62 protein-coding genes and 2 pseudogenes (1 of these 64 running past the window's edge) are annotated in these 57,401 nt (G+C 37.4%); 53 read left to right on the forward strand and 11 right to left on the reverse strand.

The features are described from left to right. Nucleotides 1-417: 417 nt before the first annotated feature. The 45 genes and pseudogenes from Q1K34_RS13450 to Q1K34_RS13665 all read left to right on the forward strand — a co-directional run bounded on the left by Q1K34_RS13450 (nt 418) and on the right by Q1K34_RS13665 (nt 40,716). A complete protein-coding gene (locus Q1K34_RS13450; RefSeq protein WP_083645390.1) occupies nt 418-963 on the forward strand; it encodes a DUF3347 domain-containing protein in 546 nt (181 codons plus the stop codon). A 32-nt stretch (nt 964-995) separates the two neighbouring features. Then, nucleotides 996-1,490 (forward strand): DUF305 domain-containing protein, encoded by a 495-nt coding sequence (locus Q1K34_RS13455; protein ID WP_241552021.1) that lies wholly within the window; start codon nt 996-998, stop codon nt 1,488-1,490. Between the two features lie 179 nt (nt 1,491-1,669). Continuing rightward, nucleotides 1,670-1,801: a hypothetical protein gene (locus Q1K34_RS13460; RefSeq protein WP_011709062.1), complete on the forward strand. Its 132-nt coding sequence runs from the start codon at nt 1,670-1,672 to the stop codon at nt 1,799-1,801. Between the two features lie 24 nt (nt 1,802-1,825). Further along, on the forward strand, nt 1,826-3,142 hold the full coding sequence (locus Q1K34_RS13465; RefSeq protein WP_083645392.1) for an APC family permease: 1,317 nt from the start codon (nt 1,826-1,828) through the stop codon (nt 3,140-3,142). Between the two features lie 109 nt (nt 3,143-3,251). Beyond that, nucleotides 3,252-4,931, forward strand: a complete 1,680-nt coding sequence (locus tag Q1K34_RS13470; protein ID WP_300439901.1) for a multicopper oxidase domain-containing protein — start codon at nt 3,252-3,254, stop codon at nt 4,929-4,931. Between the two features lie 83 nt (nt 4,932-5,014). After that, a complete protein-coding gene (locus tag Q1K34_RS13475; protein ID WP_083645394.1) occupies nt 5,015-5,620 on the forward strand; it encodes a hypothetical protein in 606 nt (201 codons plus the stop codon). Nucleotides 5,621-5,631: 11 nt separating this feature from the next. After that, on the forward strand, nt 5,632-5,829 hold the full coding sequence (locus tag Q1K34_RS13480) for an SHOCT domain-containing protein (protein WP_241552026.1): 198 nt from the start codon (nt 5,632-5,634) through the stop codon (nt 5,827-5,829). Next, nucleotides 5,826-6,212, forward strand: coding sequence for a DUF302 domain-containing protein (locus tag Q1K34_RS13485; protein ID WP_300439908.1), 387 nt, complete (start codon nt 5,826-5,828; stop codon nt 6,210-6,212). The genes Q1K34_RS13480 and Q1K34_RS13485 overlap by 4 nt, the downstream gene beginning before the upstream one ends. Before the next feature lie 199 nt (nt 6,213-6,411). Beyond that, a complete protein-coding gene (locus Q1K34_RS13490) occupies nt 6,412-6,597 on the forward strand; it encodes a hypothetical protein (protein WP_300439911.1) in 186 nt (61 codons plus the stop codon). A gap of 154 nt (nt 6,598-6,751) precedes the next feature. Next, entirely contained in the window at nt 6,752-7,402 is a 651-nt protein-coding gene (locus Q1K34_RS13495) for a DUF2231 domain-containing protein (protein WP_300439913.1), read from the forward strand. Nucleotides 7,403-7,551: 149 nt separating this feature from the next. Further along, nucleotides 7,552-8,559 carry a potassium channel family protein gene (locus tag Q1K34_RS13500; protein WP_241552030.1) on the forward strand — a complete coding sequence of 336 codons (1,008 nt, stop codon included), beginning with the start codon at nt 7,552-7,554 and terminating at the stop codon, nt 8,557-8,559. Nucleotides 8,560-8,674: 115 nt separating this feature from the next. Beyond that, nucleotides 8,675-8,995, forward strand: a complete 321-nt coding sequence (locus Q1K34_RS13505; protein ID WP_241552031.1) for a four-helix bundle copper-binding protein — start codon at nt 8,675-8,677, stop codon at nt 8,993-8,995. Nucleotides 8,996-9,154: 159 nt separating this feature from the next. Next, nucleotides 9,155-10,672, forward strand: a complete 1,518-nt coding sequence (locus Q1K34_RS13510; RefSeq protein WP_300439918.1) for a vitamin K epoxide reductase family protein — start codon at nt 9,155-9,157, stop codon at nt 10,670-10,672. A gap of 18 nt (nt 10,673-10,690) precedes the next feature. Further along, the gene (locus Q1K34_RS13515; protein ID WP_011709074.1) at nt 10,691-11,971 is read left to right on the forward strand and encodes a trehalase family glycosidase; all 1,281 of its coding nucleotides are present in this window, start codon (nt 10,691-10,693) and stop codon (nt 11,969-11,971) included. Between the two features lie 6 nt (nt 11,972-11,977). After that, entirely contained in the window at nt 11,978-12,529 is a 552-nt protein-coding gene (locus Q1K34_RS13520) for a hypothetical protein (RefSeq protein ID WP_011709075.1), read from the forward strand. A 74-nt stretch (nt 12,530-12,603) separates the two neighbouring features. Next, nucleotides 12,604-13,632, forward strand: coding sequence for an SDR family oxidoreductase (locus Q1K34_RS13525; protein WP_011709076.1), 1,029 nt, complete (start codon nt 12,604-12,606; stop codon nt 13,630-13,632). Between the two features lie 85 nt (nt 13,633-13,717). Beyond that, nucleotides 13,718-16,465 (forward strand): heavy metal translocating P-type ATPase, encoded by a 2,748-nt coding sequence (locus Q1K34_RS13530; protein WP_011709077.1) that lies wholly within the window; start codon nt 13,718-13,720, stop codon nt 16,463-16,465. A 169-nt stretch (nt 16,466-16,634) separates the two neighbouring features. After that, nucleotides 16,635-16,961, forward strand: a complete 327-nt coding sequence (locus Q1K34_RS13535) for a DUF6660 family protein (RefSeq protein ID WP_041250263.1) — start codon at nt 16,635-16,637, stop codon at nt 16,959-16,961. 137 nt (nt 16,962-17,098) lie between these two features. Then, entirely contained in the window at nt 17,099-21,532 is a 4,434-nt protein-coding gene (locus Q1K34_RS13540; protein WP_011709079.1) for a CusA/CzcA family heavy metal efflux RND transporter, read from the forward strand. 22 nt (nt 21,533-21,554) lie between these two features. Further along, nucleotides 21,555-22,793 (forward strand): efflux RND transporter periplasmic adaptor subunit, encoded by a 1,239-nt coding sequence (locus Q1K34_RS13545; protein ID WP_011709080.1) that lies wholly within the window; start codon nt 21,555-21,557, stop codon nt 22,791-22,793. Between the two features lie 96 nt (nt 22,794-22,889). Further along, on the forward strand, nt 22,890-23,228 hold the full coding sequence (locus Q1K34_RS13550; RefSeq protein WP_008613762.1) for a P-II family nitrogen regulator: 339 nt from the start codon (nt 22,890-22,892) through the stop codon (nt 23,226-23,228). Nucleotides 23,229-23,243: 15 nt separating this feature from the next. Then, the gene (locus tag Q1K34_RS13555) at nt 23,244-23,666 is read left to right on the forward strand and encodes a Fur family transcriptional regulator (RefSeq protein ID WP_008613756.1); all 423 of its coding nucleotides are present in this window, start codon (nt 23,244-23,246) and stop codon (nt 23,664-23,666) included. 26 nt (nt 23,667-23,692) lie between these two features. After that, complete coding sequence (locus tag Q1K34_RS13560; RefSeq protein ID WP_011709081.1) at nt 23,693-24,052, forward strand: STAS/SEC14 domain-containing protein; 360 nt, start codon at nt 23,693-23,695, stop codon at nt 24,050-24,052. Nucleotides 24,053-24,072: 20 nt separating this feature from the next. Further along, complete coding sequence (locus tag Q1K34_RS13565; RefSeq protein ID WP_013073461.1) at nt 24,073-24,324, forward strand: SHOCT domain-containing protein; 252 nt, start codon at nt 24,073-24,075, stop codon at nt 24,322-24,324. Next, nucleotides 24,324-24,866: a hypothetical protein gene (locus Q1K34_RS13570; RefSeq protein WP_011709083.1), complete on the forward strand. Its 543-nt coding sequence runs from the start codon at nt 24,324-24,326 to the stop codon at nt 24,864-24,866. The genes Q1K34_RS13565 and Q1K34_RS13570 overlap by 1 nt, the downstream gene beginning before the upstream one ends. A 261-nt stretch (nt 24,867-25,127) precedes the next feature. Next, nucleotides 25,128-25,298 (forward strand): STAS/SEC14 domain-containing protein, encoded by a 171-nt coding sequence (locus tag Q1K34_RS13575; RefSeq protein ID WP_341475727.1) that lies wholly within the window; start codon nt 25,128-25,130, stop codon nt 25,296-25,298. Between the two features lie 57 nt (nt 25,299-25,355). Continuing rightward, nucleotides 25,356-25,547 (forward strand): SHOCT domain-containing protein, encoded by a 192-nt coding sequence (locus tag Q1K34_RS13580; RefSeq protein WP_041250021.1) that lies wholly within the window; start codon nt 25,356-25,358, stop codon nt 25,545-25,547. 58 nt (nt 25,548-25,605) lie between these two features. Beyond that, entirely contained in the window at nt 25,606-26,367 is a 762-nt protein-coding gene (locus tag Q1K34_RS13585) for a helix-turn-helix domain-containing protein (protein WP_011709087.1), read from the forward strand. A 170-nt stretch (nt 26,368-26,537) separates the two neighbouring features. Next, nucleotides 26,538-26,627 (forward strand): annotated as a pseudogene (locus Q1K34_RS18040) (zinc-ribbon domain-containing protein); the annotation flags it as partial. A 57-nt stretch (nt 26,628-26,684) separates the two neighbouring features. Beyond that, the gene (locus tag Q1K34_RS13590; RefSeq protein WP_011709089.1) at nt 26,685-27,575 is read left to right on the forward strand and encodes a bestrophin family protein; all 891 of its coding nucleotides are present in this window, start codon (nt 26,685-26,687) and stop codon (nt 27,573-27,575) included. A gap of 15 nt (nt 27,576-27,590) precedes the next feature. Next, nucleotides 27,591-28,022, forward strand: a complete 432-nt coding sequence (locus Q1K34_RS13595; RefSeq protein ID WP_173362634.1) for an MgtC/SapB family protein — start codon at nt 27,591-27,593, stop codon at nt 28,020-28,022. Between the two features lies 1 nt (nt 28,023). Continuing rightward, nucleotides 28,024-30,576, forward strand: coding sequence for a heavy metal translocating P-type ATPase (locus Q1K34_RS13600; protein WP_011709091.1), 2,553 nt, complete (start codon nt 28,024-28,026; stop codon nt 30,574-30,576). Nucleotides 30,577-30,622: 46 nt separating this feature from the next. Next, entirely contained in the window at nt 30,623-31,051 is a 429-nt protein-coding gene (locus Q1K34_RS13605; protein WP_011709092.1) for a Fur family transcriptional regulator, read from the forward strand. A gap of 89 nt (nt 31,052-31,140) precedes the next feature. Next, the gene (gene lpdA / locus Q1K34_RS13610; RefSeq protein ID WP_011709093.1) at nt 31,141-32,544 is read left to right on the forward strand and encodes a dihydrolipoyl dehydrogenase; all 1,404 of its coding nucleotides are present in this window, start codon (nt 31,141-31,143) and stop codon (nt 32,542-32,544) included. A gap of 97 nt (nt 32,545-32,641) precedes the next feature. Further along, nucleotides 32,642-33,991, forward strand: coding sequence for a Na+/H+ antiporter NhaA (gene nhaA, locus Q1K34_RS13615; protein ID WP_011709094.1), 1,350 nt, complete (start codon nt 32,642-32,644; stop codon nt 33,989-33,991). A 10-nt stretch (nt 33,992-34,001) separates the two neighbouring features. Then, nucleotides 34,002-34,793, forward strand: a complete 792-nt coding sequence (locus Q1K34_RS13620) for a cation transporter (protein WP_188619036.1) — start codon at nt 34,002-34,004, stop codon at nt 34,791-34,793. A 48-nt stretch (nt 34,794-34,841) separates the two neighbouring features. Beyond that, the gene (locus tag Q1K34_RS13625) at nt 34,842-35,522 is read left to right on the forward strand and encodes a lipoprotein signal peptidase (protein ID WP_041250265.1); all 681 of its coding nucleotides are present in this window, start codon (nt 34,842-34,844) and stop codon (nt 35,520-35,522) included. 2 nt (nt 35,523-35,524) lie between these two features. Continuing rightward, the gene (locus Q1K34_RS13630; RefSeq protein WP_011709097.1) at nt 35,525-36,523 is read left to right on the forward strand and encodes a sodium:calcium antiporter; all 999 of its coding nucleotides are present in this window, start codon (nt 35,525-35,527) and stop codon (nt 36,521-36,523) included. 3 nt (nt 36,524-36,526) lie between these two features. Further along, nucleotides 36,527-36,712 carry a hypothetical protein gene (locus Q1K34_RS13635; protein ID WP_011709098.1) on the forward strand — a complete coding sequence of 62 codons (186 nt, stop codon included), beginning with the start codon at nt 36,527-36,529 and terminating at the stop codon, nt 36,710-36,712. Nucleotides 36,713-36,730: 18 nt separating this feature from the next. Further along, nucleotides 36,731-38,047: an APC family permease gene (locus Q1K34_RS13640; RefSeq protein ID WP_011709099.1), complete on the forward strand. Its 1,317-nt coding sequence runs from the start codon at nt 36,731-36,733 to the stop codon at nt 38,045-38,047. A 9-nt stretch (nt 38,048-38,056) separates the two neighbouring features. Continuing rightward, the gene (locus Q1K34_RS13645; RefSeq protein ID WP_008615607.1) at nt 38,057-38,233 is read left to right on the forward strand and encodes a hypothetical protein; all 177 of its coding nucleotides are present in this window, start codon (nt 38,057-38,059) and stop codon (nt 38,231-38,233) included. An 18-nt stretch (nt 38,234-38,251) separates the two neighbouring features. Then, nucleotides 38,252-38,608 carry an STAS/SEC14 domain-containing protein gene (locus tag Q1K34_RS13650; RefSeq protein ID WP_011709100.1) on the forward strand — a complete coding sequence of 119 codons (357 nt, stop codon included), beginning with the start codon at nt 38,252-38,254 and terminating at the stop codon, nt 38,606-38,608. A gap of 57 nt (nt 38,609-38,665) precedes the next feature. After that, nucleotides 38,666-39,487, forward strand: a complete 822-nt coding sequence (locus tag Q1K34_RS13655) for a universal stress protein (protein ID WP_011709101.1) — start codon at nt 38,666-38,668, stop codon at nt 39,485-39,487. 447 nt (nt 39,488-39,934) lie between these two features. Further along, nucleotides 39,935-40,426, forward strand: coding sequence for an asparaginase domain-containing protein (locus tag Q1K34_RS13660; protein ID WP_011709103.1), 492 nt, complete (start codon nt 39,935-39,937; stop codon nt 40,424-40,426). A 2-nt stretch (nt 40,427-40,428) separates the two neighbouring features. After that, on the forward strand, nt 40,429-40,716 hold the full coding sequence (locus Q1K34_RS13665) for a hypothetical protein (protein ID WP_011709104.1): 288 nt from the start codon (nt 40,429-40,431) through the stop codon (nt 40,714-40,716). On the opposite strand, the gene Q1K34_RS13670 is transcribed toward Q1K34_RS13665, so the two are convergent. The 5 genes from Q1K34_RS13670 to Q1K34_RS13690 form a co-directional block, all read right to left on the reverse strand. Beyond that, nucleotides 40,698-40,904 (reverse strand): hypothetical protein, encoded by a 207-nt coding sequence (locus Q1K34_RS13670; RefSeq protein WP_011709105.1) that lies wholly within the window; start codon nt 40,902-40,904, stop codon nt 40,698-40,700. The two genes, Q1K34_RS13665 and Q1K34_RS13670, sit on opposite strands and share 19 nt — an antisense overlap. Before the next feature lie 4 nt (nt 40,905-40,908). Further along, nucleotides 40,909-41,496 (reverse strand): phosphatase PAP2 family protein, encoded by a 588-nt coding sequence (locus Q1K34_RS13675; RefSeq protein WP_011709106.1) that lies wholly within the window; start codon nt 41,494-41,496, stop codon nt 40,909-40,911. A gap of 120 nt (nt 41,497-41,616) precedes the next feature. Next, nucleotides 41,617-43,272, reverse strand: a complete 1,656-nt coding sequence (locus Q1K34_RS13680) for a glycosyltransferase family 39 protein (RefSeq protein WP_011709107.1) — start codon at nt 43,270-43,272, stop codon at nt 41,617-41,619. 70 nt (nt 43,273-43,342) lie between these two features. Further along, on the reverse strand, nt 43,343-43,972 hold the full coding sequence (locus tag Q1K34_RS13685) for a lipid-A-disaccharide synthase N-terminal domain-containing protein (protein ID WP_011709108.1): 630 nt from the start codon (nt 43,970-43,972) through the stop codon (nt 43,343-43,345). Then, nucleotides 43,969-44,682, reverse strand: coding sequence for a glycosyltransferase family 2 protein (locus Q1K34_RS13690; RefSeq protein WP_011709109.1), 714 nt, complete (start codon nt 44,680-44,682; stop codon nt 43,969-43,971). The genes Q1K34_RS13685 and Q1K34_RS13690 overlap by 4 nt, the downstream gene beginning before the upstream one ends. 149 nt (nt 44,683-44,831) lie before the next feature. Between Q1K34_RS13690 and Q1K34_RS13695 the strand changes: the two genes are divergently transcribed. Further along, nucleotides 44,832-45,767, forward strand: coding sequence for an NAD(P)-dependent oxidoreductase (locus Q1K34_RS13695; RefSeq protein WP_011709110.1), 936 nt, complete (start codon nt 44,832-44,834; stop codon nt 45,765-45,767). Between the two features lie 67 nt (nt 45,768-45,834). Here the strand turns inward: Q1K34_RS13695 and Q1K34_RS13700 are convergent, their stop codons facing one another. The 5 genes from Q1K34_RS13700 to Q1K34_RS13720 form a co-directional block, all read right to left on the reverse strand. Continuing rightward, a complete protein-coding gene (locus Q1K34_RS13700; protein ID WP_300439961.1) occupies nt 45,835-46,296 on the reverse strand; it encodes a PepSY-like domain-containing protein in 462 nt (153 codons plus the stop codon). Between the two features lie 67 nt (nt 46,297-46,363). After that, nucleotides 46,364-47,125 (reverse strand): membrane protein, encoded by a 762-nt coding sequence (locus tag Q1K34_RS13705; protein WP_011709112.1) that lies wholly within the window; start codon nt 47,123-47,125, stop codon nt 46,364-46,366. Between the two features lie 364 nt (nt 47,126-47,489). Next, a complete protein-coding gene (locus Q1K34_RS13710) occupies nt 47,490-49,913 on the reverse strand; it encodes an outer membrane beta-barrel family protein (protein ID WP_300439964.1) in 2,424 nt (807 codons plus the stop codon). A 68-nt stretch (nt 49,914-49,981) separates the two neighbouring features. Then, entirely contained in the window at nt 49,982-51,172 is a 1,191-nt protein-coding gene (locus Q1K34_RS13715; protein WP_011709114.1) for a HAMP domain-containing sensor histidine kinase, read from the reverse strand. A 73-nt stretch (nt 51,173-51,245) separates the two neighbouring features. Then, entirely contained in the window at nt 51,246-51,920 is a 675-nt protein-coding gene (locus Q1K34_RS13720; protein ID WP_011709115.1) for a response regulator transcription factor, read from the reverse strand. A gap of 131 nt (nt 51,921-52,051) precedes the next feature. Between Q1K34_RS13720 and Q1K34_RS13725 the strand changes: the two genes are divergently transcribed. The 4 genes from Q1K34_RS13725 (at nt 52,052) to Q1K34_RS18045 (ending at nt 54,791) form a co-directional block, all read left to right on the forward strand. Next, a complete protein-coding gene (locus Q1K34_RS13725) occupies nt 52,052-52,780 on the forward strand; it encodes a phosphatase PAP2 family protein (RefSeq protein WP_011709116.1) in 729 nt (242 codons plus the stop codon). A 364-nt stretch (nt 52,781-53,144) separates the two neighbouring features. Beyond that, nucleotides 53,145-53,501 carry a single-stranded DNA-binding protein gene (locus tag Q1K34_RS13730; RefSeq protein ID WP_041250022.1) on the forward strand — a complete coding sequence of 119 codons (357 nt, stop codon included), beginning with the start codon at nt 53,145-53,147 and terminating at the stop codon, nt 53,499-53,501. A gap of 78 nt (nt 53,502-53,579) precedes the next feature. Then, nucleotides 53,580-54,029, forward strand: a complete 450-nt coding sequence (locus Q1K34_RS13735; protein ID WP_300439970.1) for a JAB domain-containing protein — start codon at nt 53,580-53,582, stop codon at nt 54,027-54,029. Between the two features lie 642 nt (nt 54,030-54,671). Then, nucleotides 54,672-54,791: a BfmA/BtgA family mobilization protein gene (locus Q1K34_RS18045; protein ID WP_367183336.1), complete on the forward strand. Its 120-nt coding sequence runs from the start codon at nt 54,672-54,674 to the stop codon at nt 54,789-54,791. A gap of 103 nt (nt 54,792-54,894) precedes the next feature. Here Q1K34_RS18045 and Q1K34_RS13745 read toward each other — a convergent pair. Beyond that, nucleotides 54,895-55,011, reverse strand: a pseudogene (locus Q1K34_RS13745) (transposase); the annotation flags it as partial. A gap of 574 nt (nt 55,012-55,585) precedes the next feature. Between Q1K34_RS13745 and Q1K34_RS13750 the strand changes: the two are divergent. The 3 genes from Q1K34_RS13750 to Q1K34_RS13760 form a co-directional block, all read left to right on the forward strand. Beyond that, nucleotides 55,586-55,984, forward strand: coding sequence for a hypothetical protein (locus Q1K34_RS13750; protein WP_011709126.1), 399 nt, complete (start codon nt 55,586-55,588; stop codon nt 55,982-55,984). A gap of 219 nt (nt 55,985-56,203) precedes the next feature. Next, on the forward strand, nt 56,204-56,812 hold the full coding sequence (locus Q1K34_RS13755; RefSeq protein WP_041250025.1) for a DUF3347 domain-containing protein: 609 nt from the start codon (nt 56,204-56,206) through the stop codon (nt 56,810-56,812). 199 nt (nt 56,813-57,011) lie between these two features. Continuing rightward, on the forward strand, nt 57,012-57,401 hold the 5' portion of the coding sequence (locus tag Q1K34_RS13760) for a DUF2911 domain-containing protein (protein ID WP_011709129.1). Its footprint extends 186 nt past the window's final position; the window shows 390 of its 576 coding nt (coding positions 1-390); it begins with the start codon at nt 57,012-57,014; its stop codon lies off the right edge, out of view.

Consider the following 57,401-nt stretch of genomic DNA (forward strand, 5'->3'; position numbering starts at 1 on the left):
AATTATATAGACATAGTGATTTAAAAACCACTTTAAATTATCAGGCAAATTTTATCCATAGGGATGCTGATGAAGCTTTGGATAGTGTTATCAATTTTTGATTTGGTAATTTGAAATTTATTATTCCTTCTCCATAGAATCTATAATTCATTTCTTATAAAATGTCACTTTTTTGTTAAATAAACTTAATTGTGAAAGTTTTTCCCATAAAAACATAAGAAATTGATTTCATCGATTTTTAATTTTGCTATTCCTTAGAAGCAAGCTCACTTTAATTAACCTTTAGCTAAAATATATTTATCTCTCTCAATTCAATCGATGTTGAGAATTATAACAAATACTACAATTTTTTAATTAATTTAAATAAATAGAGGTGTAAAAAAATCAACCTAACCAATTAACCAAACCATTAATATTATGAGATCTATCATTAAGTTGGGAATTGCTCCCTTATTAGTTTTACTATTAGCTTCCTGTGTGGATAAAAAAGAAACCCAATCTGTCGAAGTAAACACGCCTCAGGAAGTGAAAAAAAATGAAGAAAAAACCGCAGATGTTGCCGATCAGGATTTTATAGATGGTATGACGGGGAAGATCTGGCATAACTATCTTGAAATCAAAATGGCACTTACCAATGATGACTCCGGCCAGGCAAAGGATGCAGCGAAAAGTATGGTCGATTCTTTCTCAGAAGATCGTGCAGAATTAAAATCAATTGCTGCGCAGTTGGGAGACACTGACGATATTGAGGAGCAGAGAAGGTTATTTTCAAAGTTTACAGAATTGGCTGGGCCTATGTTTGAGGAAGCCCTATCCGGTGGGACCATTTACAAGAAATTCTGTCCTATGGCTTTTAATAATGATGGTGCATACTGGTATGCTGATGTAGAGGAGATTAAAAATCCATATTTCGGTGATAAAATGCTGAATTGTGGTTCCGTAAAAAAAACTATAGAAAAGTAAAATTTCCCAATAAACCTTAAAAACCCAATTAGATGAATTCAGAAAATAACAATAACCACAAGTCTGGTGGAAGCAATTATGGTCGGTTTTTCCTAATGCTTGGTCTGTCCTTTTTAGCTATGTATATCACGATGTACATGAATACATATGAGTTTGACCATGTATATTTTAGTTTAACCCGCTTTTATATGACCTGTTTGGGAATTGCAGCTATGGCAGTGATCATGTTATCTCTTATGCTGAAAATGTATAAAAACAAAAAAAAGAACATCGCTATTTATATTGGTAGCCTGGTGTTATTTATTTCGGCCTTAGGTCTTGTAAGAGCACAACGACCTATCATTGGGGATGTTTTATATATGAAGGCTATGATCCCCCACCATTCCATTGCGATATTAACCAGTAAAAGGGCAGATATTAAAGATCCTGAAACCAAAAAACTAGCCGAGGAGATCATTGAAGCACAGAAACGCGAAATTGCCCAAATGAAGAAGATCATTTATCGACTGAAAAACGAGGAGAATTAATCTGAATATTTTACAGCTCTTACATTAAGGAAGGAAATCTCTTGGAGAGAGTGAAGTTAAAAATTAAGAAAATTATATGCGAGAACTGATAAAAATGAATTTGCTAGATCTCTTTCTTATGGGAGTAAGTACAGTTTTTAGTCAACAGGAAAGACGAATACCAGATAGATTTTGGCTGGGTGAATGATCTTCCTGAAGGTTCAAATTTTGAAAATGAAACTATCTGGCAAGTGGGGATGGAATATGTAGTGAGCAAAACAATCCAGGTAATTGGTAGTTATGATAACCGCTTTGGGGCGGGACCGGTTTAGAAATCTGGTTTTAAGATATACAATATGTCAAATTACAAAAAAAACAGTTTAAGTCTGATAGGAGCCATTTCTATGGGTACCAATGTTATGATTGGTGCAGGAATCTTTGCGCTTCTTGGTCAAGTGGCAGAACTTTCTGGTGAGTATTTTCCAATAGCTTTTATTGTGGGTGGAATTATATCAGGATTTAGTGCTTATTCCTATAACAAGATGTCTAATGCGTATCCATCTGCAGGAGGTATCGCCATGTATTTGGAGAAAGCATATGGAAAGGGACTTGTAACTGCTTTTGCAGCTTTACTGATGACGTTCTCTATGATTATTAATGAAAGTCTGGTGGCCAGGACCTTTGGTAGTTATACTTTGCAATTGTTCGATGCGCCAAAAGACAGTTATCTCATTCCCGTTTTAGGAGTAAGCTTACTCATTTTAGCCTTTGTAATTAACATTTCAGGTAATAAAGTAATAGGGAAATCCTCCCTAGCCATGGCGATCCTCAAAACCGGTGGATTATTGATCTTTGCCGGAGGAGCTATATATGCTTCGGGTTTTGTAGTATCAGATTTAGTACCTTCAGGAGATACCGGCGGGGAAAGGGGAGTTATGGAATATCTTGGAGCACTTGCCTTATCGATCCTCGCTTATAAGGGTTTTACGACGATCACCAACAGTGGAGGTGAAATTGTTAATCCGCATAAAAATGTAAGCAGGACCATTGTCATATCTTTATTGATCTGCGGGGTGACCTATTTACTGGTTTCCTGGGGGGTTATTTCCAATTTAAGTATTCCTGAAATAATTGAAGCAAAGGATTATAGTCTTGCGGAAGCATCGAGGCCTTTATTTGGCCAATTTGGTTTATGGTTTACGGTTTCTATAGCCATAATCGCTACGATTTCAGGGGTTATTGCCAGCGTATTCGCGGTGTCAAGAATGACGGCTATGCTTACCGATATGAAGCTAATCCCACATAGCCATTTTGGCATGAAAGGAAGTATTCAAAAGCATATGCTGGTGTATATTATAGTAATTGCTATTGTGCTTACTATCTTTTTCGATCTTTCCAGGATAGCCTCTCTTGGGGCAATTTATTACTTGGTTATGGATATTATTATTCACTGGGGGGTGCTTACCAAAATGAGAGAAGATATAAAGGCGAAAGCTTGGATCGTAATTAGTGCCATAATTCTGGATCTAGTGGTATTAAGTTCTTTTGTTTTTATTAAAATAGAAAGGGATCCTGCACTTATTTGGATAGCATTTGGTTCTATGTTGCTCATTTTTCTAGGTGAAAGATGGTTTTTAAATCGAAAACTTCCGGAAAAAGGGTTGACGAATTAGGAGCTGTTAGTTTGTTACGACTTTTAAGTTGTCTAAGTATCTAAAATTTAAGCGGGGCTTTAACCTTCCTTGTGCTGAAATTTTTACGAATGCAATTCAAAATAATATAATGATAAAAAAAAACGTAAACAGAAGGAATTTTATACAAACTGCAAGCCTGGCAGCTGCAGGTTTCTATGTAATGCCTTTTTTTGCCTCCTGTAAATCGGATGCCTCCACCCGGCATCCCGAGACCGTAAATAAAATGAACAAGGATTTTATTGCCGATTTAGATCTACAACTTACCGCATTACCTTCCCAGACCGGCATCTATCCAGAAAGTAGTACCAAAACATATTCCTATAGAGCATCTATTATAAAAGGTAGTGAAGGTAATTTACAAAATATAGAGGGTAGCTATTTAGGACCTGTTATTCGGGTAAAAAAGGGCGATAAGGTTAGGGTGAGGTATGAAAACCAGATTCCGGCCGAATCTATTGTACATTGGCATGGCCTGCACGTGTCTCACGAGAATGATGGCCACCCAGAGCATGTAATAAGTGAAGGCGAAACCTATTATTATGAATTTGAAGTGATGAACAGGGCTGGAACGTATTGGTTTCACCCACATCCGCATAAACATACAGGGGAACAGGTATATAAGGGACTGGCAGGATTGTTTATCGTATCTGATAAAGATGAAGAAAAATTAAATTTACCCCAGGGTGAATATGATATTCCCGTGGTAATCCAGGACAGGACTTTTAATGATAATAGGCAGCTCCAATACCTAGGTGATGGAGAGATGGATCGAATGCAGGGTTTTTTAGGTGAGCAAATATTGATCAATGGTAAAATTGATAATACCCTGAACCTGGGCGCAAACGGGAAATATCGTTTAAGGCTCTTAAACGGTTCCAATTCCCGTGCCTATAAATTGGCATGGGATCACGGCGAAGCGATAACCGTATTGGGTGTAGATGGAGGTCTGCTTAAAGCGCCAAAAAGAATGCCTTATTTAATGCTAGGGCCGGCCCAACGGATAGATGTTTGGTTGGATTTATCTCAACAGTCAGAAAATAGTCGTATTAAACTGGTCCATTTACCTATCCCACTGGAGATGATGGGTGGTGGCATGATGAATGGCGGGATGATGGGAAATAGCAGTAGCAATCACTTGCCTTATGACACTCAGTTTGATATTCTGGAAATAAAGGTGGGGGCTTCCGCAGAAAACAATGCTCAATTACCTGGTGAGCTCAGTTCTTTCAATACATTGGCAGCCACAGATGCCATTAATAAAAACAACCCCAGAACTTTCACTTTTGCTATGGGCGGAATGATGAAATGGACCATTAATGGGCGTATCTATAACGGCACTGAAGTAGCCGAAGAAGAGACTGTGAAATTAGATACTACCGAAATCTGGCGTATCAATAATGGAAACCAGTTTTCTTCAGATTCTGATGATGACAGCGGAATGATGGGTGGAGGAATGCATGGCAATGGTGGAATGATGGGCGGTCAGGGAGGCATGGGTAATATGATGCAAATGCCACACCCGGTTCATATTCACCAGCTACAATTCAATATTCTTAACCGGAAGACTGAAGAAGTAGACCAGAAACTCTGGGAGCTTACTAAAGACGGTTTTATTAACGAAGGCTGGCAGGACAGTGTTTATCTATTGCCAGGTATGCAAATGGATTTGATCATGCGATTTGAAGATTTTAAAGGATTGTTTCTCTACCATTGCCACAATCTGGAGCATGAGGATATGGGCATGATGAGAAACTTTAAAATAGTTTAGCAAATACCGGAATCGAGGTTATCCTTGAAAGCTTAGTATTATTTAAAACAAAAACTTTTATCAACCATTTAAAACAAATTACAATGAAAACAATTTTAAAAGTAACTTTTTTAGTAGGAACTATTGCGACATTCATAAGTTGTAATGCAACTTTTAATGCCAGCGAAGCGATGGAAACACAGCAAAACAGAAATGCGGTTTATCAGGAAATCATCAGCAATCCGGCTCAATTCAATGAGCTTTTGGATCTGGCTGCCAACAATGAAATGGCAAAGAAAACATTGATGCAGAACCATATGCAAATGATGGAATCAGGGAAAATGGAAGCCATGATGAAGAAGAATCCTGAGATGAAGGAGAAAATGAAAAAAATGATGCAGGAAAAGATGGAAAAAGATCCCGAAATGAAAGAAATGATGGGGAAAATGATGATGAAGAAAATGAAGGAAAATCCAGAAATGAAAGAAAAAATGATGCATGAGATGATGCATTCCATGGAGAAAGATCCTGAATTCAGAAAAAAAATGATGCAGGGAATGATGAAAAAAATGAAAGAAAACCCTGAAATGATGAAGGAAATGATGGAAAAAATGCATGACGATCCTGAAATGATGGAAAAAATGAAACAACATATGGACAAATCCAAAAAAGAAGGGGAGAAGCATAAAGACCATAAACAGAAACCATAATTTTTGAAATTATGATGATGTACTGGTGGATTTTAATAGGAGCTGTTGTTCTGGCCGCGATTTTATTGCCCGTTAGTCGTTGGAAAACAAAGAATGAAAACAACCTCGAAGAGCCTTTGCAAATCCTTAAAAAAAGGTATGCAAAAGGTGAAATAAGTAAAGACGAGTTTGAAGAGCAAAAAAGTATTCTTAAAAAAAACAGATCATGAATTACTATTTTAATAAAACGATAAAAGGAGATTTTGAGCAGGTACTCGAAAAAGTTACCCAGGAACTCGAAAAAGAAGGTTTCGGGGTTTTAACCGAAATCAATGTTACCGAGACTTTAAAGAAGAAACTGGATGTAAATTTTAGGAATTATCGCATTCTGGGGGCTTGTAACGCTCCTTATGCGCATAAAGCATTAAAAGCAGAAGATAGGATTGGTACCATGCTACCATGCAACGTTATTGTTCAGGAAAAGGAAGCCGGGGAGATAGAAGTAGCCGCAGTTAACCCTATAGCTTCTATGCAGGCCGTTGATAATGGAGATTTGGGTGAGATAGCCGAAGAGATTAAGGAGAAACTGGAAAAAGTTATTCATAATCTATAGTTTTTATTGATTAGCTGTTTTTCTATCTTAAAAGTGCTTTTATCATCCTGTCCTGATGTTTAGGTAGTTTTAAGGTCGGCAAATTACCCTGATTTATCTTGAAATAAGATTCTGAACCGGGTCCAGAAAGAAGTTATTTTTCAGTTAAAAATACGTTACATACAAGCAATATTTTAATAAACCTTTAAAAATAAATATCATGAAAAAATTAAGAATTCTAATGTTGGTCTTATTTGTGGGAGCTTTTAATCTTACGATGCTCTCCTGCAGGGAAACTACTGAAGATGACCACGTTGATATGGAAATGGAACATGGAGAAATGGAAGATGATGATATGGAAATGGGTCATGATGAGTCTATGGACCATGACGATGAACATGAATAATAAGTTTGAGGAAAATGGAGGGATGGTCTTAAGTATTAATTAGTTGAATTTCTTTTTCTCCCTCCTTTTCTTTCATTTTTAGCTTCTGTAATTATTATTAATCAGGCCAATTATAATAGGAGACAGGTATTGGTTATTTTAAAAATTAAATTTTATGAAAAAAACCGTTCTTATATTTTTTTTGATGTTCTTACCCATACTGGGAGGGGCACAGGATGATGAGCACTATCATCATAACCACGAAGAAGATACGATCCAACAGGTTGACACTATAGATCTGGAGAAAGAAGTTAATGCATCAACCAAACTTGAAAATAATCAGGATAAACCAGTTAAAGCTAATCTGGATGACTTCCCTAACCTGCATCCTTTAGTAGTACATTTTCCAATAGTACTTTTACTTTTAGGTGGGATATTACAATTAATTCAACTTTTTGTTCTTAAAAGAAACCTGGACTGGGTAATACTTCTATGTGCCGGTGCCGGATTTATAGGAGCTTATGTTGCAGGAGTGTATGCGCATCCTCATACCCATGATCTTAGCGAAATGGCAAAGAAGGTTTTAGAACAGCATGATATATATGCAGAATGGACCATTTATGCCAGTGCCCTGGCAGCCGTTTTAAAACTTGGAAGTATCTTCTTGATTAAAAAGAACCGTATTTTCGAAATTGCGGTTTTCTTGGTTTTGGGCTTCGCTGCGTATTCTGTATCTGAAGCAGGACATTATGGTTCTCAATTGGTTTATATAGAAGGAGTAGGGCCTCAAGGCGATTACCTCGAATCTGAAGGACATGGACACTAAAACCTGTATTTTCCTGCTTATATCATTTACTAAACATGGTCAGATATGAGTGTACAAAATAGCTATAATTAAAAGTTCACCGTTACTAGTGTATTTTATAATGACAGGATTGAATTCTATTTAAAACGATCTGAGTAATAATTTATGATATGGCAATATTTCTGGCTTTAGGGCTCATTATTTATATAGCTACAGTACTGGATATACTTCAAACGACATTGTCTATGCAAGGAGGAGGCTGGTTAACTAGTAGGTATTCTCATCTCTTCTGGAAACTTTTTCTTTTTATTTCCGGTGGTAATGGTAAATCAAAAATCTTATCTCATGCAGGTTATATATTGTTGATTTCAATTGTTTTAATCTGGGTATTTTTATTGTGGTTTAGTTTTGTCCTTATTTTGATATCACAACCTGGAATTATTGTTAACAGTAGCACGCAAATTCCTGCAGATCTTTTGGAAATTATTTATTACAGCGGATATACCTTATCTACCCTGGGCATGGGAGATTTTATAGCTGCCGGAAATGGGGGCAGGATTCTCACCAGCTTTTATTCTTTTACCGGCCTCATTCTCTTAACTATGTCGGTCACATATTTCATCCCTGTACTGTCAGCAGTTATAGAGCAACGAAAACTGGGAATAAGACTTAGCATATTAGGGAGCAGTCCTGAAAAAATAATCCTAAACTTCTGGGATGGTAAAAGCTTTCAATCCTATACTTCTAAAGTTGACGAACTATCTGGATCAATTATAAAATATAGTCAGCAACATAGGGCTTATCCCGTAATTCACTATTTCCATAATCACAAAGAGAAGAATGCCATTATTTTACAACTTGCTAGACTTTACGAAGCCTATCTTATTCTAGCATTTAACTTAAATGATAGGGTAAAACCAGAGCAAGGAGACTTACGTCCATTAGATATTGCTTTCGAGAATTATTTTGAAGTTTTAAAAGAGGTAACGCATATAAATGCCAGTAATGAAACTCCAGCATATTCAACCCTACAAAAATTAGAGGAACTTAGTTTAATTGACAAGTCCAAGGGGAATCACGCGTTAGACACTAAGTCTGAAGATCTTCGTAAAATTTTTCTAACCCTGGTACAGCAGGATGGATGGACTTGGAATCAGGTAGACACAAAAAAACCTTAAATATTCTTTCCACAAGTTAAATTTATTTAAAACTGAAAGATCTTACCATAATTTTATAAGTATCGGTTTGAACTCATTTCTATCTTTATGGTATAACCATAAAAATCAATTAGTTATGAGAAATGAAAAATTAATTACTGCATTAGGTAATTGTATCAACCATTGTAATTATTGCGCAGATGCCTGCCTTGGAGAAGACGATGTTCAAAAAATGGTAAAGTGTATCAGGCTGGATCGAATTTGTGCTGAAGCATGTGCTGCTTTGAATCAAATTCTTGCGGTGGATGGTGCAGAGGTAACCGGCCTTGTTAAATACTGCAAAGAAATATGTAGGAAATGTGCTGACGAGTGCAGCAAACATGAAACACAGCATTGTAAAGATTGTGCTAAAGCCTGTGAAGAATGTGAACGCGCCTGCGTAGAGTTTTTGGCGTAAAATCAATTTATAGTTAAGGCCCCATTAAATTTTCAATAGAGAATTTATTTCTCTGGAGATTTTGTGGGGTTTTTTATTTAACAGGTTTATTCTAAGTCTGATTGATTGAATTTCTGAAATAAGGGAAAGGAGTCTTATTATAATATAATTATTTTCAATATGGCAGATCAAAACCACGAAAAAAAGGCTGAAACACCTGGAATGGGGAGTCGGGGAGTAACTAGACCCATGGCCGAGAAAGAAATGAAGAAAGGAAAGGACGATGGCGAGGATAATGGGATGGACAGAATGAAAATGCTGCACATGCACCATAAGCAAACCCTCTGGATTTACTGGTTGCTTATTCTTCTGGGAGCATGGTTAGTAGTTTCCCCTTTTTCATTTGATTATGGAAAAGATATAGTACAGCCATCAGGAGGAAGATCTATCTGGCTGAGTGACGCAATGCGGGTTCAGATCATGCAGTGGAGCGATATAATCAGCGGATTGCTTCTCATGTTCTTTGGATGGCGTTCCCTAACGCCCAACCGACCTATAAGTCTTTGGATTGCCTGTTTTATAGGGATTTGGCTGAATTTTGCTCCGGTAATATTCTGGGCACCCAATGCCTATATTTATAATAATGATACCATGGTAGGGGTAATGGTTATTGCATTGACCATTCTTATTCCTGGTATGCCGAATATGATCACCTATATGAAAATGGGATCAGTAGTGCCTCCGGGCTGGAGCTATAATCCTTCCAGCTGGCCCCAGCGGTGGATCATGATCGTGCTAGCTTTTTTTGGGTGGATTGTTTCCCGTTATCTCGGAACATTTCAGTTAGGATATACAGACTTTGCGGCAGATCCTTTCTTTGGGGAGAGCACGATGAAAATATTAAATTCTAATATGTCCCATTCTTTGCCAATTTCAGATGGAGCTTTTGGGGCGCTTGCTTACACCTTCGAATTTTTGATGGGCTGGATGGGAAGTCCTTCCAGATGGCGAACTATGCCATGGATGGTTACGTTCTTTGGGATCTTAGTCATTCCTTTAGGCTTGGTCCATATATTTCTGGTGATATCCCAGCCTATTATAGTTGGAGAATGGTGTACCTTTTGTTTGTTGGCCGCGGCTATTATGCTGCCAATGATCCCGCTGGAACTTGATGAGGTAATCGCAATGGGGCAACATATGGTGCAGGCGAAAAAGAGAGGAGATAATATGTGGGAAGTGTTCTGGAAAGGTGGAGAAGCTTTTGAAAAGAATACAGATGATCGTACTACTGAACTTATGGAATTTCCCAACAAACCAGTAGCCGTTTATAAATCTTCCATTTGGGGAATGAGTGTTCCATGGACGCTGGCAGTTTCAACTCTTTTAGGTATTGCAGTAATGTTTGCACCGGCAGTATTCGGGGTAAAGATTCAAACCATGCCTTCTAATATTTTCCACCTTAGCGGTTCTCTTATTGTGGTTACTTCGGTAATATGTATGGGAGAGATTGTTCGTCGCGGAAGATATTTTAATATTCTGCTTGGATTAGTTCTCGCAATTGGGCCATGGCTGGTAAATGGCAGTACTTTAGGATTGCAAATAACCGGTTTAGTTGCAGGCTTATTGGTAGCCGGACTTTCTTTCCCACGTGGACCGAAGAAAGAAGAATATGGCCTCTGGGATAAATACGTAAAATAGAAACTTATTTGCATTCTAATGAGCGATGAAGAGCTTTTAAAAAAAGTCAGGGAAATTATCTATGAGAATATGGAAATGGCTGAAGAGGATGATAGCCCACGTTATCATTACACCCGGCCTGCTCCAGATAGGTATCCCTACCAATTCTTTTGGGATACCTGCTTTCACGTTTTTATTCTGGTCGCTATAGATGAAGTTGAAATGGCTGAGAAGCATATACATAGTTTGTTAAGACTTCAGGAGGAGGATGGTTTTATTGGGCATATGATCTATTGGGACCGATTGAAACCAGGTAGATGGGCAGATATTTTTCAGTCGAAATTCAGTTATAAAAACTTCCTTAACAGTCATATGAGTTCTCTTATCCAGCCACCTCTTATTGCACAGGCAGTGAGCAGAATTGTTAATGCTTCGGGTGATCTGGAATTTTTAAAGCAAGTACTTCCGAAGTTAAAAAGATATTATAACTGGCTGGCTGAAAACCGTGATTTTGAAGGTGATCATTTGCTTAGTATCATATCACCTTTCGAATCTGGCATGGATTGGAAACCCACTTTCGATGTTCCGCTAAATTTTAAAGGAAAGGCCAATAACTTGCTTTACATGAAGGTCATTTGGGTGGATTTTCGAAATTTCCTGAATAATTATAATCTGAAAAAGATTTATAAGAAGAGCTATTTCCTGGTTAAAGAAGTGGGTTTGAATACGATTTATGCACAAAATCTTCAAAGCCTGGGAGAATTATGTGAAAAGGTAGATGACAGGGATGCGCAGGTATTTTATAACAGGGCAAAAGAAGTAACAGAAAGCATTGTTACGATTATGTATGATAAGGAAAATAAAGCATTTTACGATGTGTATGGGAAAACAGATAAAAAAATAAAAATTCTAACGCCTACTGTTTTTTATCCTGTGGTGCTTTCTGGAATATCTGAAAAAATTAAGAAACAGGTGATTGATAAACATTTAGTGCAGGGTGACGAATTTAATTCAAGCTATCCATTGCCATCTGTAGCTTTAAATTCATCTGCGTTTAATCCGAAGGAATCGCTCTATATATGGCGGGGTCCTACCTGGATTGTGCATAACTGGTTTTTACACCAGTACTTAAAAAATAATGGATACGAGGAACTTGCTGGAAAATTGACCTCCAGTATCAAAGAGCTTATTGAGAAAAGTGGTTTCAGAGAATATTACAATCCGCTAACTGGAGAAGGTTACGGTGCTCAAGATTTTACGTGGGCAGGCCTTGTTATAGATATGATGAAGGGAGAAAGAGTTAAATCCAATTTAAACTGAAAAGTAATGGGTATATGGGGATGGATAAAGGAATTTTGGCAAAGTCAAGAGCAAAATTCAGGAAGCAGATTAAAAGATAAAACTTATAGTAGCGAAAATAGATTTGATTCCCCGGAGCTTGCCAGGGAAAAGTTTGTTCGCTCTAAGCAAAAGTTGTTTGATGTGAACAGATGGTCTGCATTACCAGAGATTTCAGCAGAATTTCAAATTTATAATGCTGAAGGTGAAAAAATGAAGGAGCTGGAGATACATGATTATATAAAAATTGAATTACCAATACCTTCACCTGAGAATTGGGTGTATGTAACCGATATAAAAAATGAAGAAACTTCAGCTGAATTTACCGTAAGTCCCAGTAAAAGTCCGGTGGGCGTTATACATTTGAATAAGGAAATAGAACATTTTTTTATTGATGAAGCCACCAGTACTTTCAGGGTTACTTTAGAAGAAAACTCTATTAAAGGCTTTGAAATTGGTAAAAATCAAGGTGTAAATAATAAAGGAGTATCTGCGGGCAAAAGAAAATTAATCAATACCCTTATTGCTGAAGGGACATGAGCTGGTTTCCAGAAACTTCAGTAGAAAAAGTTGACAAAATATTTTGTACACGAAATTGAAATAAACACCAAACTATGAAATTATCAGATAATAACAGAAGTGGCCTTAATGGATGTGTTGTAATCACCGGTGGCTCTGCTGGAGTGGGTAGGGCAACAGCAATAGAATTTGCGAAAAAAGGAGCTAGAATTTTACTTATTGCCAGAGGTAAAGATGGACTGGAGGGCTCAAAAAGGGATGTTGAAGAATGTGGTGGAGAGGCATGGATCTATATTGCCGATGTGGCAAATGCTCGTGAGATGGAAGAGGCAGCAAGCTTTGCTGAAGAAAATCTTGGTCCTATTGCTATTTGGGTCAATAATGCCATGGTGAGTGTTTTTAGCAAAGCGATAGATATGAATCCGGAAGAATTTTCCAGAGTTACCAATGTAACTTACCTGGGGCAGGTTTATGGAACCCTGGCTGCATTAAAAAGAATGAAGCAGAGAAATTATGGGAAAATTATTCTGGTAGGTTCTGCGCTTTCCTATCGCGGTATTCCACTGCAGTCTGCTTACTGTGCTTCCAAACATGCCATTCAGGGATTTTTTGAATCATTGCGTGCGGAGATAATACATGATAACCTAAATATAGATCTTTCCATAGTACATTTGCCGGCAATGAATACCACCCAGTTTGGTTGGGTAAAGACCAGGTTTGACAAAAAGCCTAAACCCATGGGTAAAATTTATCAACCAGAGGTCGCTGCAAGAGCAATTGTAAATGTGGCTAAATCTGGGGTTCGACAGAGAATGGTAGGATATCCCACCATTCAGACTGTTTGGGGCAATAAACTAGTACCTCAATTTTTAGATCATTATATGGCCAGAAATGGAGTTGATGGGCAGTTGACCGAAAATCTAGAGGATGCCGATAGAAAACACAATCTTTGGGAACCAGTGGCCGGGGATCACGGTGTTCATGGTAGTTTTAATAACACCGCCCAAGATTACAGTAAATTTGATCAAGTTTATGAACACAAAAAAGTAATTGGAATTTTTGGAGTCGCCATGTTGGGAGCGGTATTTCTCACTCAGTTTATAAAAAAAAGCGATAAAAACTAGGGTTTGTAATGAGATGTATTATTCTGAAAAGTCTGTCCCAGAATTAAATGGTCGGTTTCACGATCAGGATGAAAAATAAAGGAAAATGAAACATACTTATAAAATTACCGGCATGACTTGTAATGGTTGCAGGTCACATGTAGAAAAATCCTTGAGCAAGGTCAATGGGGTCACTCAGGTTTCTGTTGATTTAAAAAAGGAGGAAGCAGTGATTGAAACGAAGGAACATATTCCTTTGGAAAGATTTGAGCGTGCCTTAGAGGGAAGCAATTATAATATAATGATGCCGGGAAAAACTGATCAATCTGCCGGGCAACTGATGAAACATTCTTATAAGATTACGGGAATGACCTGTAATCGCTGCAGATCTCATGTGGAAGAAACCTTAAATACGGTGTCAGGTGTTGTAAATGCTGCTGTAAACCTTGAAAAAGGGGATGCAGAGATCAGTATGAAAGAACACATTAAAGTTGATGTTTTTGAAAAAGCCCTACAGGAGCACGGAGGAAATTATCATATCATGCTCCCCGGGGAAAAACAAGCAAAACATAAGCATCAGTCTGAAGATAAAACACCAATAGGTAAAGGAACCGGCACATGGTATTGTCCCATGCATTGCGAAGGAGAAAAAACTTATGATAAACCTGGCGATTGCCCGGTCTGCGGAATGGATCTGGTGGAGCAAATGGATTTGAGTTCTCCTTCTTCAGGAGGGGATGAATATACCTGTCCCATGCATCCTGAAATAATAAAAGATGAATCAGGAGATTGTCCTATTTGCGGGATGGATCTGGTTCCCAAAGAACCACAGAGTTCTGCTGAAGAAAAAGGTTATAAGACACTTTTGAAGAAATTCTGGATCGCAGTAGCATTTACACTTCCTATTTTCCTGATAGCGATGTCTGAAATGATTCCCGATAATCCACTGTATGACCTGGCAGATATGAAGATTTGGAATTGGATACAGTTCGGACTTTCCCTGCCGGTGGTTTTTTATGCAACCTGGATGTTTTTTGAACGTGCTTACAGGTCCATTAAAACATGGAATCTGAATATGTTTACCCTAATAGGTATCGGAGCGGGGGTAGCCTGGATATTCAGTGTGTTTGGTATGCTATTCCCCAATTTTTTTCCTGATCAGTTTAAGACTGAAATGGGAACCGTACATGTTTATTTTGAAGCCGCCACCGTAATACTCACTTTGGTTTTAATGGGACAGGTTCTGGAAGCACGTGCTCACAGCAGAACTAATTCAGCTATAAAGGAATTACTAAGGCTGGCACCGAATAAGGCTGTAAGAGTGGTTGATGGGGTAGAAGAAACAATTTCCGTAGATAAGATTCAGAAAGGGGATGTTCTAAGAGTAAAGCCCGGCGATAAAATCCCGGTAGACGGGACCATCAAAAAAGGCAAATCCAGTATTGACGAATCCATGATCACCGGAGAACCTATTCCTGTAGATAAACAGGAAGGCGATAAGGTAAATTCCGGTACCATAAATGGCAATCAAAGTTTCACCATGACTGCGGAAAAAGTTGGAAATGAAACCTTGCTTGCGCAAATCATAAAAATGGTAAATGATGCCAGCAGGTCACGGGCGCCTATCCAAAAACTGGCTGATAGAATCTCAGCCTATTTTGTGCCTATCGTGGTAATTATTTCTGTAGTAACCTTTGCTGTATGGGCAATCTATGGCCCCGATCCTGCCTATGTTTATGCGCTTGTAAATGCTATTGCGGTATTGATCATTGCCTGTCCCTGTGCTTTAGGTCTGGCTACACCTATGTCTGTGATGGTGGGAGTTGGTAAAGGTGCAAAAAACGGGGTTTTGATCAAGAACGCCCGTGCGTTGGAAGAAATGAACAAGATCGATGTGCTTATAATAGATAAAACAGGAACTATCACCGAGGGTAAACCTTCCGTAGAAAAAGTTGTTTCGGTTTCTTCAGAATATTCTGAAAAGGAGCTCACCCGCCTTATCGCTTCTGTAAATGCACAAAGTGAACATCCGCTGGCTAATGCAACTGTTAATTATGCGAAAGCGGAAAAAATCAAATATGGCGAAGCTTCAGAATTTAATTCGGTTACCGGGAAAGGAGTTACGGCCAATTTTGAAGGAAAACAACTGGCGCTTGGAAATGAAAAATTAATGCAGGCTAAAAATGCTGAAATTTCAGAAGAAATAAATAATCAGGTTACTGCGGAACAGGAAAAAGGGAAAACAGTTTCATATCTGGCAATAGATTCAAGTATTGTAGGATTTGTGACCATTTCAGATAAGATAAAAAGAACCAGTAGGGAAGCATTATCCGAACTTCAAAATGAAGGTATTAAGGTGATCATGCTTACCGGGGATAATGAGAAAACAGCTTCAGCCGTGGCAAAGGAATTAAACCTGGCTGATTTTAAAGCGGGTATGATCCCGCAGAATAAAATGGAGGAAGTAAAAAAACTCCAGGCGGAAGGTAAAAAAGTAGCCATGGCTGGAGATGGTATTAATGATGCCCCTGCACTGGCACAGGCGGATATTGGCATCGCTATGGGTACAGGGACCGATGTAGCGATTGAAAGTGCCGAGGTCACTCTGGTGAAAGGAGATTTAAAAGGAGTGCTTAAGGCAATCAAACTCAGCGAAAAAGTAATGCGGAATATTAAAGAGAACCTGTTTTTTGCTCTTATTTATAACACCCTGGGTGTGCCAATTGCTGCGGGTGTATTATATCCATTCTTTGGGTTATTACTTTCTCCTATGATCGCGGCTCTGGCCATGAGTTTTAGCTCGGTTTCAGTTATTGCCAATGCCTTGAGGTTAAGAGGAGCAAAATTGTTGTAGAATATATTTAATCTAATTCTAGTGAGAGACACACGGATTATTTTAGTTATACGAAAATAGGATATCGAAAAATTTTAGTAACATATTAAACCATATAAAAATCCTTGATTCAATATACGCACTTGTCTTTTGCACAATCTGTGCATTGATTTTTTTTTATCTTTGTAGTGTGAAAATTATCGCTGTCATATTATCTCTGTATATATTCGGGCTTAACTTATTAGCCTGTAATGATAGTGATACTTCACAAGTGATTGCTGATTCAGAAGTTACAGTGGTTGCTGCTCAGAATTTAGATATCGACCATTCTCATGATAAAGTAGTAGATTTATGCCCTCCTTTTTGTAGTTGTCATTGCTGCCATGTGCATACGGTAGATTTCGGTTCTTCAAATTTCAAGGCTTTGATTAAGGAAATTCCATCAAAAGCCTTTGTCTATTTTGACAGCTCAGTGGAAGAACCTATTCTTTCCTTTTTAGATCCCCCAAAAGTTTAATTCAGTTTTTTAAAGGATAATTATATCCTTTTTTGACCAAATCCTGGTTCTCATACTAGATCCTTGGTCCTATTGATAGATTTTGTTAGGCACAAAATTATTATCAAGAATTTTAACTGAATTAAATTTTTATTTATATGATTAATAAGATAATCGCATTTTCCATTAATAATAAATTTATTATTGGGCTACTTACCTTAGCGCTTATAGGAATGGGTATTTGGTCCATGTCCACCGTAAACCTGGGATCGGTACCAGATATTACTAACAATCAGGTTCAGGTGATCACCCAGTCACCAAATCTTGCCACTGAAGATATTGAACAGTTTGTAACCTATCCCGTTGAACTTTCGATGGGTAATTTACCTGGGGTTACGGAAATACGATCTGTTTCCCGATTTGGCCTTTCCGTGGTTACAATTGTTTTTGAGGACGATATGGGCATTTACAAACCCCGTCAACTGGTTCAGGAAAAACTAAACGAAGTCAGGGACCAAATACCTGAAAAATTTGGAAGTCCCGCTATGGGACCCATTACTACAGGCTTGGGTGAGATTTATCAATATACGATAAAGCCACAAAAAGAGTATGACACTGTTTATTCCCCTACGGAATTGCGTACCATCCAGGATTGGATCGTAAAGCGTCAAATGACCCTCGTCGAAGGTGTAGTAGAGGTAAATTCATTTGGGGGCTCTATAAAACAATATGAAATTGCCATTAATCCCGAAAAACTGAATGCGTTAAACGTTTCTATTTCCCAAGTCTTCGATGCCCTGCAAAAAAATAATGTTAATACAGGCGGTGCATATATAGAAAAAAATAATATGGCCAATTTTATCCGTGGTGAGGGTTTAATCAGGTCACTAGATGATATAAAATCTATTGTTATCAAGAATGAAAATGGAGTGCCTGTAACAATTGGAGATGCAGCTGAAGAGGTCCAGTTTGGTAGCCAGGTACGCTATGGTGCTTTTACCCAGGATGGCCGTGAAGCTGTTGGCGGTATGGTGCTCATGTTGAAAGGTGCAAATCCTAATAAAGTAATTGCAAATGTTCAGGATCGTATGGAGACGGTAGAACAATCTTTGCCTGAAGGTTTATCAATAGAACCCTTCCTTGACAGAAGTGTTTTAATTGAAAGAACTACGAGTACCGTGACCCAGAATCTTCTGGAAGGTGCTTTAATCGTGATTTTTGCCCTGGTGATACTATTAGGTAGCTTAAGAGGTGGACTTATAACCGCTACGACCATTCCTTTATCACTTCTTTTTGCTTTTATATTAATGAAGCAATTTAATGTCTGGGCCAATCTAATGAGTTTGGGAGCTATTGACTTTGGAATTATTATAGACGGTGCTGTGATCATCATTGAGGGTACGGTATATGAAATACAAAAACGGATGCGTTCCGGCAAAATAAAATTTAATAAGGCTAAAATGGATGAAGTAGCCTATGATGCCGGAAGTACGATGATGGGTTCGGCCTTTTTTGGACAAATTATCATTCTTATCGTATTTGCGCCCATTCTTTTTCTTACGGGGGTAGAAGGGAAAATGTTTCGGCCAATGGCATTTACTTTTGGTTTTGCTATGATAGGTGCTATTTTCTTATGCCTTACCTATGTCCCTATGATGTCTGCTTTATTTATGAAACCAATTCAGAATAAAAAGAACTGGTTTGGAAAGTTTGAACGCTGGCTGGAAAAAGTTAGTGATAAAATTATTGGAGGGATTCAAAAAGGATACATGCCTTTATTAAAAGGAGCTTTAAGATTGAAGTTTATAGTATTGGGGTCTGCGGTTGTCTTACTTATAGTAGCCGGTTTTATCTTTTCCAGAATGGGAGGGGAATTTGTCCCTCAACTTGATGAAGGGGATATCGCCATGCAGGCTTTAATAAGACCTGGAAGTGGTTTGAGTGAAGCAATTGATGTTTCCACAAAAATAGAAGATATCCTTCTTGAGAATTTCCCGGAAGTAGAAACCGCCGTAGCGAGGATTGGGGTTGCCGATATCCCTACTGATCCAATGCCTATGGATATTGCCGATATGTTTATTGTATTAGAGAAGGATATGGATAATTGGACTTCGGCAAGTTCTAAAGAGGAATTGATAGAAAAGATCAAAGAGAAACTTAATGAAGAACTTACGGGAGTCAACCTGGTTTTTAGCCAGCCTGTAGAGCTTCGTTTTAATGAACTGCTTACCGGGGTCAGGGAAGATGTTGCGGTAAAATTATATGGTGAAGATTTAGACCTTCTTGCTGAAAAAGCTGATAAAATGGCTGAAATAATACAGACTATACCGGGCGTAGGAGATGTGAACCCTGAACGAACATCTGGTCTTCCACAAATGACGGTGCGGTTTAATCGTAAAAAAATTGCGCAATATGGATTGGACATTGAAAAGATTAACGATTATATAAGTGCAGCTTTTGCCGGAGGAACGGCCGGAGTGATCTTTGAAGGGGAAAAGCGGTTTGATATGGTTATACGTTTTGATGAGGCGCACCGCCAAAGCATTGATGATTTACGTACCCTCTATATAGATCTGCCGGATGGAACCCAGGTTCCGATTAAGGAAGTAGCTGATATTAGTTATGTACCGGGTCCTATGCAAATTTCCAGGGATAACACCTTTAGAAGAACCTATGTGGGAGTTAATGCCCGCGGGAGGGATGTGGAATCTGTGGTAAATGACATCCAGCAAAAATTGGATGAAGAGTTAGATTTACCTCCAGGATATTACATTACTTATGGTGGGGAGTTTGAAAACCTTCAAAGAGCAAAAGGGCGTTTACAAATAGTAGTGCCCATCGCTCTATTTCTGATATTCGTGCTTCTGTACTTTGCACTCCAATCTTTTTCCCAATCAATTATGATCTATATAGCCATTCCACTGGCGGCTATTGGAGGAATATTTGCTCTTTGGTTAAGAGATATGCCGTTTAGTATTTCAGCTGGTGTAGGCTTCATTGTATTGTTTGGGGTTGCCGTTTTAAACGGGCTGGTGCTTATTAACAGGTTTAATTCCTTAAAAGAAGAAGGGGTAACCAGTATAAAAGATAGAATTTTTACAGGAACCAAAGAACGAATACGACCTATTATGTTAACAGCAACAACAGATATTTTTGGATTTCTGCCGATGGCTTTTTCATCGTCAGCAGGAGCTGAAGTACAACGACCCCTTGCTACGGTTGTTATTGGAGGCATGCTTACAGCTACCTTACTTACTCTGGTTGTTCTTCCTGTCCTTTATACATTTGTAGAGAAGAGACGAGAGAAAAAGGAACAGAACAAGCTTGGTTCTTCCAATTCACGATCTTTAGCCACAATTTTGATAATTGGATTGATGTTAGGCGGAACCTTTTCCGTAAATGCACAATCTGATGAAATGTCATCGGAAAATCCAATACAGGATTCTTTACAAACTATTAGTTTGGAAGAGGCTAAAGAAATGGCAATCCAAAACTTTCCACAATTAAAAGCTGCCCAACTTGAAATTGAAAGTGAGGAAGTATTGCGTAAAACCGCTTATGATTTTGGGAATACCCAAATCTTTACAGGAAAAGAAGAGGTAGGAAATGGTTCTGATGGGATCTATACCCAAATTGGTGTTCAACAACAAGGCATAGATGTTTTTGGAATAGCTCCCCGTTTGAAATTACAGAAAGAAAGGGTGGCACTTGCTGAAAATGCCTTAGAGCTATCTACTATTGAAATTGAACGTGAAGTAAGCAGGGCCTGGACATCTGTTTATACAACTAAAAAGGCGTATCAGGTATATAGAAAAATGGATTCAATTTTTGAAGATATTGAAAGGGCTGCAAGAATCCGGTATGAGACAGAAGCTACCTCTAAACTGGAATATCTTGCTACCTCCAACCAGGCGAACGAGGTTAAAATACAGCTGGAACAGTCATACCGAAATTACCTGAAATCAATACAGCGTTTAAACCTATGGTTTGTTAGTGATACGATTTATGATGTACCAGATTTGCCTGTTGAAACTTTAGACAAACCTTTAAACTTTCTGGTAGAGTCGCTTGAAAATCATCCGTTGCTACAGGTTTCGGAACAAAGGATAGATGTTGCCAAAGCGGTTACCAGAGAACGAAAATCTGAATTTTTGCCCAAATTTCAGGGTCAGTACGGTAGGCAGGAAATAGCCGGGCAATCGGGTTTCTTCCAATATCAAATAGGAATTCAAATTCCGTTATTCTTTGGGCCTGAATTAGGCCGTACTCAGGAAGCAAAAGTGAATCGAAAGATTGCAGAGCAAAATTTTTACCAGGATAAACTCGAATTGGAAACCGCCTATAAAAATATGCGGGAAGAATTCATCAAATGGAGAAATTCATGGAATTATTATAAGGATGAAGCGCTTCCCTTGGCTAAAGAGCAACAAGATGGATCAGTGCTGGCCTTTAAGGAAGGCGCTATCGATTATGTGACATTTCTCCAAAATATAAGAGATGCCATTAGAATCGAGGTAAATGCCTGGAGTGCTTTTAACGATTATCTCGACAGCCGTTACCAACTGGAATATTACCTTAAGAATTCAAATTAAAAATTAAAATAAGAAAATCGATATGAATACAAGATCAATAAATATTCTAATGCTTGCCTTAACGCTCAGCATATTCTTTGGATGTAAAGAAAATCCTGCGGCAGGGGAAGATGCTTCCAGTGAAACTGCAACTACTAATACCGAAGAAGGTGAAAATCACGGTGAGGAAGGAGATGAAGAAGAAGGAGGGATGCGTTCGGTACATCTTTCAGAAATGAAATTCAATAGTCTGGGGATTAAAGTAGATACCTTGCCTAAAAAAGCTTTGTCCGGTATTGTGGAAGCCAATGGCCAGTTAGAAGTGCCGCCACAATATGAAGCTACCGTTACGGCAATTTTAGGCGGTAATATAACTTCTATAAAGGTTATTGAGGGGGATAAGGTAAATAAAGGTCAGGTGTTGGCTTATCTTTCTCACCCAAATTTAACCAGAATGCAGTCTGATTATATTAATGCATATAGTAGGATGCAATTTTTGGAAAAGGAATTTGAAAGACAGAAACGTTTATATGAAGCAGAGGTAGGATCTGGAAAATCTTTTCAACAAACCCAATCAGATTACCAGTCTGTACAAGGTGAAGTGCGGGGGTATGAATCACAGTTACGGCAGTTAAACCTAAATGCTTCCCAGGTTAGAGACGGTGAATTATATGAATATATTCCGGTAGTAAGCCCAATTGGAGGTTATATTGAAAAAGTACTGGTACAGGTAGGACAATATGTAGACCCTCAGACCAGTATGTTTATGGTAGTTGATAATGAACATGTGCATGCCGATCTAATGGTTTTTGAAAAAGATATTTATAAGGTGAAAGAAGGCCAAAAGATTGCGTTTACACTGGAATCGGTTCCAGGCAGTAATTTAACCGGGGAAATTTATTCAGTGGGGAAACAATTTGAACAAAACCCCAAAGCGGTACATGTGCATGCAGAAATCGATAATAAAGAAGATTTTCTAATTCCGGGGATGTATATAAACGGAAAAATCAGGACCGGTGAAGAAGCTGTTCCTGCCTTACCGGAAGAAGCAATAATTGAAGAAGAAGGAAATCCCTACATCTTTACGGCCCAAAAACACCAGGAAGATGGTGAAACCGAATGGGAATTGAAACCAGTGCAGGTTAGAACGGGAATAAATGAAGATGGTTGGGTTGAAATTAAACTGCTGGAGCCTCTGCCTGAAGGTACGTTGGTTGCCTATAATAATGCCTATTATCTGGTTTCTGAAATGCAGAAAAGCCAGACTTCCCATGGTCATTAAATTAAAAAAATTAGATGGATGGACTCTCTGTTAAATGTTTGTCTTAATTAAAATTCCAGAGGGTTCATCCTTAATACTAAAATTAATATTACAGCAATGAAAGAAATAAAAGCATTTATAAAACCGAAACGAGTTCAAAAAGTGATAGAATCCCTTAGTGAAAGTGGATTCAAAAGTATGACGCTTTCCCAGGGGGAAGGTACCGGGGCTTTTAAAGCAAAAGGCGCATCACCTTCTTTAGATTTCCGTGTAACAGACAGTCCGGTTGTAAAGTTAGAACTGGTATGTCAAAACGAAGAAGCACAATCAGCAATAGATATTATCCTTGAGAATGCAAAAACAACTGAACCCGGTGACGGAATAATTTATCTTTCCGATATTGAAGATGCCTTCCAGATAAAAACCGGGGAATCCATAAAGCGTTACGACCCCTAAATACTTTTATAGCAAATGGAAAAAATAGTAAAAAAGTTGGAAAGCAAAGGCATCCGCCCTACGGCAATGCGCTTGATGACCTATAGACGGCTGGCACAACTGAATGTGGCCGTTAGCTTAGGCGACCTTGGAAAGGATTTCGAAAGCTCGGAAAGGAGTACGCTTTTCCGTACTATGAAGACATTTGAAGAAAAAGGAATCGTGCATCAAATTGAGGATGGCACCGGCATCATTAAATATGCCCTGTGCGAAGACAATTGTGAATGTGAGGTGGGAAACGACCTTCACTTACATTTTCATTGCAATAGTTGCGGGGAAACCGTGTGCCTTACAGAGCACAAAATCCCTCAGATAAACCTGCCCGAAGGCTATGTGGCAGAGGATATCAATCTGGTGGCCAAGGGAGTCTGTGAGAAATGTAGCAATGACTTGGATTAAGTTTTTTGATTTAAAAAATTGGAACAATGATGAAAATTTATAAGAAAGAAAGCAAGGTATATATGGTAGCTCAAAATAGATTGGATGCTACCGATTATGACAATTTGATATCTCAATTAAAAAACCATATACAGTCAAACCATAAAGTGTACTGGTATATTGAAATGGAAAATTTTGAGGGGTGGACCGCAAGTGCGTATTGGGAGGGCATTGAACTGAAACTTCCGAATGAAGAACGCGTTAAAAAGGTTGCATTGGTGGGAAATACAAAATGGCAAGAGCAATTTACGGAAGTTTTGATACCCTTTACAAGGGCACATATTAAATGCTTTAGCCCTGAAGAAAAAGATTTGGCCAAGGAATGGATGGAGAAAGGAAATCATTAAAAAAGTTAAATAGAAAGATTATGATGGACAACTGGAATTTTGGGGGAATGCACTGGATATGGTGGGGACTTTGGATAATTCTTATCTTTTGGATATTTTTAATTCCTTACCCCACCCCTGGACAAAAACGGAAAAAAGACGGAGCAATGGAAATTCTAAGGGAGCGTTTTGCACGGGGCGAAATAAGCGAGGAAGAATATAAACACCGGGTAAATATTCTTCAAAATAAAAATGAACCAAAGGACCAGAAAAAAATTAGGCAGGAAAAATAATGGGAAAAGGACAACTAACTATATTTTTTTTAATGCTGGCTCCTATCCTGCATACCCAAACTATATACAGTACACGGGAGGGGCATATCCTTATAAAAGCTAATATAGATGGCAAGGCATTTAAGGCGGAAAGCCATCAACTTTCCATGTTTTTTGATTACACAAGTAAAGAAATTACGGGTTCCATAAATTTGAGAACTATAGACACAAATAATCCACAGCTAGCCACCTATCTTAAAAGTACTCAAGCACCTATATGGATAAGATTTACCGGGAAGGTCCCGGTTGAGGATTTCCTTTTGCGCCCACATGAACCAATTGATTTTAATTGGTTGGTAACGATCAGGCTTCCTAATAAAGAAGTGCAAAACTACTTTAAAGCGACATTGACCCACATCCCCCAAGGTCCTACATTTTCCTGTCTTTTAAGTGCCGGTGGATTTATAGAGAAAACTATAAGCCCAAGCTTAAATCAAGTGGTTCCTGGACTTGAAGGATCCATAGAAATAAAATTTGCCCAGCTTATTTTAAAGAAAGAGTGAATGCCATTTAATTCAAAATAACATAGAAAGATGAAAAAGTATAAATAGAATCCCATCCTCTTCCAGTAGTGCCTTATTAAAATAGCGCTGGGGAGATGTAATAAGTGTAAATAAAATATCCTCCTGCCGTACAAAATTTGTACCGCAATTAGGGAGATAGATGTGATATATAAATATTTCCGTCTTATCATTTTTCGCTTATTACTAATAATGTAAAATTTTGAGGGGTGGACCGCAAGTGCGTATTGGAAGGGCATTGAACTGAAACTTCCGAACGAAGAACGCGTTAAAAAGGTTGCATTGGTGGGAAATACAAAATGGAAGGAACAGTTTACGGAAGTTTTGATACCCTTTACAAAGGCACATATTAAATTCTTTAGCCCTGAAGAAAAAGATTTGGCCAAGGAATGGATGGAGAAAGGAAATCATTAAAAAAGTTAAATAAATTTAAACAGAAAGATTATGATGGACGACTGATATTTTGGGGGAATGCACTGGATATGGTGGGGGCTTTGGATAATCCTTATCTTTTGGATATTCTTAATTCCTTACCCCACGCCGGGACAAAACAGACGGAAAGATAAGGCTATGGAAGCCCTGAGAGATCGATACGCCCGGGACGAGATAAGCGATGAGGAATTTGAACAAAAGAAGAAAGTCCTTCAGGATAAGAAGAAGTAGTTATAAGGCCACAGGTATCGAAGCCGATGGCACCTATGGCATATAAAAGAAGGTAAAAATGAAAAAACGGAAAGTATTTGTTTTTATATTCATTGGATTAGCCCTTGGCTTATTTATAATACAGCCCCTGGCTATTTCACTCCACATGTATGACATGCAGGGAGATAATGGCGAATGGTGGAAATACCTGCTTGCTTCATATCAGCAGGAATTTAGAGTATGGGATTTGGATCAAGCCATAATCAAATTGCTATTTGGACTGCTGGGCATTGCCTTGTCGCTTATGTTTATGGTCAGGCAAAGAATATTTCAATTGACCGGAAGAAGAGATAAGCTGGAGGAGATCAGAGAGCTGATTGCGGCAGGAGAAAACCAGCAAGTAGAATTTAAATCTACCTTGAGATGGGATTTGAGGCAGTTTAAACCGAATAAGGCTTTGGAAGACGTAATAGCAAAAACAATTGCCGGGTTTATGAACACCCAAGGAGGGCATTTAATTATCGGAATTGATGATGAAGGTAGTATTCTGGGGCTGGAACAGGATTATGGTACTTTAAAAAAACCTGGCAAGGACGGGTTTGAGCAATATATAATGCAATTGGTGTCCCTCAAGTTGGGTACCCATTTTTGCACTTTGGTTAAAGTGTCTTTTCACCAATTTGAAGAAAAGGATATCTGTTATGTAAGGGTTCACAAATCACAAAAACCTGTGTATTTGAATTTGGGCGATCGTTCGCATTTCTTTATCAGAACCGGGAACGGAACCCGCGAGTTGGATATGCCCGAGGCGTTGGAATATATGGAAACATACTTAAACTAAACAATATGGGATTTTTAAAACATTTATTAAGAGGAAATTATGGTCATCATTCCAACAAGCATCAACGTAAAAATAATGCCCCAAGATTTAATGAACCCAAGGTTGTTGTGAGATGTACAAAATGCGGCAAAAACAATCCTGAAAATGCTTCTTTTTGACAACATTGTGGCGAGCCTTTAGGTAAAGTAAAATGCATAAGTTGTCAAGAACCAATACCTATGGATGCAAAATTTTGTTCTAAATGTAGCAATGAAGTATAGTTTACATTATGAGAATAAGCAAACAACTTATTGAACGGACTTAAATAATTTTTAAATATGCTCTTAAATAAGCGGATATCAATTTTTGACTTCTTGAAAACCATAAAATTTGACCTGATATTTATCGGTAGTTATTCAATTCTGGTTGGCTATATGGACCAATATGGTTTTTTGTCAAAAATCTCTATTCCAATTGCAATAACCGGCGTTTTTGGTACTGCGGTGGCTCTACTTTTGGGTTTTCGAACCAATCAAGCCTATGAACGGTGGTGGGAAGCCCGTATTATTTGGGGGGCTATTGTCAATGATTCCAGAACACTGGTCAGGCAGTGTGTGTCTTTTTTTGCAAGGGGTCAAGGAGGCTATCAAAAGATGGTGAAAGAGATGACCGATCGTCAGGTAATCTGGTGCTATGCCCTAGGGGAATCGTTGAGGAAACTACCCTTTTCCACTCGGGTTAAGGTATACTCAGAATCCTATGGGATTAAAGCATTTAATATTCCTAATGCTTTATTGTCACAACACTCTGAAACTTTGTTAAAGGCAAAAGAAATTGGTATGGTCAATGATTTTCAGCAGGTACAGATAGACAGTACTATAGCCAGGTTATGTGATTCAATGGGCAAATGCGAACGTATAAAAAATACTGTCTTCCCCAAAGCACACAGCTTATTGATTCATTTGATCATCTACGTTTTTGCTACAATGTTGCCTTTTGGATTGGACGATAAAAATATAGCAGTTGAAATCGCTATAACATTTATTATACCAGTCATTTTCATTGCCATTGAAAAAACATCCATACTCATGCAGGATCCCTTTGAAAACGACCCTTTGGATACACCCATGACTGATTTGGCCGAAACGATAGAAATAAACATTAAACAAATGATAGGTGAAACAGATGTTCCTGTAAAGAAAGAGCCAACAGATTATTATATTTTATAATACAAGATGAATACAATGGATTTTCAAACTGAAATAACACTGATACCGAGATTATTTGTCGCTCTTTTACTAGGTGTCCTGATAGGACTCGATAGGGAAATTGACGGAAATGCGGCAGGAATTAGAACGTATGCAGCCGTTTGCCTTGGGGCCGCATTAATTACAATAATCAATACTCATATTGAAGTAACTGACCAAACCCGCATTGTCGCCAATATTGTTTCCGGTATTGGGTTCCTTGGTGCAGGAATTATTTTTAGGGATAGCGCGAAAAATTTAATTTCCGGTTTGACTACCGCAGCTACAATTTGGGCCACTGCCGCGGTTGGTATATCAATTGGGTTTGGTATGTACCTCATTGGAAGTGTTACATCCGCTTTTCTTATTCTATTATTGGTTTCACATCATTTCCCTTTTTTGAAAAAACATAAAACAAACAATACCTAAAATGAAAAAATTACAACTTAAAATTCCGGTACTGCTACCTCAGGTGCCAAATGAAAAAGATACCTGTGTACAAAGACTTATTGAGGAATTAGAAGCCAAAGAAGGTCTTGAAAAAGTGCATATAAAAGATGATCAGGAAGATACGGTTCCACAATTGTGCTTTCATTATGATCCGGACATTATCTCTATTGACCGAATTCAATCATTGGCAGAAAGAACCGGGGCTGAAATTACCGAGAAATATGGACATTTGCTTATAGAGGTTGAGGGGATTAGACATACCCGGCATGCAAGGACTATAGAAAAGAGTCTGCTGAATATCAAAGGCGTTTTGGAAGCTTCCGCCAATGCGGGAGGAATGATCCGTTTAGAATATGATAAGCGTGAGACCAGTTTTGATGAAATAAGTGCAAAGTTAGAAAAAGAAAACATAAAAGTTAATAAAAGCTCCTCTGCTGAGAATAAAGGCTTTGAACCTGCGGAAAAGAATCCTCAAAATTTAAATAAAAAAAAGGCAAAGGGCAAAGAAGAACAAAAGCATAAAGATAACGAAGTCCAGAATCATATGGAAGGTGAAAGCCACGGGGCCGGGGAAGAACATTCCCACGCCCACGGTGGTGTTTTTGGAAAAAACACCGAACTTATTTTTGCCATCATTTGCGGTGCCCTTCTCGGAATAGGTTTCGGATTGTCCTACGTGGACTCGATACCGGATTGGGTCAGCTTGTCCCTCTACATAGGCGCCTACTTTTTTGGAGGTTATTTTACCGCGAAAGAGGCCATACAGACAGTGGCCAAAGGTGGTTTTGAAATCGACTTTTTAATGTTGGTCGCCGCCATCGGTGCCGCTGCTTTGGGCGCTTGGGCGGAAGGTGCCTTGTTACTGTTCCTGTTCAGCCTCGGGCACGCTCTTGAACATTATGCGATGGAGAAAGCCCGAAAATCTATTGCGGCACTGGCAGATTTAGCACCGAAAACGGCCTTGCTAAAAAAAGATGGAAAGACCAAAGAAGTTGGTATTGAAAAGTTGAATAAAGGCGATATTATTGTAGTTAAGCCAAACAGTAAAATATCTGCCGATGGCGTTGTGGTCGATGGTAAAAGTAGTGTCAACCAAGCCCCCATCACAGGGGAAAGCGTACCGGTGGATAAAATTCCTGTGGAAGATACGAGTAAGGATTATTCGGCAGACGATGATATAAAGGACGAAAACCGCGTTTTTTCCGGGACTATCAATGGCAACAATACGCTTGAAATAAAGGTAATCAAAGAGGCAAAGGACTCTACACTGTCCCGATTGGTAAAATTGGTGAACGAGGCCCAGACCCAAAAATCGCCCACCCAGTTGCTTACCGATAAATTTGAAAGATATTTTGTGCCTTCCGTACTGGTATTGGTAGTGTTGTTGCTCTTTGCTTTTCTGGTCATCGATGAACCGTTTAGTGCCAGCTTTTATAGGGCTATGGCCGTATTGGTAGCTGCCAGTCCCTGTGCCCTTGCGATTTCGACCCCGAGTGCGGTATTGAGCGGTGTTGCACGAGCGGCCCGTGGCGGGGTACTTATCAAAGGGGGTCGTCCTTTGGAAGACTTGGGGGTTATTACCGCGCTCGCCTTTGACAAGACGGGTACCCTGACCGAAGGAAAGCCAAAACTTACGCAAGTAGTACCACTTGGGGATATTTCAGAAAATGAACTTCTCAAAATTGCAGTAGCTGTGGAAAGTTTGAGTGATCATCCCCTGGCAAAAGCTGTAGTTCGCGATGGAAAGGAGCGGATGGAAGGCGAGGAAATACCTGATGCAACCGATTTGGAAGCCGTGCTTGGCAAAGGTATAAAAGCGTCATTGGGCAATGACAAAATCTATGTCGGTAACCTCGACCTGTACGAAGGGCTTGATGAGAGCACCCCTTCCGAAGAGATAATAACGAAAGTCCGTGACCTCGAAGGTGGGGGAAATACTACGATGCTTATTCGGAAAAACCAAGAATATATAGGTGTTATTGCCCTAATGGATACCCCTCGCGAAGCTGCCAAGGAAACCCTCAAAAAATTAAAGGAAATCGGTATCAAACGAATGATTATGCTTACTGGTGACAACCAAAAGGTTGCCGATGCCGTGGCGAAAGAAATAGGATTGACCGATGCTTGGGGGAGCTTGTTACCAGAGGAAAAAGTGGATGCCATAAAAGAGCTAAAGGAAAAGGAATCCAAGGTGGCAATGGTAGGCGACGGGGTAAACGATGCACCCGCAATGGCGAACAGTACCGTGGGCATAGCAATGGGAGCGGCTGGAAGCGATGTGGCCTTGGAAACGGCGGATGTTGCCCTAATGGCCGACAAGTTGGAAACCCTGCCTTTTGCTATTGGCTTGAGTAGAAAAGCAAAAGCTATTATCAAGCAGAACCTTTGGGTAAGCCTTGGGGTTGTGGCACTGCTGATACCGGCCACCATTTTGAGCTGGGCAAACATAGGGATAGCCGTGGCATTTCACGAGGGGTCTACCTTGGTGGTCGTGGCCAATGCGCTACGCCTTTTGGCTTATAAAAAAGATTAGAAAAATTGGGACTTAGAAGAATCCAGCTTTTTTGAAAGAATATTAAATGACAAAAACGGAAAAAATATTAACAAATCACGGTATTCGACCTACTCAAATGCGGTCGAAGATATACAAATACCTCAAAAGGAAAACTTATGCAGTAAGTTTAAATGAAATGCAAAAAGTCTTTATCAATAAAAATATCAAAACGGCCAATAAGACCACTTTCTACAGGACGATAAAGCTCTTTGAGAAAAAAAGCATGGTGCACCAAATTGACGATGGAACTGCTTTTGCAAAATATGCGCTTTCTGATGAAAACACCAATGTTAAACACAGTACAGATTTACATATGCACTTTCATTGTACCGATTGTAAGAAAACAATCTGTTTACCAAATAAAATATCGGAAGAGAGTTTGCCAGACCATTATGAGGTGAACGATGTGAACCTGGTATTAAAAGGGATATGTAAAAATTGTAGTAAAAAATAATAGGTGGAAGTGCCTTAAGCCTGAATCCCAGCCCCCAATGGTCAAGCTTAAGGTTTTTTCCACCGTAACTAACTTAAAAAAATGTGAATATGGAAAAATTTGATGTAACTATAATAGGATCTGGCCCGGGCGGGTATGTAGGTGCAATCCGTTGTGCCCAATTAGGTTTAAAAGTGGCTATAGTTGAAAGGTATAGCACCCTGGGAGGAACCTGTCTTAATGTGGGCTGTATCCCGTCAAAAGCCTGGTTGGAAGCCTCTGAACATAATTACAAGCTCAAGCATCAATTCGAAAAATTTGGGATCAACGTAAAAGAGGCCAATGTCGATATCCTAAAAATGAACCAAAGGGTTCAGGACGTGGTACAGGAAATTATCAATGGTGTTGACTATTTGATGAAAAAGAACAAGGTTGCCGTTTATGAAGGCCACGGCACCATCAAGGATAAAAATACGATTGTAATTAAGGGCGAAGATAAAACGGAAACCATAGCAACCGATAAAATCATCATTGCCACAGGGTCCAAACCCGCTTCATTGCCCAATATTAAAATCGACAAAAAGCGCATCATCTCTTCTACCGAAGCCCTTGCCCTACGGGAAATCCCCAAGCATTTAATGGTCGTTGGCGGTGGCGTTATCGGTGTGGAGATAGGTTCCGTATTCGCCCGCCTGGGTTCAAAGGTTTCTATAGTAGAATATTTTGATAGCCTCATCGCCACTATGGATGGTGCATTGGGACATCAATTGCACCGTTCCCTAAGAAAACAGGGAATTGAATTCTATTTAAAACATAAGGTGACGAATGCAACAGCAACGGACAACAAAGTGGTGTTGAAAGCGGAAAACCTTTCCGATAAAGAAGAAATGAGTTTAGATGGCGATTACTGCCTTATGGCCATTGGGCGAAAACCGTACACCGCAAATTTAGGACTTGAAAACATAGAAGTGGAAATCAATGAAAAAGGACAGATAATCGTAGATGAGAATCTCGAAACCAATGTCAAAGGAATATATGCCATTGGGGATGTAATCAGGGGGGCGATGCTTGCCCATAAAGCAAGTGAAGAAGGCGTTTTTGTAGCCGAAACTATTGTTGGTCAAAAGCCATATATTAATTATTCGCTCATCCCAAATATCGTGTACACCCAGCCCGAGGTCGCCGGCGTAGGCTTGACGGAAGAAGAATTGAAAAAGGCCAATAAAAATATAAAAATAGGGTCTTTCCCCTATAAGGCAAACGCACGGGCAAAGATAAGTATGGATACCGATGGTTTTATAAAGGTAATCGCAGATAAGCAGACCGATGAGATACTGGGCGTGCATATGATAGGCCCTCGCATTGCAGACAGTTATACCGAAGCGGTGGTAGCAATGGAATTTAGGGCATCTGCTGAAGACATTGCAAGAATGTCACACGGGCATCCCACATTTTCAGAGACCTTTAAAGAGGCGTGTCTGGCCGCTACAGATGATAGGGCATTACATATTTAAAGTTGACCTAACAGTAAGTTCTTAAAAATTAAGACGCTACTGAGCTTTTTGAAATATTAAGGTTTAAATAATTAACTCAAAAAATAGATAAGATCAAATGGGGCAATCAGTTCGAAATCAATCCACTATTGGGTATATCAGGGAAACGGCAACAAAGTTCCTCGACAGGGAAACAGCTGGGGGGATTTTTTTAATAATTGCTACTATAGTTGCCCTTCTTTTAGCTAATTCACAGTGGGCAGGTGCCTATCATCATTTTCTTGGCGATGAATTGCTTTTTGAATTTTCCGAGCATCTTAGTTTTGGGCTAACAATTGAAGAATGGATCAATGATGGCCTAATGGCAATTTTCTTTTTGGTTGCCGGCCTTGAATTGAAGAGGGAGGTTATGGTGGGGGAATTATCTTCAATTAAAAAAGCCTCAGCCCCCTTGTTGGCAGCTTTAGGTGGTATGGCAGTTCCGGCCCTCATTTTTATTAGCCTAAATTTAGGCACTGAAAATATAAAGGGTTGGGGCATCCCTATGGCTACCGATATCGCATATTCACTAGGGATTATTGGCCTACTGGGGAAAAATGTCCCCAGGCAGTTAAAAACATTTTTAATAGCCCTCGCTATTGCTGACGATATAGGGGCCATATTGGTGATAGCATTGTTTTATAGCAACGAGTTGAGCTGGATATACCTTGGATCGGGCATGGGGGCATTTGGGTTATTATTATTAATGAATTGGACTGGGGTCAAAAATTTGATTTGGTATATTATTATTGGGATCATCTTATGGTATTGCTTCCTTAATTCGGGGATCCATCCAACTATTGCGGGGGTACTTTTTGCCATTACCATTCCAATAGTGCCCAAATTAGACAGTAAAATATTAAAAGAAAGGACTGCCACAAACGTTACTAATCTTGAGAAAACAGAGCTGGAAAAATTAAATCCCCTTCAGGATAAAAAACAACAAATAATTTTAAAAGCCATTAAAACAGATACTGAGAATTCAAGGCCTCCTTTGCTCAAACTGGAAAATTCCCTTGTTGATTTCAATGCTTTCTTTATCATTCCAATTTTTGCAGTCGCGAATGCGGGAGTAAAGCTCGATGTAAATTTAATTGAGGTTGTTTCCGGTTCTTTGGGGCTGGGGATCCTTTTGGGATTAGCAATTGGTAAAGTAACAGGGATTGGTATTTTTACATTGATTGGGCAAAAACTTGGAGTTTCCGAATTACATATTACACTAAACTGGAAACATATAATTGGAATTGGTATGATTGCGGGAATTGGCTTTACCATGTCCCTTTTTATTACCAATCTCGCATTTAATGATCAGGAATTGATTAAAATTTCGAAAATAAGCATTTTGATAGCTTCATTACTTGCAGCTATTGGCGGTGCGGTAATTCTCTTATTAACTTCCAATAAAGGAAGGAAAAATATAGTTAAGTGATATGGGAGAAATGAACAAAAGTACCTTTATAGTAAGTCAAATGGACTGTCCTTCAGAAGAACAGATGATCCGGATGAAGTTGGAGGCTTATACACAAGTGAAATATTTGGATTTTGATATTCCCAACAGGAAATTGGAAGTATATCATGTGAATGGAATCGAAGATATACAAACATCAATAGCCGGTTTAAACCTTGGGGATTCCTTCCAAGGGACAGAAGAAGCCGAGCCTCCTGAAATAGAAGACCAATCCAAACAGAAAACAATCCTTTGGTGGGTCCTCGGGATAAATTTCGGCTTTTTCATTATCGAAATGACCACGGGGTGGATTTCTTCTTCTATGGGCCTTATTGCAGATTCGTTGGATATGCTGGCAGATTCGATAGTATATGCGCTAAGTTTATTTGCAGTAGGTGGTGCCATTTCCAGAAAAAAGAAGGTGGCAAAATTCAGCGGGTATTTTCAGATGGCCTTGGCAACACTTGGTTTTGCAGAGGTATTAAGAAGGTTTTTTACCAGTAGTGAAACACCAATTTTCCAATTGATGATCATTGTTTCCATTTTCGCCCTTCTGGGTAACCTTATTTCGCTTTGGTTGATAAATAAGGCCAAAAGTAAGGAGGCGCATATGCAGGCCAGTGCCATTTTTACGTCGAATGATATCATCGTCAACGGTGGGGTGATACTGGCCGGTGTTTTGGTCTATTTTCTGGATAGCAAATGGCCAGATTTGATCATTGGTGGAATCGTGTTCACTTTTGTAATGCGAGGCGCCATAAGGATATTGAAAATTTCGAAATAATTTAAATATGTGATCGACACAATATGTATTGCTAACAACATAATGATTATGAATAAAAGAAATGTAGCATTATTGATTTTACTGTTGTTGGCAATAGACCAAGCCATAAAGATTTATGTGAAGACCCATTTTTATTATGGCGAGGAGTACTACGTGTTTGGCTTGGATTGGTTTCGCTTGCATTTTTTGGAAAATTCCGGAATGGCCTGGGGCTTTAAATTTGGGGAGGGATATGTGGCCAAATTTATTTTAATACTATTTCGCTTAGCAGCCATTATTTGGGGGACCTTTTATATCAAAAAGATGATACGTGAAGGATATGCAAAAGTCTTTATAATCTGTGCCGCATTTATATACGCAGGTGCATTGGGCAATTTGATTGACGGTGCATTTTACGGACTGTTTTTTGAAAAAAGTGATCCCGCACTTCGCAACATTGCAGAAATATTCCCCTCAGGCGGTGGTTATGCGGGATTTTTAAATGGCAATGTGGTGGATATGTGGTACTTCCCTATTATTGATACAAGGCTTCCGGAATGGTTGCCATTATGGGGAGGCAATGAATTTACTTTTTTCGACCCTGTATTCAATACCGCAGATGTTTGGATTAGCACGGGAGTGATTTTACTCCTGATCTTTCAAAGCCAACAAAAAAAAGACCAGAAAATATCGGATAAGAAAAAGTTGAAATATACTGAAAGTAACAGGACAATTATAAAAATCGATTAGTTATGAACGTTTGGCTCTGGGTAGTAGTATTGGGATTGGCAGCTTGGGCCGCACATTGGGGTGCTGATCAACTCCTAACACCTTTGAAAATGCTGCGTAAGCAATGGGGGCTTACAGCTTCTGCAGGAGCAGCTTTCCTAGCTATTGTAACAGCGAGCCCGGAAGTGGCGATAAATATTACAAGTGCTGCCCGGGGAGTATCTGATATCGGATTAGGAAATTTGCTTGGTTCCAATATAATTTCCATCCCACTCATGGTAACCATCGCCTATTTCGCTTCCAGAAAACAATTTAAAAACAATAAGGAACATCAAAAACATTTAGATACCAACCTGCTGGCCCTGAACAAACGTTCTGTCTCGGTATTGTCCATCCCCTATCTGGCAATCATTGCTTTGGTAGCTATACTAACCCTTCCAAAAGCCTGGCGTGGGTTACAACCCATTGATGGGTGGATTATGCTGGCGGCCTATGCGGCTTTTTTAATGCGTGCCATTATAAAAGGCAGGAAAAAAGGGGAAAGTGTGGAGTGGGATAAGAAGAAAGTGTGGTTATCAGTAGCCGGAGCTATGGCAATAGCCGTGGGTGCTTTTTTTATTGTTAAGGCTACGGAAAATATTGTTTCGGTGTTGAACATTTCCGAAATTGTTGGAGGGCTGTTTATTACCGGAATAATGACGACTGCCCCAGAAATATTTAAAACATGGAGTGTGGTAAAAGGAGGTGAAGTGACCGCGGGCACCACGAGCGTAATTGCCGATAATGCTGTTACCATGACGATAGCATTTTTTCCTTTGGCATTGGTAACAACACCTATCGAAGATTTCCAGTTGTTTTGGGTCAACCTGGCTTTTGTAGGACTGATGCCGCTTTTATATTCGGTATTTGTTCATCAAAGCAAGGAGCTTCACGGGTTCAGCAGATGGCAGATATTCGTTTTCGATGCAGCGTATATTGTATATCTCTTAACTATGGTGTTTTTTGTTCTAAAACTATTTTAAAAAATGAAGGAGGACTTATTTAAGGATTACCAGGAGAGGCTAAATGTGCTGGATGAAAATATTAGAGCAGTAGCATTAAATTATGCAAGAGATTTCTATTTGAACAAAAATTGTTCAAAAGAAGAGGCTATTGAGCGTGGTATCGTAAAGGCAGAGATGGAAAAAAGGAATTTAGATAGAAATGGATAATATATTACTAATAGTATTATGGCAGAATTAAAAAAATCTCTGGGTACTCTTCGCCTTACTTTTTATGGTGTAGGTACCATTGTTGGTGCTGGAATATATACTGTAATTGGTGCAGCCGCTGGACAGGCGGGAACAGACCTTTGGTTGAGTTTTATTTTTGCCGCCATTGCGGCCAGTGTCTCGGCAATGTCGTATGCAGAGCTGTCCTCTACCTATCCTAATGCCGGTGCAGAATTCATTTTTGTACGGAAAGCTTTTCCAAAAATCGACATTCCATCTTTTCTAACAGGTTGGACGATTGCATTTCACAGTTCGGCCACCATCGCCGCGGTGCTACTTGCTTTTTCAGGGTATTTCAATACGTTTTTTAACATCCCTTCCTTACTGGTTAGCTATGCTGTGCTACTGATTCTTGCATTGATAAGCATTACGGGCATCAAAAAATCATCTACCGCCAATATCATTATGGTCAGTATTCAGCTATTGGGATTGTTTATTCTTATTGCGGTCGGACTTTTGGAAACAGGACCACCAAAATCAGAATTTTTTAAAGTGGAGTCCTTTTCCGGCACCCTGGCAGCGACTGCTACCTTATTTTTTGTTTATACCGGCTTTGAGCATATGGCAGCATTGGGTTCCGAGGTAAAAAATCCGGGCAAGACTATTCCGAGGGCATTTTTATTGACAATGGTGTTTACCACAATTATATACCTACTAATATCTTTTACGGTACTCAATATAAGTGACCCCGCAGAAATAGCAAAGGTAGATTCCCCATTGTCGCTGGCCGCTTCAAATTTAAATTCCTGGTTGCCCGTAGCCCTGGCAGTTGCGGCACTTTTTGCTACGGCTAATGCGGCTTTTAGTGGCATTATTTCCATTAGCAGGTTGCTTTTCGGTATGGCAAGCGTGGGCGAGCTTCCAAAATTTATGACCAAGACCAATGCGCAGAAAGTACCCTGGGTAACTACACTGGTGGTTATGGCTGCGGTAGCGGCATTTTTATTATTGGGAGATATTAAAATTGTCGCAGGAATGTCCTCTTTAGGGGCGTTACTCGTTTTTGTAGCTGTGAATATTGCACTCATCGTTTTGCGTTATAAAGCACCTGACAAAGAAAGACCTTTTAAAGTTCCCCTTTCCATAGGGAAAGTACCTATCCTACCCATTTTGGCCATAATTATTAGCCTGTCTCTGGTAGTTCAGTTTAACTGGCAGGTGTATGTTGCTTTTGTGGGAGCAATTATAGTGGGCATCGTACTGGATTATTTTTTGGACAAAAAGTCAAAGAATGAGATAGATCCCGAAAAAGAAAAAGAACTGTTCAACCATTAAAATGAAGCTATGGAATGGACCTTTGAAGAATTTAAAACCAGTTTGGATGGCCTCCATCCTGCAGTGAAGGAAAAAGCCCTGGAAATTGCTAAAAGTCTGGTTATAGAAAAGAATTATACTAAGGGAAATGCCATAAAAGAAGGAATTATGAAAGCTGAAGAATGGTTTTACGATTTAGGCGGTTAATAATTAATAAAAATAGATATGTTACAAATTATTGAGATTTCAGGAGATAATATTATTGCAACCAGAGCATCGGGAGATTTAACCGAGATGGATATTGAGAAGGTACATCCCCTTATTCATGCTATTTTGGACAAAGGATTAAACGTACGCTGGTATTTTGAAATGGAGAATTTTACCGGCTGGGATTTTCCAGGCCTGTGGGAAGATCTAAAAATGGATACTGCCCATGCAAAAGATTATGAGAAAATCGCGATGGTGGGCAACAAAAAATGGCAGGACTGGATTACAAAATTCATGAAACCTTTTACCAATGCTGAAGTAAAATATTTTGACTTAGAGGAAAAGGAAATTGCCAAAAAGTGGATTAAACAATAAACCTTTTATTTAAATAATTAATTGAAAAACTGAATGTATAATTAAAATTAAAAAACCATGAAAATAATAGTACCGATTGATTTTAGTCAAAGTTCCAAAATTGGAGTTGAGTATGCCGCAAAGGTGGCCGAATCTTTAAATTCAGAAATTATCTTTGTTCATGCCTATTCTGAAGGTTATCAATATGCCGGATATGGGGCTATAGTTTATCCGGTTCCCGACAATTTTAGTTCTTATCAGAAATTGTACAAAGAAAAAATGCTGGAATTTCTCGAAAATTTTCCACGTCTGGCGACAATAAAATATAAGAGTATGGTAGCCCCAGGAAGACCTTCAGATATAATTTATCAACTAGCAACAGAAGAAAAAGCCAGTTTGATAATTATGGGGACAGAAGGTGCAGGTGAGGTAGAAGGTTACCTCGCAGGAACTACCAGTGAAAAAGTGAGCAAGGATGTACCCTGCCCTGTGCTGGTAGTACCGGAAGATTTAGAAACTTTTGATTTAAAAAGAGTTTGTCTGGCGCTGGATTCAGATAATCTGAAACCTGATAGGGAACTAAAGGTTCTGGCTAATCTATTAAAGGCATTTAACGCACGCCTTTTTATATTTCATTTTTCCAAAATTAAAGATGAAGTTATTAATGAACAGGAGATTAAAAACTATTATGAGGAGTTTTTTAATCTGCAGAATATTTCTGTTCATCTTTTTTCCGAAGGGAAAACCGAAGATAAAATAACCGGTTTTTTGAAAGATAATATCATAGATATTTTGGCGCTACTTTACAGGAAACATGACTTTATAGAAAAACTAACTGAACTGGGGCTGAGAAGGAAAATGATTTTCAAATCAGAAATTCCTGTACTTATTTTAAAATAATGGTAGTGCCCGCTTTTAATGAATTATATCAGATTTTATAAGTCCTATGAAGTTATTTTCTGGAAATTAAACAAATTTCCAAAAGGGCATGTTTTTAGAAAAACTAGGCAGCTGTTGTTACATTATAACTCTGCCATTCGGCTTTAAGTCATAAGTGCTTTTTTCACACCGTATTTGCCAATGTTGGCGTAGCTTTATAGGCCGTCCTAAAAGCAATCCGTTTACAGAAAATGGATTGGAAATAGTATAACAAAATGTAATGTCCCAAAATAGAAGAAATAGAAGAAAGAAAAAAGTTCAGAAACCATCTAAGAACAAAATCACAAAAAAAGATAAGGTGAAGGGGATTATCGCGCTTGTCCTTCTGATCATAGCTGCTTTTCTGCTTTACTTTTTTGTGTTAAAAGGGAATATCCATAAACATTAATTTCTATAAAAAATAAAATTATGATACATATTATTACAACAGGAGGAACCATTGAAGGCTTGGATTATGAAAACCCAGAAAATAAAACAGAGCAAAGCGAAATAGCGATTAGAGAATTTCTTGACCTGGCCAATGTCTCGTTTCCCTATATTATCGAAAGGGCATTTTCTAAGGATAGCCGATCAATTACCGATGAAGACAGGAATTTTTTGTTAAAAAAAATAAAAGCTTCCAATGCAGAAAAAATTTTAATAACCCATGGGACTTTTACTATGGAAGATACCGCGACTTATTTTGGAAAGGAAGAACTTAAAAAGACTATCGTCCTTGTCGGCTCCTTTATTTTAGGATCATCTGCAAACACCGATGCTTCATTCAATTTAGGCTATGCAATCTGCGCTTTACAATTTTTAAAACCTGATGTTTATGTGGTTATGAATGGCAGGATTTTTCATTGGAGCAATGTTACCAAAAATCTGGAATCAAACAAGTTTGAGCCTAAAAATGAATAAAAATGTTCGGCACCTCAATACATTGGACCACCTTTTTTTACCTGCTGATAGATACTTTTATTGTAGTTATTGCTACCATTGCAAACATTAATCTTAAGCACCTTAGTTTCCACAGATATATAATTCTCGGCCTCCTGTACATCGCTTACAATGCCACCGGGGGATTTTTGCCTATTGAAAATTTAACCGATCCACTTATTCTCCAGTACATTATTACTTATGGGGTTGCCATTGCATTATGCCTATATATGATTTATTACCTGTTCAAAGATTATGATATTATTTTATAAGAAAATCCAGGGGGTAAGCTTAAATAATCATTTGGATCGGGTATAATACCTTCCACAGCCTCTTGTTTACAAAATAGTTCTTCTGTATTACAGCTAGATAAAATTGAAAAACCTAAAGATGCCAGCACGGCATTTTTAATAAAGTTTCTTCTATTTGTTGTGGAAATAGATGTTTCAATTTTATTCATACTTCTAAAATTTGTATTTAAAGCCGATCAAATGATTCCCTTCAAAATTATCATAAGTTAATTCCATGTGCTCCTGTTGATACTCTGTCGTGAAGACTAAGTTGCTTCCCAAACCAATTGCTGTTCCGGCAAGAACATCCAGGATATCATGTTTCTTGGAATCTATACGACTTGCGGCTGTAAATCCCGCAAGAGCATAGGCAGGTATACTATATTTAAAACCATATCTTCTATGTATATATCCTGCACTATGAAAAACGGTAGAGGTATGTCCTGATGGGAAAGAATTATCATTACTCATATCTGGTCTTTGCTTATTTACCCCTAATTTTAAACCAAATGTGACTGCTTCTGTAAGTAATAGCCCCTTTGTAAATTGCCAGGCTCCTTCATTATCCCCCTTAATCAAGCTGGTTCCTAAAGTCGCAACAGGTAAAGCAATCAATATTACGTCACCTATTTTTTGTACTGTGCCAACTTGTGGAATGGTCTCACTTGTATCCTGAGCATAAGAAAACTGAGCAAATAGAAGACAGCAAACGATGATTACTGTCCAAAATGAAGATTTGAAATTTTGCAAATAGATAAGCATTAATTAGTAAAATTTAGATTTGAGTAAATGTTATCTATAGGCTTTTGATTTTCTCTGATAGCAAAGATGAACGAAAAGTCTTTTGAGAATCTAAAGAGATTCTAAAGGAAATCTAAAGTCTTAATTATTGTAAAAAATCGTCCATTTAGGATACTCCTTTTTTTGATCAAACGCATTTCTCAAGAATTGGATATTTTCGTTTAATTCCGATTTATTCCGAACTAAAAGAAAAGTATGTCGGGCTTTGGATAACTGTTTAAGATTAGCTATTACATCAGGAGTATTCACATCCCATAATTGTTTCCTCCAATCCTCATTATTCTGAAATTGAACTTCCCTATCTGTTGTTCTATGAGTGGATTGTAGTGTGATATATTCAGCATTAGAATAAAATGGAATAGAAGTAAGTAAATAGTCGTAAACCAAGATGGTTTTATCCTTCTCTTTTGAAATAGTATTGATGAAATTTGCCATATGTCGGGTAGAGTTAATTAATGGGCTATTTGTTTTTAAAATAGTGCTGGAAATTAAAAGTACAGCACCACTAAAAATAGCCCCAACTACTGCCGGTTTATATTTTTTATCATTTTCTATGAAATAGTGAACAGCGAAAGAAAATATAGTTACTAAAAAGGAGGTGATAATTGCTGAAGTATGAATATTAATAAACTCAAATTCAGAAAACCAGCAAATAAGAAGACCAATAAATAGTATGGTCAAAATTATCAAGTAAACCAGGCTTATGCATTTCTTACTTTCCTTGTCCAGGCTCTCTAATTGTTTGGCTATATAAATAACCATCATCCAAAATACAGGAAGGATATATAATATAAGCTTGGTACGAAATACTGAGAAAAGTAGAATTAACAGGCTACTGGATATCAATAAAACCAGAGATTGATTTTTTGTCTTATAAAGAGATTTCAGTTTAAATTTAAAAGTAGGAATACTTCCAACTAGCCAGGGGAGAAGTAAACCAAATATTATGGGAATAAAATACCAGAAAGGTTTAGCTCTTTCACTAAAAGAACTACCAGTCATTCTTCCCGCAATTTGTTTTTCAATAAAATAGTCCCAGAGCTTTGGATTTTCAACCACTAAAAGTAAAAACCAACTTGCTCCTATAGTTAAGCATATTAAAACACCAAATACATGATGTGTATTGATCTTAAAACCAGATTTACATATGATTTTATAGGTGAAGATATATACCAGAACAAATAAGAGTGCAACCGGACCTTTAGTCAAAAGTGACAACCCAAGTAGTATATAGAACAGATAGAGAAAAGGTAACTTTTTATTGCTGATGTAATACTGCCAGCTAAAAATAGCTGCCATGATAAAGGTGGTTAAATATGCATCTGTAGTAAGGTTTCGACTTGATATAAGAACAATAGGCATGGAGAAATAAATCAATCCGGAGAGAAAAGCAATTTTTCTACTTCTAAATAGTAAATGAGCTAAACCATAAATTAGAAGAAGCTGAATTACAATAGCAACTTGAAGAAAAAATCTAGCGCCAAATTCATTGATACCAAATATTTTATAGCCCAAAGAGGTAATATAATAGGTAATAGGTGGCTTATGAAAATGAAAAATCCCTAAAAGTTGTGGATTTAGATAGTCACCTGAAAGAAACATTTCACGACTGATTTCAGCATATCTGGCTTCACTACTTTCCGCAAGACCATAAGAACCTAAACCAATGATGAGACAAATAAATGCAAGACAAATAAATAATAGATAAAAGCGGTCAGTAGTATTTTTTAGGGTCACTCTTTGTAGTTTATTGCTACAAAAGTGGAACTGAAATCTTTTGAAAATTTAAACGAAATCTAAAGCAAACCTAAAGGATCTTAGATTCGGTTTTAAGGATCAAAATATTTCGAACGTATAGAAAAATGCCTAATGAATGACCTAAAAGTAACACAGGATCTTTCCTAAATATTGCATAAATAAGAATCATTAAAGAACCAAATAAGCTTAGGAACCAAAAACCCAAAGGCAGGGAAGAAACTTTCCGCTTTTCAGAATAAAACCATTGATAAACAAAGCGCAAAGTAAAAATCACTTGAGCTATAATACCTAATAACAAAAGCCAAAGCGGAATGTTATCATTCTGAAATAATTTAGCGCGATCATAAACATGGTTATTATAGCCAATATAAAGAATGATAAATGGAAAAATATATAAAAACCAACGCAGCATTTTCGGGAATTTCAGCCATTGATTTTGCAGATGCATATTGCGTATGTAAATGAAATAGGTCAGTATTTGGCCCAGCATGATGGCAAAATCATTGCGTAAATAACCATACATGAATAATAGAAAAGAAGCTATCAAACTCAGTTGCCAGAATAATACGGGGGTAAGCACCTTCTTTTGTTTTTCAGAAATTATCCATTGTAAAATAGAACGACCTGAAAATAATAATTGAGCAGAAAAACCAATAGTATAAATTAACCAACTACTCATGCTTTGTCTGCTATCTTATAATTGATATATTTTTTCTTCATCCATATATAGGCAATGCAATCTGCTAAAGGACCAAGCAGACGATTCCAGACACCAAATTTGCCTTTACCCGCAATCCTTGGAAAATGTTGCACTGGCACCTGTTTTACCGTTCCATTTTGAAGCAGAATCATTGCTGGTAAAAAGCGGTGTAAGCCTTGAAACATGGGGATACGTTTAGCATAATCAGCTTTTATGATCTTGAGCGGGCACCCGGTATCATCCATCCCGTCCTGAGTAAAGCTTCTACGAATACCGTTGGCTATTTTAGAGGACATATTTTTTATTAAACTATCTTTTCTGTTGGAGCGTACTCCTGTTACTAGGTCATAATCATCAATATATTCCAATAAAAGATTAAAGTCTTTTGGACTCGTTTGAAGATCTGAATCAATATATCCAACGAGCGAACTTTCAGCATGATCAAAACCTGCCTTAATAGCAGTGCTCAATCCATAATTCTTATCAAAATTGAGATAATTGAAAGTTTTGTTCTGGGTACATATTTGCTTAATAATCTGCAAGCTTGAATCTTTTGAACCATCATTTACAAATAAAACGGTGATTTTGAGCTTACATTGATCGATGTAGGACTGCAATTCTTTTTCTACTCTGGTCAGATTTTTTTCTTCGTTGTAAACAGGTACAATTATGGTGAGTGTATTTGGCATTCTTAGGCAGGAATTGTTAGCTTAATTTGCAATACTACGTTGTAAATCTAAAGTAATTTTTAAGTTTTACTGTTTTCACAACTATTGTTATAAAGCCTTGTGATAAAGGCTTTTTCTTCATTAATTTGAAGTAATTCAAATGAATATAAATGAAAATATTAGTAACCGGTGCAGCTGGTTTTATTGGTTCCCACCTTGCTGAAAAATTGCATTCTATGGGACATGAAGTAATTGGGATGGATAACTTTTCAGGTTACTATAACGTCCATTTAAAAAGGCAGAATGCCAACCAATTACGCAGTTTTGGAATTCCTATGATCGAGCAGGATATCTGCGTAGATTTTTTAGTTACAATTCTACCCAGAGATTTTGATTATGTTTTTCATTGTGCTGCGCAACCTGGAATCTCAAGTACTTCTACGTTTGAAGATTATCTAAATAATAACATCATTGCGACACATCATTTAACCGATTTTGCAAATCAACATCTTAATTTAAAGTTATTTATCAATATTGGGACTTCATCGATTTATGGTTCCGATGTATATTGTGATGAAGAACAAATGGCAAAACCGGTATCTAACTATGGGGTCACGAAACTTGCTGCTGAACAAATAGCCATGACCCATTCCCGACTTGGGAATTTTCCTGCCTGCTCTCTAAGGTTATATTCAGTTTATGGATCTCGGGAACGCCCGGATAAAATGTTCAGTCAGTTAATTAAATGTGGTTTGAATGGGAGAGAGTTCCCTTTATTTTTAGGTAGCCTCACTCATAAACGCAGTTTTACGCATATTAAAGATATTGTTGAAGGAATTGTAAGTGTAATAGGTAAGGAGAAGCTATGTGATGGGCAGATAATTAATCTTGGAACTGATAAAGAATACACTACAGAGGAAGGTATGCAGGTTGTTGAAAAATTACTCAAAACCAAAATTCAGAGTAAGGAAAAACCCGCTCGTAGTGGCGATCAATTGCGTACGAAAGCAGTTATTATTAAAGCAAGAGATTTACTTAATTATAATCCCACGGTGCTTCTTGAAGAAGGAGTGCAGGAACAGATCGATTGGTTTAAAAGTCAATGAAAATGCCCGATCCTAAATAATAGTATCGAGCATTTCAAACTAACCAATCAATTATGAAAACTAACACTTAATCTTTGTCTTCCTCTTCTTCCATTTGCTTTTTTATAATAGTACCGCTACTATCAAAAGTAACTTCCATTTCTATCTTCCCTTTTTCAATTTCAAATTCATAGAAAGACCCTTTAGAAGTTTCAGATATTTCAACTTCTTCTATCTCATATCCTGGAAAGTTTGACTTTAACGAGGATAAAATATTCTGTGTAACGTCGTTGGTTTTCATTTCGTGCTCGGTTTCCTGCCAAGTGCCATTTGCTAAGAAATTAGCTGAATATTCAACATTGTTCATTTTAAATTCAGCTTCCCATTCGGTTTCATTTTCTTTTTCCCATTCCACCTTTTTTGCTGTGGGAAATTTTTTTGCAAAAGCGTTTTTAACGACCTGAGGAACTTTATCCTTATTTTCTGAAGTGAATGCTATGGTAGTCATTGCCACTACAACCATTCCTACCCCTAAAATTAATTTTTTCATATGTACTAATTATTTATAATTATAATGTAAATCTACAGGGCAAATCTCAAGCTGGCTTTAAGCAAATCTAAAGAGATTCCTTCATCATCTTCTGATGATGTTTTTTATGTGAAATATAAATTAGAATGGAAATCAGCACAATTGAGATTAAAGAAGCAGGTAGTGTTCCCAAATCCATACCTCCATTATCCCGAGGTTTGGTAAGAAAATCACCGAAGGTTGCCCCAAAAGGTCTGGTAAATACAAAAGCTATCCAAAACAGAAAAATCTGGTTGAGCTTAGTAAAGTAGTGCAAGAGAATTACAACTGCGATAATTGAAGCGGTTATAAGTGCTCCCTGCAAATAGCTTAGTCCCGCCACATCTCCGAGATAATCGCCAAAGGCCGTTCCTAAACTATTTGAAAAAAGTACGGCCGTCCAAAAAAATAGTTCCTTTTTCTTCTCAAAAATGGGATAGACTTGTAGGTTTTTATAGTTGCTATACCATATTAATAGTATTGCCAGGAGGCCAGTAAATAAAATCAAACTACCGTAAGTATATCCAAGGCCCAGACTCCTATCCATGAAATCTGAAATTTCGGTCCCCAGGGTTGTGGTAGCAATAATTACAAGCCAAAAGTACAGCGGAATATACTTCTTAGCATAAAGCTGAATAACCAATACCACAACAAAGAATATTAGTGTAATAAGAATACCCAAAGTATATCCGAGTGCTAAAGTCTGTGCGATATAATCACCTAAAGTTTCGCCCAATGTGGTAGCGATAATTTTCATAATCCAGAACAATACAGTTATTTCTGCAACTTTGTTTAAAATGATTTTTTCCATTTTTTAAGTCTGTTTAAATAATGGAATTAAATTACTACGTAATTCTAATGGAATCTTAAAGTTATGGATATTAGAGTTTTGTGCCTGACAAAGGAAGGATGATTTGCAATACGATACTTCGAATGCGCTCGGCACAAGTTCGTAAGGATGATCCTTCCTTTTCAGGGCTTTTATTCAGGTATCGTACCTTAAATAATGGCTAATTCAAATAAAGATTGTCTTACCTAAAAAGTAGTTTTAGCCAATAAGCCCTGATTTATAAATTAATGTATTCTTTAATACTGAAATCTAAGGAGGTAATCTAAAGTAAACTTTAAGTAAAAGTTATATCTACTAAAAGATTAAAAAATTTAAGTTTCAAATATCAAAATTTATAGTTGAAACCAAGTCTTACAATTTGAGTCTCATAATAATTTTCATACAGAGCCGTAAAATCCTGACCGTTGATCTTTTGTCTCAAACCAAATTTGTTGAACAGATCTGATGCAGATAAAGTGATCTCACCTTTTTTATCCCAAATTGATTTTTTAAAACCTACATCAATAGAAGAACGAGCGAGCTCTTCTCCCTGGGGAATGTTTCGGGCACTGTACCAAAGCCCCGTAATTTGAGCTTCCAGTTCCCAAGGAAAAGTAAACGTATTGGTTATCTTAAAATCCCCAGCGGTATCTTTAGACTCTTCTATGAAAAATGGTCGCTCAAAAGGAAACAATAAAGTTCCCTGAAAATCATCAATACCATTTCTATAAATATTTAAACTTGAGTTTAGTTTCCAATAATCGGCAATTTCCTGACTGAATAATAATTCAATACCGGTGTTGGTGCTATGCCCTGTATTTTGATAAATTCTATTTACGATATCGTATTGTGGATTACTGTCATCAATACTGAAAATACGCTGGTATGCCCCATTAATTTCGCGGTGATACATCGCAGAAAATAAGGATCCCGAACTCCAGGAATAACGATGCGCCAATTCAAAACTGTTGGTAAATTGTGGTCGTAAATAGGGATTTCCCACTTTAAGCAGTTCCGGGTCGTCATATTTAGGGAAAATGCGCAATTCAGGTTCTCCTGGCCGGTCGATACGACGGTTGTAAAAAGCGGAAAGTTTGTTTTTGTTATTTAGTTTATAGGTAAAGCGTACACTGGGAAAAAATTCAAAATAATTATAGTTATCGTTAGAATCATAATAAATATTTTCTGGGTCCAGTTGATAGGAAACATCAGTCTGTTCTGCCCTTAAGCCAGCTTCTATATCAAAATTTTCTTTTTCCAGCAGGTAATTTCCGTAGGCAGCAAAAAGATTTTCTCTCCATTCTGAAAAATCGCCCAGACTGGGATATATAATACTTTGGTTCCCACGTTCTATAGTATAATCCACAGGAAGTCTTCTAAAGCGAGCTTTTGCACCCAATTCTATCCTCCCATTGCTTAGCGCCCTCGCATAATCTGTAGAAAAACTGCTAGTATGCTCAATGGCCTTAATATTTGTCATGTCCCGACCTATACGAACCGTAGAACTATCGTTTAAAAAATAACTTTCATCTTCCAATCCCCGCGTATATTGAGCATTTACGGAGAGTTTATGACCTGGTTGCTTAAAATTATGCTCATAATTAACAGCCGCATTGATAAAACTGGTCACCTCATCTTCCTTCCAAGTATATAAACGGTTACGCACATTATTGTCTAAATTGATAAATGCCACTTGAGAAGTGTCAATGTGTTTCTCCCGATCAAACATTCCTGAAAAAGTAATGTTGTCATTTTCTGAAATTTCATAGTCAACACCTCCGGTTATAATGCTTCGAAATTGTCTGCGGTTTTCCGGAACTTGGGAGATGATGTTTCTGCCATCGTCATAATATCTAGAAGTAAATTCATTATTTGGTAAAGCTTCCTGTAGAATAATTTCTGTTTGCAGAAAATAATTCAGTTTTTCGGTACGGTAATTAAGATTCAGGCTGGGAATAAGTTTGGGGTTGATCGAGTAGCTGCCAAAATCTGTGGGGGTGTCTTTTTTTCTCTTAGACAAAACACCTAAACCAGAAGATACTCCCAAATCACCATTAAGCCCTTTTTGCTTTTCCTCCTTATAAATGATATTGACGATTCCCGCAAATCCATTGGCGTCATACTTTGCCGATGGATTATTGATGATTTCGATACGTTCAATATTAGCCGCGGGAATATTAGAAAGGCCTTTTTGATTACCAAACCCGGTTAAACTGGACTGTTTTCCATCAATGAGCACCACTACTTTATCACTTCCGCGAAGCACCACTTTTCCTTCCTGGTCAAAAGTTACTCCAGGCATAGTTTTCATGGCATCTAGTACAGATCCGCCAGATTGTGCTACATTATCATCAAGGCTAAAAGATTTTTTGTCAAGATCTGAAGAGACTGTTGTTCGTTTTGCAACAATAGCTACTTCATCCAGCGATTCTGAAGAAGTGGCAAGCTCAATTTTTCCCAAATCAAAAATAGGGTTAAGTCCACCGGCAGTTATTTTTCTTTCTAGCGTTTCAAAACCTACAAATGATATTTTCAGTAGATAATTTCCGGTAGGCAGTTCTACCGTAAACTGGCCAGATTCATTGGTTACGGTACCTGTTACTATGTTTAGACTAGTTGCATCAAAAATAGATACGGTTACAAAAGGGAGTGTTTCCTGCGTATCTTGTTCTATTACCTGGCCTGTAACAGTAATACCCTGGCCTACGGCAATGGTTGAAATAAATAAGAAAAATAAAAGAAGAGTTTCTTTCTTCAGGCATACTTTCATCAGCTGAATTTTTCGTGAATGTAGTGGTGCGATCTAAAGGAAATTTAAAGTTTTAGACTTAAAAAATTTCAAGTATCAAATTCAATCTGGAAAATATGTTTTTTACTGCTTTCATGAAATCTATAGGAAGGTAAAAACCCATAAAAGTCACAAATCTTCTTCACTATGGAAAGACCCAGACCTGTGGAATCTGGTTTTTTACTTTCTTTGTAAAAACGATCAAAAATATATTCTGGATTACTTAGGCCTTCAGTTCCGGCGTTGATAACTTGAACATGGTTCTTTTCGATAACCACACTGATAGGCTGGTTTCCAAAATTGTGTTTTATAGCATTGGTCAATAGATTATTAAATAGTATAGAAGCGAGCGCTTTGTCCATAATAGCAGTTATTTCATCCTTTCCATTAAGGGCTATCCTGGTCTGAGTGATCTCAGTAAAATTATCAATTGACTGTTTAAGAGTTTCATTTATCGAAATATTCTCATCTGCGGTAAACTGATTATTATCAATTTTGGCAAGTAATATCAACCGATTGTTCAGTTGTTTAAGTCTTTGTATATCAAACTGAAGTGAGCTAAGCTGCTCATATTGTTTTTCGTTTATATTTTGTTGATCAAAGAGCGTTTCTATTTTAGCTTGCATAATTGCAAGTGGTGTCTGCATTTCATGAGAGACATCCTCGGTAAATTGTTTTAAATTTCGATAGTCGGCCTGAACTTTTGAAGTTAATGCCAGCATTTGCTTGTTCAGTTCATCAAACTCAACAATATCTGAATCATTAAGTTCTAAAGGTTTATCAGACTTTAAAGAGAAACTTTTTAAGCGTTCCAAATTCACAAAAAATGGTTGCCATAGTTTTTCATTACGGGATTTATTCAGATAAAAAAGGAAAATAAAAGCTAGGAAAATTATTGACAGGAATGTGAGGACAATTGCAGAAAGAATATCTTCAGATTCAATAACCATTGCCCGGACCGTTATTTTATACTCTTGACCATTAATATTCCTGGTACCAGATAATTGCCTGAAAAGTTCTACTTCATCCTGAAGCGGATCAAAAATAAGTGTGTCAATAAGAACATTTTCTTCTGAAATTTCAGTTTTTTCAGCCATCATGATTGGTGGGATTCCCACGAGATCAGGATTGTTTTTCAGCAAACGCTCTACCCGGTCTTTATTGGAATAGAGCTCTTCTTCAATTTCATTCTCCAAAAGCGATTTGGTATATATGAAAAGAACAATACCTGAGAGTATCATTATCACAATACTGGTAATTAGAAAAGTCTTGGAAGCTTTTCTTAATAGTTTTGTTTTATTTGGGGTTGAATTTTTAATCTGCGATGAATTTATAACCACTTCCGTAGGCCGTTTGGATATATTTTGCACCTTCTTTAGTAAGTTTTTTTCTCAAATTATTGATGTGCACATAAATAAAATCAAAATTATCTAACAAGTCACTATCGTCTCCCCAAAGATGTTCTGCAATAATTGCTTTTGATAGAACTCTTCCCTGATTGGTGATAAAGAATAAAAGAAGATCATACTCCTTTCTTGTAAGTGTAATAGCTTTCCCATTTACATAGGCACTACGGGCCATAGTGTCCAACTTAATTTCCTGAAAATTTATAGTGTTATCTCCACCAAATTGCCCACGTCTTAGGACTGCTTTTATGCGTGAATTTAGTTCGGCAAGATGAAAAGGCTTAGTGATGTAATCATCTGCACCCAAATCCAATCCTTCTAATTTATTATCTAATGAACTGTTTGCTGAAATAATAATCACGCCACATTTTTTTTGTTGCTTTTTGAGTTTTTTGAGTAGATCGAGTCCGCTCCCAGTAACTAGGTTAATATCCAGGATAACAATATCGTACTCATAGAGTTCTAATTTTTCTGAAGCTTCGTGATAATCTGATGCGGTTTCACACACATTAGCTTCATGACTCAAATAAGTGGCGATAGATTGCTGTAATTCTTTTTCATCCTCGGCAATTAGATATTTCATTATTAAAAAGTTAAGGGAATAAAGGTAGAGGTTGATTCTAAAGAAATATTAAAGTAAATATAGAAAATTCAATTTGTCTTTAGATTCGAATCCTAATTTGCACGTTAATTATAATTTATTCATTTTGAACTATGCGAAAACAACTTTTTAGCGTATTAAGAAAGATAAAAGAAATTCTTTCAAATAAATTTAGACAATACGATCACAAGCTTCCCTATATTATAACTACTTTAATTACTGCTATCATTGTAATAGGGGGGATCAAATTATTTATAGAGCTTACTGAATTTTTAAAATCTGATGTTTTAGCGAATTATGATACCGCAGTCACTAATTTTTTTATAGATTTTCGATCTCGTGCAATAACTACTGTTTTTACATTTATAACCAATTTTGGGGATACACTTGGATATGTGATTATGTTTAGTTTAAGTGCTATTTTCTTTTATTGGATTTTAAAAAGTTGGAAATATGTAGCTCAAATTGCCTTGGTAATGATTCTTGCTCTGGGTTCTAATTTACTTTTAAAAAAAACAATAGATAGACCTAGACCTGTTTCAGAACATCTGGTTAAAGTAGAAACGCTTAGTTTTCCTAGTGGCCATGCTACTATGGCGATGGCATTCTATGGATTTATAATATATCTCATCTTCAGTTTACCGATAAATAAATTCATTAAGTTTTTTCTGATCACAATTTTCGCAATTTTAATCCTCGGGATTGGATTAAGCCGGATTTATCTTGGAGTACATTATCCTTCAGACGTATTTGGCGGGTTCATTGCGGGGTTTATATGGGTCGTTTTTTGTGTAATGATATTTAATTTGATTAAAATTTTTAGCAGAGATCCTGAAACTTAAAATCATTATTTCTAATATACTTATTCATTTTTCTAATTCTAACTTAAAGTAATGCTTAGAGATAACTTTATTATACTGGAAATAATTAGTTAGCTGCAATTTGAGTTATTAGAATTTATTCTCCTTCCGTTTTGTTTTTCATTTTATCGTTTTCCATTTACCTACCTGACCGATACTGTACCTTCCTTTTTATCAATGCAAAATACCAGCATATAAAAGTTAGCCGGACTGCATAAGCCGATTGACTGCGTCTGCCCTTTTATAAGTCCTCTCTAATTCTATATGCTGAAAATGGATCAGCATCAAAAAAGAAAAGCTCCGGATATAATAAGTAAATCAATTAGAAATCTTTAAAACTTTAATGATGAGAACGCTTAGAAACAAAGTTCAGTTAATCGGAAATGTGGGGCAGACCCCCGAAATTAAAAATTTTGAAAGTGGAAAAAAACTAGCCACTTTCTCCATTGCAACCAATGAATTTTACAAAAATTCTAACGGAGAAAAAGTACAGGAAACCCAATGGCATAATATTGTGGTATGGGGGAAAATCACTGAGATTGTAGAGAAATATGTAGGAACCGGAAAAGAAATTGCCATCGAAGGTAAATTGACTAATCGCTCCTATGAAACCAAAGAAGGAGAGAAGCGATATGTTACCGAAGTCGTAGCCAGTGAAATTCTTTTGTTAGGCGTAAAGAACGACAATAATTCAGCCGAGTAATTTTAAAATAAAGAGGGCGGGTACTTGTTCACGGTAACGCCCTCTTTTTTCAATTTCAACCCTTTAAATAAGATTCAAATGAAAACGAAAGTTAATGAAATATCGATAAAATATCAGGGAAATTTTAAAATCTCTCAGGCGCCTAAAATAACTTCTTCAGTAAGCGCTGCGGAACTATTATACAATGAAAGGAATAAAGATCAGATCGGTCTGCAGGAATGTTTTAAAGTAATGCTACTTAATAACGGCAATAAAGTGAAGGGCATTTTTGAAGTTTTTACCGGTGGAATTACAGGTACTTTGGTAGATCTGCGTATCCTTTTTGCCGTGGTATTAAAGTCATTAAGCGTAAATTTGATAATTGCACATAATCATCCGTCGGGAACTTTAAAGCCCAGCGAAACAGATAAACGCCTGACTGAAAAAATTAGGAAAGCGGGAGAACTTTTAGATATTAAAATCCTGGACCATTTAATCCTGACCCCCGATGGTGATTATTTTAGTTTCGCAGATAGTGGAATCCTTTAAACCAAAAAGTTATGATATATCTAAATTATTCAAACTTAAATAAGGAAGCACAGAAACGACTTCTGAAAAATTCCAAAAGGGATGTAGAACTAAATCTGGTGATGATATTAGAAGATATGCAAAAGAACATGGTTTCAATTTTAAACGGCTTATCGAAGAGGAAGCGATACGAAATATGTATAATAACACCTATGTTTTTAATATCTGAATTCGACCAAATAGAATTACAAACATCTCTGAAATACCAGAGATGTTTTTTTTATGCTTTGAAAATTTCATTTAGTAAAAAAACCTTATCTTTAAAAGGCTGATCTTCAGCATTTATTTTTACGGATAGTGAGCCTATTATTTTGACTTTCGCTGCTTACTATATCCATCAATTTATTTCACAAGGAATCTTGAATTCTAAGAAAATGGAAATTGGCGTTTAGCCTGTATTGTATGAATTTTTTGTCCGCCTGGCGGACAAAAAGGGGGAATAGCAAGAGGATAACACGCAGAGCGATGTTATAAATCCACAAAAACCATATAACTATTGATGTTCAATTAATTAAAGTTATTTTTTTTGACGCAAATCGACTGGGAACCCACCCCAGTAAAACGTTAATATTTTGCGGCAAAAACTTGAAAATCTTTTCAATTATGGACAATTTTGCAACTATCCGCATCAAGAAAAAAACTGCACGTCGATTTCGTGAATATTCAAAATTTGTAGCTAAATCACATACAGAATCTGTAGATGTGATTTTAGCTTTTTTTTGAAAAAAACCAAATTTCTCCACACGAAGATCTAGGACCTAAATTTGAAAGTCTGGAAAAGATTATTTCAAAAGGAATAAATTCTATAATAGCAATCATTAAGAATATAGAAAGCAGCTGTGCTGATGCCATATTCACGGCTGATCTCAGCAGCAGTTTTACCATTATCGCATTCTTTAAGGATCTTAGAGATCTTCTGAGGGGAAAATTTACTTTTTTTCATACTGTTTAAAATTAAGAATTATTCTACTTTTAAACAGTTCGGTTTTAAGGGAAGCTTACACATTCATTGGTATCCTATAATTTCTCCATCTAATTATGGAATAACAATTTAAACAGCTGCCAAAAAAGGTATGGAAGAAAAGGTATAATTTTAGAAACCACGAAAGAAAAAAGGTTAAGCCGATAAAGGCGCCTTCTTATTCCCACACAACCTATGAACTATATTCTTTGCTCGCTATAACAAAAAAATAGCTTCATACGGTCTCTACCCGTAAATTTGAACGGAGGAGCCAATTACGTATTTCAAACGGTAGCTAAACTTTCTAACAATTTACATTTTAAGTTAAAATCCGGGAGGTCTAACACTGTAGTGAAACGACAGAGTCTCTAATTATTCCTGAGTTCGCCAGACATTTATTACACACTTCTTTATGTATTTAAGAATTATCTTTACTCAATAATATAGATTTAATTAAAAAAAATCTACTAAATCCATGATTTTATAACTCTATTCCATAAAATTACAACTTTTTTTATATTTTATTTTTTTATATTTGCTTGGTACTATCATAAAAATGAAAAATTCTTTTAGAAATAGCCTGCTTCATTTGATATCTTTTTTGATGTTGATGTCCACTGTTTCTTTTACCATAAGCAAGCATTTTTGTGGGGACTATTTGGTGGATACCGCCATTAATTTAAAGGCAAAAACCTGTGGCATGGAAAAGGCTTCTTCCGAAGGCTTAGTGCAGGGCGATTGCTGTTCCACTACAAAAACTACCGTAGAGGGGCAAAAAGACTTTAAAAATATTCAGCTAAATCATGACTCAATCGATCAGCTGTTTATCACTATTGCATATTCTTTTTTAATCCCGCATTATTTTACACCTGAAAAGCCGGCTCCTTTTGATGATTACGCTCCGCCTTTAATTGTTAAGGATATTTCGGTACTATACGCTACATTTCTTATTTGAGATTTATTCTGAGGGAACATTAGTCCTGAAACCCTAAGGTTTTCAGGACGCCTTCAATTGTTCTGTGCAACTGTTTTTTCGTGTGTCCGGGCGGCAGTAACTTGCCGTAGTCAATAATAGGTTCCCTGTCAAAACAGCAATGTTTCCTTCTTCATCTTTAGAAGGGGGCTTTTTTCAATATTTACAATCATATTAAGAACGTACTTAAATTTATTTAAAATGAGTAAACCAAGGTTTAAAATCAGCATTTTGGCAACATTAATGGCCATCATTGTAATATCCTGTAAAGAAAACAGTAGGGATCAAAACCTATTAAGTGAAAACAGGGAACAGGGTCTGGTGCAGAATGGAGATACTTTTGAATTAGATTTTAAGGGAAAAAAAATAGGTGAATCCCAGTCTGAAAGCATATCAGTAATCATAGACAACTACCTGCAGATAAAAAATGCTCTAGTAGCAGATGACCAGGAAGCAGCCGCTAGTGCCGGAGGTAAATTGGCCGGTGAATTTGAGGATTTTGACAAGAGCAATTATTCTTCAGAGGAACAGCAGGAGTTAAAAGACATCATTGAAGATGCAAAGGAGCATGCAGAACTTATTTCTGCGAGCGCCATTGACCAACAGCGTGAACATTTTGAAATTTTGAGCAAGGATGTTCTAGGTATGATCGTTATAACAGGAACCGATAAAAAACTCTACCAGGATTTTTGTCCAATGTACAACAATAATAAAGGGGCAGCGTGGTTAAGTTCAACAGAGGAAATCAAGAATCCGTATTTCGGAAAAAGAATGCTGAAATGTGGTTCTATCTATAGAGAAATTAATTAAAGGAAAAAAATACAACCACTTTGCAGTGATCCTTTTATCCACTTTTGCAGCTCTACAATTTATTCCTTAACCTAAAAAAATATAAATGATTACCCTTGGCAGATTTTACAGCTATATATTAAAAAAATCACAGGGATTAATGAAGAATAATACTTCATTCTTCTGCCAGCCGTATCAAAACTAAATAAAAAAAATAAAAATGAAAACACTATTAATTACTGTATTTATAGGTGTACTGGCCTATTCCGGTTTCGCACAGGAGCATAAACATGGAACACATGATATAGTCAAAAGTGAGGCTATAGATAAAAATAAAAAAGTAATGAGCCCTCATAAAAGTGCTATGGCGATGGTAGGGGAGGCCCATGTACATATAGATTATTCTTCCCCAAGGGTTCGTAACAGGATTGTTTTTGGAGGTTTGGTGGGGTACAATACTGTGTGGCAATCTGGAGCTCATAATGTTACCTGGCTAGAAACTAATAAAGACCTTATGCTTGGAGAAAAACTCTTACCAGCGGGTAAATATGCGTTTTTTACAATCCCTGGAAAAAATGTCTGGAAAGTAATGTTTAACAGTCACTGGGAC

Source organism: Christiangramia sp. (genome assembly GCF_029937855.1).
GTDB lineage: Bacteria > Bacteroidota > Bacteroidia > Flavobacteriales > Flavobacteriaceae > Christiangramia.

What these genes read in the sequence shown, in the direction of transcription:
- Q1K34_RS13530 (WP_011709077.1), top strand. Translation starts at nt 13,718, where the DNA reads ATGAAACATACTTATAAAATTACCGGCATGACTTGTAATGGTTGCAGG.
- Q1K34_RS13520 (WP_011709075.1), top strand. Translation starts at nt 11,978, where the DNA reads ATGGGTATATGGGGATGGATAAAGGAATTTTGGCAAAGTCAAGAGCAA.
- Q1K34_RS13570 (WP_011709083.1), top strand. Translation starts at nt 24,324, where the DNA reads ATGGGAAAAGGACAACTAACTATATTTTTTTTAATGCTGGCTCCTATC.
- Q1K34_RS13625 (WP_041250265.1), top strand. Translation starts at nt 34,842, where the DNA reads ATGAATAAAAGAAATGTAGCATTATTGATTTTACTGTTGTTGGCAATA.
- Q1K34_RS13455 (WP_241552021.1), top strand. Translation starts at nt 996, where the DNA reads ATGAATTCAGAAAATAACAATAACCACAAGTCTGGTGGAAGCAATTAT.
- Q1K34_RS13650 (WP_011709100.1), top strand. Translation starts at nt 38,252, where the DNA reads ATGTTACAAATTATTGAGATTTCAGGAGATAATATTATTGCAACCAGA.
- Q1K34_RS13500 (WP_241552030.1), top strand. Translation starts at nt 7,552, where the DNA reads ATGGCAATATTTCTGGCTTTAGGGCTCATTATTTATATAGCTACAGTA.
- Q1K34_RS13635 (WP_011709098.1), top strand. Translation starts at nt 36,527, where the DNA reads ATGAAGGAGGACTTATTTAAGGATTACCAGGAGAGGCTAAATGTGCTG.
- Q1K34_RS13565 (WP_013073461.1), top strand. Translation starts at nt 24,073, where the DNA reads ATGATGGACAACTGGAATTTTGGGGGAATGCACTGGATATGGTGGGGA.
- Q1K34_RS13585 (WP_011709087.1), top strand. Translation starts at nt 25,606, where the DNA reads ATGAAAAAACGGAAAGTATTTGTTTTTATATTCATTGGATTAGCCCTT.
- Q1K34_RS13560 (WP_011709081.1), top strand. Translation starts at nt 23,693, where the DNA reads ATGATGAAAATTTATAAGAAAGAAAGCAAGGTATATATGGTAGCTCAA.
- Q1K34_RS13495 (WP_300439913.1), top strand. Translation starts at nt 6,752, where the DNA reads ATGAAAAAAACCGTTCTTATATTTTTTTTGATGTTCTTACCCATACTG.
- Q1K34_RS13605 (WP_011709092.1), top strand. Translation starts at nt 30,623, where the DNA reads ATGACAAAAACGGAAAAAATATTAACAAATCACGGTATTCGACCTACT.
- Q1K34_RS13505 (WP_241552031.1), top strand. Translation starts at nt 8,675, where the DNA reads ATGAGAAATGAAAAATTAATTACTGCATTAGGTAATTGTATCAACCAT.
- Q1K34_RS13595 (WP_173362634.1), top strand. Translation starts at nt 27,591, where the DNA reads ATGGATTTTCAAACTGAAATAACACTGATACCGAGATTATTTGTCGCT.
- Q1K34_RS13725 (WP_011709116.1), top strand. Translation starts at nt 52,052, where the DNA reads ATGCGAAAACAACTTTTTAGCGTATTAAGAAAGATAAAAGAAATTCTT.
- Q1K34_RS13490 (WP_300439911.1), top strand. Translation starts at nt 6,412, where the DNA reads ATGAAAAAATTAAGAATTCTAATGTTGGTCTTATTTGTGGGAGCTTTT.
- Q1K34_RS13730 (WP_041250022.1), top strand. Translation starts at nt 53,145, where the DNA reads ATGAGAACGCTTAGAAACAAAGTTCAGTTAATCGGAAATGTGGGGCAG.
- Q1K34_RS13755 (WP_041250025.1), top strand. Translation starts at nt 56,204, where the DNA reads ATGAGTAAACCAAGGTTTAAAATCAGCATTTTGGCAACATTAATGGCC.
- Q1K34_RS13705 (WP_011709112.1), bottom strand. Translation starts at nt 47,125, where the DNA reads ATGGAAAAAATCATTTTAAACAAAGTTGCAGAAATAACTGTATTGTTC.
- Q1K34_RS13480 (WP_241552026.1), top strand. Translation starts at nt 5,632, where the DNA reads ATGATGATGTACTGGTGGATTTTAATAGGAGCTGTTGTTCTGGCCGCG.
- Q1K34_RS13735 (WP_300439970.1), top strand. Translation starts at nt 53,580, where the DNA reads ATGAAAACGAAAGTTAATGAAATATCGATAAAATATCAGGGAAATTTT.
- nhaA (WP_011709094.1), top strand. Translation starts at nt 32,642, where the DNA reads ATGGGGCAATCAGTTCGAAATCAATCCACTATTGGGTATATCAGGGAA.
- Q1K34_RS13470 (WP_300439901.1), top strand. Translation starts at nt 3,252, where the DNA reads ATGATAAAAAAAAACGTAAACAGAAGGAATTTTATACAAACTGCAAGC.
- Q1K34_RS13720 (WP_011709115.1), bottom strand. Translation starts at nt 51,920, where the DNA reads ATGAAATATCTAATTGCCGAGGATGAAAAAGAATTACAGCAATCTATC.
- lpdA (WP_011709093.1), top strand. Translation starts at nt 31,141, where the DNA reads ATGGAAAAATTTGATGTAACTATAATAGGATCTGGCCCGGGCGGGTAT.
- Q1K34_RS13670 (WP_011709105.1), bottom strand. Translation starts at nt 40,904, where the DNA reads ATGAATAAAATTGAAACATCTATTTCCACAACAAATAGAAGAAACTTT.
- Q1K34_RS13710 (WP_300439964.1), bottom strand. Translation starts at nt 49,913, where the DNA reads ATGAAAGTATGCCTGAAGAAAGAAACTCTTCTTTTATTTTTCTTATTT.
- Q1K34_RS13660 (WP_011709103.1), top strand. Translation starts at nt 39,935, where the DNA reads ATGATACATATTATTACAACAGGAGGAACCATTGAAGGCTTGGATTAT.
- Q1K34_RS13510 (WP_300439918.1), top strand. Translation starts at nt 9,155, where the DNA reads ATGGCAGATCAAAACCACGAAAAAAAGGCTGAAACACCTGGAATGGGG.
- Q1K34_RS13590 (WP_011709089.1), top strand. Translation starts at nt 26,685, where the DNA reads ATGCTCTTAAATAAGCGGATATCAATTTTTGACTTCTTGAAAACCATA.
- Q1K34_RS13715 (WP_011709114.1), bottom strand. Translation starts at nt 51,172, where the DNA reads ATGATACTCTCAGGTATTGTTCTTTTCATATATACCAAATCGCTTTTG.
- Q1K34_RS13675 (WP_011709106.1), bottom strand. Translation starts at nt 41,496, where the DNA reads ATGCTTATCTATTTGCAAAATTTCAAATCTTCATTTTGGACAGTAATC.
- Q1K34_RS13645 (WP_008615607.1), top strand. Translation starts at nt 38,057, where the DNA reads ATGGAATGGACCTTTGAAGAATTTAAAACCAGTTTGGATGGCCTCCAT.
- Q1K34_RS13515 (WP_011709074.1), top strand. Translation starts at nt 10,691, where the DNA reads ATGAGCGATGAAGAGCTTTTAAAAAAAGTCAGGGAAATTATCTATGAG.
- Q1K34_RS13640 (WP_011709099.1), top strand. Translation starts at nt 36,731, where the DNA reads ATGGCAGAATTAAAAAAATCTCTGGGTACTCTTCGCCTTACTTTTTAT.
- Q1K34_RS13485 (WP_300439908.1), top strand. Translation starts at nt 5,826, where the DNA reads ATGAATTACTATTTTAATAAAACGATAAAAGGAGATTTTGAGCAGGTA.
- Q1K34_RS13665 (WP_011709104.1), top strand. Translation starts at nt 40,429, where the DNA reads ATGTTCGGCACCTCAATACATTGGACCACCTTTTTTTACCTGCTGATA.
- Q1K34_RS13630 (WP_011709097.1), top strand. Translation starts at nt 35,525, where the DNA reads ATGAACGTTTGGCTCTGGGTAGTAGTATTGGGATTGGCAGCTTGGGCC.
- Q1K34_RS13750 (WP_011709126.1), top strand. Translation starts at nt 55,586, where the DNA reads ATGAAAAATTCTTTTAGAAATAGCCTGCTTCATTTGATATCTTTTTTG.
- Q1K34_RS13695 (WP_011709110.1), top strand. Translation starts at nt 44,832, where the DNA reads ATGAAAATATTAGTAACCGGTGCAGCTGGTTTTATTGGTTCCCACCTT.
- Q1K34_RS13545 (WP_011709080.1), top strand. Translation starts at nt 21,555, where the DNA reads ATGAATACAAGATCAATAAATATTCTAATGCTTGCCTTAACGCTCAGC.
- Q1K34_RS13655 (WP_011709101.1), top strand. Translation starts at nt 38,666, where the DNA reads ATGAAAATAATAGTACCGATTGATTTTAGTCAAAGTTCCAAAATTGGA.
- Q1K34_RS13700 (WP_300439961.1), bottom strand. Translation starts at nt 46,296, where the DNA reads ATGAAAAAATTAATTTTAGGGGTAGGAATGGTTGTAGTGGCAATGACT.
- Q1K34_RS13550 (WP_008613762.1), top strand. Translation starts at nt 22,890, where the DNA reads ATGAAAGAAATAAAAGCATTTATAAAACCGAAACGAGTTCAAAAAGTG.
- Q1K34_RS13685 (WP_011709108.1), bottom strand. Translation starts at nt 43,972, where the DNA reads ATGAGTAGTTGGTTAATTTATACTATTGGTTTTTCTGCTCAATTATTA.
- Q1K34_RS13540 (WP_011709079.1), top strand. Translation starts at nt 17,099, where the DNA reads ATGATTAATAAGATAATCGCATTTTCCATTAATAATAAATTTATTATT.
- Q1K34_RS13690 (WP_011709109.1), bottom strand. Translation starts at nt 44,682, where the DNA reads ATGCCAAATACACTCACCATAATTGTACCTGTTTACAACGAAGAAAAA.
- Q1K34_RS13450 (WP_083645390.1), top strand. Translation starts at nt 418, where the DNA reads ATGAGATCTATCATTAAGTTGGGAATTGCTCCCTTATTAGTTTTACTA.
- Q1K34_RS13465 (WP_083645392.1), top strand. Translation starts at nt 1,826, where the DNA reads ATGTCAAATTACAAAAAAAACAGTTTAAGTCTGATAGGAGCCATTTCT.
- Q1K34_RS13555 (WP_008613756.1), top strand. Translation starts at nt 23,244, where the DNA reads ATGGAAAAAATAGTAAAAAAGTTGGAAAGCAAAGGCATCCGCCCTACG.
- Q1K34_RS13600 (WP_011709091.1), top strand. Translation starts at nt 28,024, where the DNA reads ATGAAAAAATTACAACTTAAAATTCCGGTACTGCTACCTCAGGTGCCA.
- Q1K34_RS13525 (WP_011709076.1), top strand. Translation starts at nt 12,604, where the DNA reads ATGAAATTATCAGATAATAACAGAAGTGGCCTTAATGGATGTGTTGTA.
- Q1K34_RS13620 (WP_188619036.1), top strand. Translation starts at nt 34,002, where the DNA reads ATGAACAAAAGTACCTTTATAGTAAGTCAAATGGACTGTCCTTCAGAA.
- Q1K34_RS18045 (WP_367183336.1), top strand. Translation starts at nt 54,672, where the DNA reads ATGGACAATTTTGCAACTATCCGCATCAAGAAAAAAACTGCACGTCGA.
- Q1K34_RS13580 (WP_041250021.1), top strand. Translation starts at nt 25,356, where the DNA reads ATGCACTGGATATGGTGGGGGCTTTGGATAATCCTTATCTTTTGGATA.
- Q1K34_RS13475 (WP_083645394.1), top strand. Translation starts at nt 5,015, where the DNA reads ATGAAAACAATTTTAAAAGTAACTTTTTTAGTAGGAACTATTGCGACA.